The following is a 56,154-nucleotide window of genomic DNA, read 5'->3' on the forward strand; positions in this document are numbered from 1 at the left end:
CTTGTCTTTGGAATCGTTTTCAATCAGTTTGACCACAATTTAAGCAATACTCTTCTTTGTCTTCGTTTTTTGTTTCACAAGTGGGACATATTTGAAAACTCATTTTTATTCCTTCTTTTGATTGTACATCTGTTTTAATATCTTCATGAAAAATCTCTCATGTTATTTGTATTCAGTAGATGAATTAGACAAATTTTAATTTGATTTCTAATAGCTACTTTTTAAAAATTCCATTATTTACATCTTTGAAAATAATCTTAAGTGTAATAATCAAGCTTTTTTAGGTAGTTGTTGAATGGATTTAGATATGGAATAAATATGGCCGGGTTCTCGAAAATATGGGCATTTAAAATAGTAAATGCAATGTTCAAATGAATAGGTTCATATTATTAGATATCATAAAAAATACTATGTTTAAATTAAATAAGGGATGTAATCCCTTTTAAATTAATCATTCTTTATGTTGATTATTTGTAGTCTTATGATTTCATAATATTGTGATGTTAATTTTATAAAAACCATAAAAACTATTGAGAAATTTTGGGATGGTTTTTTTAAATAGCTTTTAGAATCCTTTAAATCAAAAAAAGAATGGTTATTATCACTTTTCAAGATTACGATTTTTTAAAAAACCATATTTTTTCAGAGTATGTGGGAGGACTTGTCAAAGTTACCTCCCCCTTACCCCTGAAACTTCAGTTTTTTTACAAAAACCACATCACCAAAACTTATGTAAAATCCTTCAATTAATCTAAAAATAATTATAAACGATTTTTTAAAAAAACTTTACAAAAGTTTTTTAAAGTTTACATAGTTTTTATGGTTTTTTTACCAAAGTCAAATCTATCAAAATTAAACCTTGGCATCATCACATTTCTTCAATCATCTCCATGATGCCCCGGACTGTTTTCTTCAAATCATATATCTCCTCAATTTCATTCCTCATTTTATTCATTTCTGTTTTTAAGGATTGATTTTCTTTTTCCATTTGCATAAACTCCGGGGATTTGATAGATATCTTTTCAATCTCTTTGCCTATTGTAACCGCAGGCAGATGTTGAATATAATCATACTTCAAATCTTCAGGATTGATTAGAAAATATGCCTGATCTGTTTTGTTTTTGGCCTTGCCCTGCAGGTCATTAACCTTGTCCAAACTCATGCCGTCATTGTATAAGGCTGATGCATGGAATTTCCTAAGCATGTGGCTTCTGAAGCGATTGTATTTTTCTACTTTTCCAAGACCCAAATAATCATTGATTTTTTGAAAATTATTTATTAAATATTGTGGATGTGTCTTAAATAATGTACTTTCATTGGTTAATGGGTCTGTGCGTGTTAAAAGGTAAGTGTTAATCGCTTTTACAGCTTCGGGACTGCAATATGTTGTATAATATTTGTTTGTTTTAATTCTTTTAATGTTGAAAGTAGGAACGACATTGTCGTTTTTATTGGTAATGCCAATTATTTCATAGATGTTCCTGCATTTTTGAGGCACATATTCAGATAGTGCATTGATATATTCTAGAATTGTCAAATTTAAAGTTTCAGCTCTTCCGCAACCGCTGGAGCAAATAAACAATATTATTGCTTTCATAAATGGTGATGCGATGCTTACAGCTTCCCTTATGATTTCCTTATCTGGCAAATCCTTAAAATAAATCGGTTGTGCTTTTTGCATTGACTTTTCATTTATCATAGGCAATTTCTGTATTTCAATATCATAGAATCTGTAAAATTTATTTATGGCAATCATGTGTTTTTTGACTGTGTTTAAAGCATATTTTTGTAGAAGGTGGTGTCTGTATTCTGTTAGTTTTGCTTTTACACGGCGACGTTTCCATTTGATATTGTTGTTTTCATCTTCTTCTGCTTCAGCTAATAGTTCATGCAGATTCTGATTAAAATAGGAAGCATAGTTGGTCAATGCTAGTCTATATATTCGTTGTGTTTCCTCCGAGTGGTTACAACTTATGGCTAGGTTTTTCAACAGTTCGTTATTATTCATAGTTAACACCTTTATAGTTTTTCTATAAAAAATGTTAACAGAGAGAGCATTTGAGAAGTATTTTTCATCTAAGTAAAACATCTTTTACCAAGGATTAACATATTCCCAAATTTCTTTAAAATTAGTTTCAACGCCCAGTTTTGTATATTCTCTAACCAGGGTGTTCATGTCTCGTTCAAGAAGTTCTTTTGAAATTGGGTTATCCAACACGACAGATTGTGAAACATCAATGATTACCGGTTCTTCGTTTAAATTTAAGATATTGTAGTTGGACAAGTCTCCATGAACTAATTTTGCTTCACGAACGAATAATTTGAGCTGTACCAATAATTTGTTAAAGAATTCATCCGGATTTTTTGGTGGCTGGTTTTTGACCGGCTGTGCGGGGTTGCCGTTTTCATCTCCAATAAATTCAATAATCAAAACATTGTTGGCACTTGTAAACGGTTTTGGCACATTTACTCCTGCATCATACAATCTTGTTAAGTTTTTAAATTCTTTTGTAACCCAGGAATAAATTATTTTCCTTTTATTTTTGGTTTTGATGTTAAATCTCGGATCTCCTTTAAGGTAATAGTCCATTTTTTTAAAATCAGAAGTGGCTATTCTGTAAATTTTAACGGCCACAAAACTTTCATCGTCTCTAATGCCTGTAAGTACATTTGCTTCTTTACCTGTACTTATGGCTCCGTTTAAAACGTCAATGAATCCCTGATTTGCTAATTTGTATAATGTTTCTAATGTTATTTTGTCAAAAATTTCATTTCCTACTTTTCTCTCGGAACTGTCTTTTTTCCTTTTTCGGGAATGCAATTTTTCATGAGCTGCATCTGCTTTAGCAATCTTGGAATCCATCTATATCAATAAAAATAAGTAAATAAAGCTACATTTTTAAGTAGCCTTTTCTTTCAAGCCAGTTTGATTCGGTTTTGGTGTATCTCCAAATTACATCGGCTTTTTCATCGGATTGGAAATCCCATGGTTTTACAAGAATCACGTCTCCTTCGCGAATCCAAATACGTTTTTTCATTTTTCCAGGGATTCTGGTCATTCTTATATTTCCATCAGCACAACGGACTTTTAATTTACCGTGGCCCATGATTTGTTCAACTACTCCAGGTATTTCACCTTTTTTAGGGGTTCTTACTCTCCTATACTCTTGTTGTTGATTTTGATTAGGTTTTGACAAATACTCTCCTCCAAAATATAATAGCTTTCACATAAGATTAAATTATTTATATATTTATGAATATATTATTATATTAAGTTATTGGATTCTATATAAAGGGATATCTATGGGAACAGAATTTTTAAAAATTAAAGAATGTGATGAAGCTATTGATATTATTCAAGAGTTATTTGATAAAAATTTGTCTGCTGAAAGTGAAGAGATTGCAGTAACCGAATCCTATGGAAGGATTCTTTTTGAGGACGTTTATTCCAGAATGGATTTCCCGCCTTTTGATAAAGCATTAAAAGACGGCTTTGCTATTCTTGCTGAAGACAGTTTTGGAGCTTCAGAAGAGTCTCCCAATACCTTGGAGGTAATAGACTTTTTGGAGGCAGGATCTACAACCGACAAAAAAGTTGAGAAAGGCAAGTGCATTGAAATCAGTACTGGTGCAGCAATGCCTGAAGGTGGCGAAGCTGTTGTAATGGTTGAATATGCTGAAAAATTTGATGATAAAGTTAATTTGCTTACAACTGCCACTCCTTCACAGGATGTTGCAAAAAAAGGTTCAGATATTGAAGAAGGCAAACTTATTCTTAAAAAAGGTGACTTTTTAAATCCGGGTAAAATTGGTGTTTTGCTCTCACAGGGTTTTGAAACAATAGAAGTTTACAAAAAACCAACTGTTGGTATAGTCTCATCAGGAAATGAAATCACTCTTCAGGGCGAAGATTTGGAATATGGAAAAATCTATGATGTAAATGGGGGAATGATTAAAAACGATGCAATTTCCTGTGGTGCAGATGCGAAATTCTTGGGTGTAATGAGAGATGACTACGGCGAAGTTAAGCAAAAAATTACAGAATCCCTAAAAGAGGTTGATGTGCTTTTCTGCTCAGGAGGTACTTCAGCAGGTCTTGGAGATGTTTTAAAGCATGTTCTCGATGAATTGGGTGAAGTTTATATTCATGGAATATCTGTTCAGCCAGGTAAACCAACAATTGTTGGCGTCATAGACGGTAAGATTGTTATAGGTCTTCCGGGCAATCCTGTATCTGCTTTAATGATATTCAATGCATTTGTTGCAGAGCCTTTAACAAGACTTGCTGGAATTGACAGGGACTTTGAGTTAAAAACCACTAAGGGTGTAATGACTCGCAGAATCCACTCTCAAGTCGGAAGGATGCAATATCAGTTAGTTAAAGTCGATGGAGAGGAAGTTCATCCGATTTTTAAAGATTCAGGTGCAATATTCTCCCTTTCAACTGCTGACGGTTATGTAAAGATTCCGAAGTTAGTTGAAATATTGGATGAAGGCGAGCAAGTAGAAGTCTTTTTATTCAATTAAGATTATAAATTATTTAAGGTGTAACTATGGATTATGAGGTTAAAGTAATTCCCGAACAAAAATTGGGAGTAATTAATTGTAAGACCCCAATCGAAGATTTAGGAGTATTTCTTTCTATATTGATGGGATGGGTTGATGCTGAAGAAATCGAAACTGAAGGCGAACCTTTCATTGTTTATTTCTCACCAAGACATGAAGTTGATGATGGTGATGTGGTCTATGATGTAAGCATTGCCATTAAAGGAGATGCAGATGAAACTGACAGGATTCGTGTCGTTGACATGATAGAAAATAAAGTTTTGGCAGCCAAACACTTTGGGCCAACTGACAATATTTTAGATACCTATGCAGAGTTAGTTGAAATAGCACAAAAAAATAATTATCACATCATAGGATCTCCTAAAGAGGTTTTAATAAAAAGTTTCCACAACTGTGATAATGAAAAGGACTATATAACTGAAATTCAATTGCCTATTATTGAAATGTAGGTGTAAAAATGTCTAAAAAAGATGAAATTGACTTCGATAAAGAAATCGAAAAAATTGCACGTAAATCTAATATTAACATTAGACAAACAGAATTTTCTTTTGAAAAGCAATTAAAAAAATTGGATAAAGAAATTGATAATGCAATGAATGAAAAATTAAAGGAATTTGATAAAAATAAAGAGTTAACAGAGGATTATTTATTAATTGATTATTCTCATGATTCAATAGACAGATATAGAGAAAAATTAAAAAAGATTTAATTTTTCTTTCTTAATTTTGTCCTACGACTCTTAAATCATGCACTAATAATTTTGGTATGATAAAGGAACCGTACTGTTTTATTTCGGTGTTCAAACCTTCTACTTTTTTCATAATTTCAAAGATATTTCCTGAAATCATTGCTTTGTTTATAGGGTCGGTTAATTCCCCATTTTCTATTTTAAATGCGTTGCTTGCTTCTACTGAAAAGTCTCCGGAAATCGGATTTGCAGTATGAGCTCCTAAAACGCTTGTTGTTAAAACACCTTTTTTAATTTCTTCCAAATCTTTCATTTCACTGAATTTGAATTCCAGATTTGTTGGTGAAATCATCGGTGTTGATAAATATGAACCTCTGTATCCATTTGAGGTTGTTTTGACATTTTCTTTATTTGCAGTATAAATGTCATAGATAAATGAGTTTAAAACACCATCTTTAATCAAATCAGTTTTTTGGCTAACGCTTCCCTCTCCATCGCATTTTGAGCTGACCATTCCTTTTTCTAAAAGGGGATTGTCAATAATTGAAAGAGTTGGATTTGCAATTTCGGTTCCTATTTTACCTTTAAGTATGGATCTTCCTCTCATCACGTTTTCACCGTTGAATGCAGACATGAATGTTTGAAGAAGACCTGTTGCAGCATAATAATCTAAAACTACACTATAATCATTTGTTTCAATTGGTTTTGTGTCAAGTGAGCTTTTAGCTAAATTACAGACGTCATTAGCTAGTTTTTCACCGTCCAAATCAAAAAATCTTGAGGATTGTGAATTGTATGCTGTTGCGATTTTCCCGTCTTTCTGGATAGTTACGGATAGTCCAATTCCAAAGCCGGTTCCTTCATCTTCTATGGAAACTCCGTTTGAATTAATGATTAATGATCTGCCTTCGCTTGCAGAAAAACCAGAACCGGTTATTTCACATCCGCTGTCACTGGCTATTGATATTACATTTTTCAAAAAGTCTACTGATTCATCAAGATCCAGGTCATTGAATTTTTTATCATACACTTTTTTAACGTCAACTACTTTTTCAACTTCTGAAAAAGCATAGTTTTCATCCTGTTTGTTCAATTTTGCATTTTCAATGGCCTGTGTTCCGGTTTCGGTTATTTTATCAAGGTTTGAAGTAAATGCAAAACCAATTTTATTATCTTTAATGACTCTTATTCCAATTCCTTGCTCGATTTCTTCTTTTGCAAAGTTCAGTTCGTCCTGTTTGGAGTCCAATTCGATTAGTCTGGATTCGTCAATATAAATTTCGTATGCATCACATTTGTTTTCAACAGCTTTCTGTGCCTTTTCAGCTAATTCATAAATCATGTTATCACTACAATGCAAATTTTTCAATGGCTTCAGCTACACCATCTCCGAAGTTTTTTTCACAGGTGTATGTGCTTATTTCTTTTAATTTTTCTTCAGCATTTCCAACAGCGATTTTATAACCTGTCTGTTTGAGGAAATCTTCATCATTTTGGCTATCGCCGATTGCCATAACGTTTTCCATATTTATTCCATTTCTCTCACATAGGTATTTAAGTGAGGTTCCCTTATTTACTCTTTTATCGGTTATATGGAGTGCAAAACCACTATCATAAATTTCAAGTTCATCTAAATATTTAAAATCTTTCAATGCTTCTTCTAACTCATCAAGAGCAATTGTTTTGTAAAATACAGTTTCAGTTAATCGGTACATGTTGTCGTGTGAGGCGTGCTGGTCGAATTTTTCACCTAATTTTTCCTTTAGATGATTTTCTGCAGAACTAACAAAGTCTCTGTCTACCATTGTTTCAACTGCATTGTCATTTTCGCCTTCTTTAAAAACCACTCCACCATTTTCCGCAACAAGACCTCCACTGCATCCGATAAGAACTTCTGCTGCATATGCATAGTTAACAACATTTCCTGTAACAATTATTGTTGGTATTCCTTTTGATTCCGCTTTGCGTAATGCTTCAATTGCTGAAATGCAAATTTGCCTTTTATCGTCAGTTATTGTTCCGTCGATATCTACTGCTATTGCTTCTATTGTCATATTATCCTCGAGAATATCTGTGTGCGATGTTGCAGGTTCCTTCTTTACTTACCATACATGCGCCGATTGGGTGAAGCGGATTGCATGTTTTTCTAAATAACTTACAATCTTCGGGCCTTGCGAGTCCTCTTAAAATAGGTCCGCATATGCATCCTTTAGGTGCTTCATTAACGTCTTTTACTTCAATATCATATTTTTCACGTGCATTAAATTCGGCAAATTCATCTTTGATTTCTAAAATTGAATTTGGAATCTTTGGAAATCCTCTCCATTCTCTTGATGTTACATCGAATACCTGTTCCATCATTTCTTGGGCAATAACATTTCCTTCTTCTTTTACTGCTCTTGCATATTCATTGTCGATTTTCGGTGTTTCGTTGTGGATTTGTCTTAAAATCATATAAACTGACATTAAGATGTCTAATGGATTAAATCCTGCTACTGCTTGAGGTATTCCAAAGTCAGTTGAGAAATATTCGAAAGGTTTTGTTCCAATAATTGTACAGACGTGTCCCGGTTGGATTAATGCATTTAAACTGGTTTGGCCGGAATTAATTAAAAAATCAATTGCCGGAGGTATTAATCTGTGGCATGATAAAACTGAGAAGTTTTCAGGTGGTGTGGATAATAATTCCGCAGCAGTTGTCGGTGCTGTTGTTTCAAATCCTGCTGATATAAACACCACGTCATTGTCTTCTTTTTCAGCAATTTCAATAGCTCTGTTAATTCCATAAACTACTCTAACGTCACCGCCTTCAGCTTTGGCATCTGCAAGGGATCTTTCAGAACCAGGTACTCTTAACATGTCTCCAAAAGTGGTGATTGTAACTCCTTTGTCAATAAGTTCCAGAGCTTCATCAATTTCACGTGAAGGTACAACACAAACAGGACATCCTGGACCTGCAATAATTTCCACATCGTCAGGAAGGAGGCTTCTAATCCCATTTTCCATTATGGTGTGTTCGTGGGAGCCACAGACGTGCATAATCTTAACAGGGGTGGCTAATTTATTTATTCTATCTATTAATTCTTTTGACATATTTTTCATACTAACACCGAAGATTTAATATTATACATTGATTATATTTATTATTAGATGTATTATATTTTATTATAATTTAAGGGATAAATATGTTTAACAATAATCTAATTCTTGTGGTTATTCCGGCTAGAGGTGGCTCAAAAGGCATTCCACGTAAAAATTTAAGACTGCTTAATAATAAACCTCTTATTTCATACTCAATTGAGGCAGCTAAAGCGTCTCAGTATGTTGATGATGTTGTTGTAACCACTGACGATTCACAAATTGCGCTAATTGCCGAGAAATTCGGAGCAAGTGTTGTTAGGAGGTCAGATGAATTGGCAACTGATGAGGTTTCACTTGACCCTGTAATCCATGACGCCATGATTCAAAAAGAAAAACAGGCCTTTGACGAATATGATATAATTATTACTCTTCAACCAACATCTCCTTTAATTAAAACGGAAACCTTGGATAATGCTATCGAAAAATTTGAAGATTTCAGTTTGGATAGTGTAATTTCTGTTGTTGATGACAGACATTTAAGCTGGGGATATGATGAAGACAACAGAAGATATTTCCCAAATTATATTGAACGTGTGGATACGGATTTGCTTCCAAAATCATTTAGGGAAACTGGTGCAATTTTAGCCACTCGAAGACAGTTTGTTCATGAAGATTCCCGTTTAGGGACCAATATTGACATAGTTGAAGTTTCCCGTGAAGAGCGAGTTAATATTCAAACTTATGAGGATTGGTGGATTGCAGAAAATTACTTGCAAAAGAAAAGAACTGCAATTGTTGTGAACGCCTCTGAGGAAATAGGTGTCAGTCATATTAATAGATGTTTATCCTTAGCTTCCAAATTGGTGTTTCATGAGGTATTGTTTTTAATTGATGAACATTATCAGTTGGGTATTGATATTGTTGATAGAAACAATTTTTCCTATAAAACCTATGATGACAAAAATGATTTGTTAAATTTTTTAAAGCAGTATAGTCCTCAAATTGTAATTAATGATATTTTAGATACTTCTGTAGAATATATTTCAGCCTTAAAGGAAGAGGGTTATTTTGTTGTTAATTTTGAAGATTTGGGTGTAGGCAGTGACCTTGCAGATGTCGTATTTGATGATTTATACGAACATGAACTGGGTGCACGTAATGTGTTTACAGGCCATAAATATTTCGTTTTAAAAGATGAATTCTATTATCAGCCGCCTAAAATAATTACTAATGCAGTCAACAGGGTTTTAATAGCATTTGGACAATTTGATTCCAATAATGTAACTGAAAAAATAATTGATTCCATTTTGGCTACAAATTATGAGGGAAGAATTGATGTTATTTTAGGCCTTGACTATGAAGGTTTAGATGATCTTATTTCAAAATACGAATCAAATCCTTTAATTCAAATCTATAGAAATGTCCCAAATGTTAGTGAATTCATATTTAAAGCGGATGTTATCTTCACTTCTCCTAACAAATCCATGTATGAGATTTGTTCAATTGGAGTTCCTACAATATGTCTATGTCAGGATGACAGGGATGTATCACATGTTTTTGCAAATAACAACAATGGTTTTATTAACATGGGGCGTGTGGAAGATTTATCCAAGCAGGACATTGTTGACCAATTTGTCAATATTGTAAATGATTTTGATTTGAGAATGGAAATGCATAAAAAAATGCTATCTATTGATTTAAAAAATGGTTTTGAAAATATTTTGGCAGTTATTGAAGAAGAATATCGTAAATTTGAATTCAATAAGAATCATTAATATTATTTTTAAAAATTAAAAAAAGAAAATTAAATTTCTGAAGAACAATCTGCAGAATAGTTGTTGATTAAAACAGCACATTTGTCGATTGTTTCAGAATCTAATTTAATAGTACTGGTTTGGATTTTATTTAATAATTCTTCTATGAATAAGTCTTCATCGGTTAAAGGCATATTAATTACAACAACTTCATTGTTGATAAACCCTACTAGCGGTTCGACAAAGCAATTTTTGATGTTGTTTTCATTTAAGAAGTTAATTAAATCTTCACCCAAACTTAAAGATTTTTGTTTGATTTTATTGTCTTGAGAGAATTTAGCTTGTTTTGTTGTGTATCTAAATCTTCTCATATTTCCATTGGTTGGAATTTCTTCAATTTTATCTTCATCAGATTCACTAGATCCTATTAAATTTAAATTTTCATTTTCAGATTCTAATCTAAGTTTTGGATTGTATTTCTGTGAGATAAGTGCATAAATTCCGGTTGGACCTACTACCAGGTGATTTATACTAGAGTTTGATGTTGGGGTTTTTACATTGTAGAATACATAGAATTCTTCAGGTAAACTTAACAAGTGTTCTCTGATGATTCTTGTTCTTATTTCAGTTTCTTTCACATCTCTAGTTTTATAAATTCCATAACATAAGATAATTACTCCAATGAACAAAGCAATTATTCCAATACCGCTGTTTATTAATAAGATTTCAATGATGCTTAAAATAAATATTACAGCACCTACAATGAGGATTGTAGTGTTAGTATCCATATTTTTGATATCGAAATCATCATATCCAGTACTTAAAAGTGAACCGGTACTTGAATCTCCAATTCCTGGTTCAGGCTCTGGAATTGCAAGTCTATCAATAAAACCACCTATAGATCTCTCAGAAGGTTTTTCAGCAGTATTTGGATAATATTCATTCATGCTTTTGAAAAATTCATTTTTAAGGAAGTTTTTCAAAATATTGTAATCATTAGTTTTTGGAAGAGCAAATTCTTTTCCAAATTTAGTTAAAACAGATTCAGGAATTGTGGTTCTTGCAGTTTTTGAACCTAATTCTTCTTCCTCTTTAATTTCTTGCTCTTTTTTTTCGGCATCTGCTATTTTTAGCATATTCTCTTCGGAGAAGAAATTTTCTAATCTGTTAGTAATTGATTTTAAGGAGAGTGTATTATCTTCTGTTTGTTCTTCTTCTACAGGGAGTTCCTGGGATTTATTTTCTTGTCTGATGGTTTTAATTTCTTTTTTTCTTTCTTCAACATATTTATCTAACTCTTCATTGAGCTGTTCATCTAAATATCTTAAAGATCCTCCACAACTATCACATTCATAGTCAAGTATGCTATCGCTGCTTCTTATTTTAAATTTTAATCCACAGTCTTCACATTGTACAATCTGTGAGTTATCATACTTGAATGAATCTATAAATGAGGAACGAGAAGAACTTTTATCATCAGAATATTCTTCTAAATATTCTAGGTCTCCTGCGCATGAAGAACACTCAAATGTTGATATATCGTCATCATCATCGAGTTGGTATTTTGCACCACAGTTCTTACAGCATACAACTTTCATATTATCCTCTTTAAATTACTTATGTTATTACTTTTTTATTTTGATTATTATATATCTTTCTAAAAATAATGATTTTTAATTTTAAGATATAATTTTTTAAATTTTAAAAAGGGATGGAGATTCATTTAATTTAAAGAATAGTCTTTTTTAATCTAAATTTGAAAAATTAGATGTATCTAATAACTTGTTTTTTGATATAAATATAGATTATCAAATTGTTTAATTTCACTATAATTCTTTAGTTGGGGCTGTTTTGCATTTGAAATATAGTAGGTAAGATTGCTTTCATCGATGGTTTCATGGCTGCCTGAAGGTATTCCGATTACATTGTCTCCAATCCACCATCTGTAAGGTCGTATATTATATGTTCCAATAGGGATATCCTGATAATCGGGGTTATTGTCTATGATATAATTTGAAATCTCTTCGGTAACCTGATACTGTGTTGTAGGCTCGAATGTTTCGGTAAATGCAAATCCCTGAACTGCAAATAAAACAATTAAAACTATTGGGATGATATTTCTGTTGATTCGGATTTTGCTGTTGATAATATCAATAGCTTTTATTGTAAAGTAAATCATTGCTGGAAATATTGGGATAATGTATCTGTTTACTCGGATATTGAGATATGTAAAAAAGATAATATTTGAAATTATCCAAACAAACATTGCTATGCCTGTTTCATTGTCTGAATCTTTGCCCAGCAGATATAATCCAACACTAACAAGGAAGATTGTAACTAATGAAGTTATTCTTGTAAAGATTAAAGCGGATATCAAAAACAATGCTATTGGTATAGCATGCTTTTTTTCTAGTTTTGGTTTGGTGTCCTTTAGCCAAAGCAATGCGCCAATTATCAGTATTAAAATAACTGTCCATGAAAGCACGGTCGGATTTTGAAGGACAGGATTTCCGTCAAATACTGTATGGGAATTTGAGATAAAATTAGGCAGATTTGTTAAATAATAACTGTAATCCGGATTAAATGCAGGGTCGGTTGAAGATCCTGTTTGTCCGGAAGCCCGATCAAGCATCTGTCCGCCTCCGAACTGACCGTGACCCATAACAAAAACTGTTGCAAAAATAATGATTCCAACTACCATTGAGATTGTTATTGCTTTGAAAACATGTTTTTTATCTTCTTTTTTTATTTTAAGGCCGTTTTCATATATGTAAATAATTAATAATGCAGGGATTGTTAAAACAACAGTATACCTTGTAAATACGCTTAAAACAAAGAATAATCCTGCTAATGTGTAAAATTTAGGGTTCTTTTTAATAGCTATTATGCTGAATAACACTAACCAGATTGTCAGAGCAACTGCTGGGATATCTAAAGTTCCATTTGCAAGCCATGTTAAGTTTAAAGTGAGTGTTGAAAAGATTATTGAACCGGCTATGCTTAAAGTATTATCATAAAACTGTTTGAGAAGTAGATATAAACCAATATTGCCGAATATTGCGAAAAGTCCGGTAACAATAAATATTGCCAGTTTATCAACCAAACCGCATCTAAACAATAGTGATGTTAAAAAACAGACCACTGGAGACAGATATATGTTTTCTGTTGCATGAATGTTTGTTCCAGTAAAATAAAGTGCGTTTAAAAGATATAGGTATACATCAGAACAGCTTATTCCTAACTGCACATTGAAATTGATGTAATATGTAACCAGAATTGCATTAAATATCAATAAACCTAATAAATAACGCATGTCTTGTTTTTTCAAATTAAAATCTTCAAACATTATGTATTACTCTCTTATTTATAACTATTTAATAATTACTTAGATGGATCCAAATACAAATGCGACAAATGCTATCAGCATTCCTATTTTCAGGAGTTTGGAAGATTTGTGGGCAGTATCTGGGTCTCTTGATTTTAAAATTAATATTGCTGAGTAAATAAATAAAATAACTGCTATAGCTATTACAAACAAATAAAAGATGCCGAAAATGTGGTTGTAATAGAGTAGAGGGCATAATGCACAATCTATTATTATTAATGCCACTGCAATCAATGCGGGGATTTTATCACCGATCAGAATAGGAAGTGTCCTTGCGCCTTCTGATTTGTCCCCTTCGATATCTTCAATATCTTTTATTATCTCACGTGCTGTTGTCATTACGAATGCAAAAAATCCAAGATATATGGATGTGGATATTATTGTTGGATTGTTTATTGTAAATCCTCCGAATACAAATCCAAAACCGGTCATAAATCCGACTGCCAGGTTTCCGATTAATGGTGTTGCTTTTAGTTTATATGCATACAGATAAAGAATCACATCGGATATTAAAACAATTGCAAACGGAATCCAATTATGGGTTATATAACTGATTAAAAATCCGCAGACTGTTCCAAGTAAAAACAATAGATATCCGTAATTTCTCCCGGCTTGTAGTGAAATTCTTCCAGAAGGAATTGGCCGTTCGGGTTTGTTAATCAAATCGATATTGTAATCGAAATAATCATTAATAACGTTTCCTGCGGCAGTTTCAAAAAATACGGTTAACATTGCAAGAATAATTGGAATACTAATTGTTTTATCGATGATTGCTATTAAAATTATAGCTATGGCACCCATCATTGCATTGCCTGGTCTTAATATTTCTATATATGGATTCATCTTATCTCTCTTAATATATGTTTTAGTAGCATTTTTGACACAGTAGTTATGTTAAATAAGGCATACTTTTAAATAACTATAATGTATAACATAATATTAGTATTTTATTTAATAAATTTATTACTTAAATTAATTAATTAGCTGGTGTTATATTTGAATAAAATTAAAATAGCTATTGTCGGAATAGGTAACTGTGCAAGTTCACTTATTCAAGGAATTCATTATTATGATGGTAAAAAGCCAGAAGATGCTATTGGACTTATGCATTGGGAAATTGGCGGATATGAACCTAGTGACATAGAAGTTGTCGCTGCTTTTGATGTTGACGCAAGAAAAGTTGGAAAAACTATTGATGAGGCAATTTTTGCAAAACCAAACTGTACTACTGTATTTCAAGAAGATATCCCAAAATATGACGTAAAAGTCAGTATGGGTCATGTTTTGGACGGTGTTGCTGAGCACATGTCAAATTATGATGATGAGTATACATTTGTCGTAAGTGATGAAGATCCGGTTGATGTTGTTTCAGTTTTAAAGGAAAGCGGTGCTGAAATATTGGTAAATTACTTGCCTGTCGGTTCTGAAGAGGCAGCAAGATATTATGCACAATGTGCTCTTGATGCAGGAATAGCTTATGTTAACTGTATGCCTGTTTTCATTGTAAGTGATGATGAGTGGGATGCTAAATTCAAAGCTAAAGGAATTCCTATTGTTGGAGATGATATTAAAGCACAGATTGGCGCTACTATCACTCACAGAACACTAGCTAGTTTATTCATGGATAGGGGAGTTAAATTAGATAAAACCTATCAAATCAATACTGGTGGTAACACTGATTTTCTAAACATGCTTAATCGTGAAAGGTTGGATTCCAAAAAAGAATCAAAAACTGAAGCGGTTCAGTCTGTTTTAGATGAAAGAATGGCTGACCGTGATATTCACATTGGTCCTAGTGATTACGTTCCATGGCAAAATGACAATAAGTTATGCTTCTTGAGAATGGAAGGCCGTACATTTGGTGACGTTCCGATGAACATTGAGCTCAGATTAAGTGTTGAAGACTCTCCAAACTCAGCAGGCTGTGTTATCGATGCAGTAAGATGCTGTAAAATTGGTTTGGAAAGAGGTATTGGTGGACAATTAACTTCTATTTCTTCTTATACTATGAAACATCCTCCAATACAAGTTACTGATGATGAAGCATATGAAAATGTTGAAAAATTCATTTCCGGTGAATTGGAAAGATAATTTTTCAAATTTTTCTTTTCTTATTTTTTTTAATTTCTTTTTTTTAGTGTATGTTTAAACTATTTTATATTGTTAATTTATATAATACAAAAAACATATATTATAGTTGGATATTTTAAGATTATTTATAATTAAATTTTAAAAGAGGTGTAATTTAATGGCAAAAGTAAGATTTACAGAAACAGCACTTCGTGATGCTCACCAGTCTTTGCTTGCAACTAGGATGAGAACAAGAGACATGATTCCTATTGCTGAAGAGATGGATAATGTCGGATACTTCTCTGTTGAAGCCTGGGGTGGAGCTACTTTTGATACTTGTATAAGATACCTGAACGAAGACCCGTGGGAAAGATTAAGACAATTAAAATCTGAATTCAACAAAACTCCTATTCAAATGCTTTTAAGGGGACAGAATTTGGTTGGTTATAAACATTACCCTGATGATATTGTTACCAAATTCGTTGAAAAATCTTATGAAAATGGTGTTGACATTTTCAGAATTTTTGATGCTTTAAACGATGTAAGGAACATGGAAAAAGCAATTAAAGTAGCTAAAGATCAGGGTGCACATGTTCAGGGTACTATCAGTTATACCATAAGTCCTGTACATACTTTGGAGGGTTTTGTAGAACTTGCAAAAGATCTTGAAGCTCTTGACTGTGATTCAGTAGCTATTAAAGACATGGCTGGTTTAATTACTCCTAAAGCTGCTTATGATTTGGTTTCTGCTTTAAAAGAAGAAACTGATTTGCTTGTAGATTTACACTGTCACTGTACCAGTGGTATGACTCCAATAAGTTATTATGCGGCATGTCAGGCAGGTGTTGATATTTTGGATACTGCAATATCACCGCTTTCATGGGGAACAAGTCAGCCACCGACTGAAAGTATGGTCGCAGCTCTTCAAGGTACCGAGTTTGATACTGGTCTTGATTTAAAATTATTAACTCATATTAAAAAATACTTTGATGATATTAAAGAAAAATATTTGGGTATTCTTGACCCGATTTCTGAAAGTATCGATGCAGACGTATTGTTATACCAAATTCCTGGTGGAATGCTTTCAAACCTCATATCTCAACTTAAGGAACAAAATGCAATCGACAGATATGATGATGTGTTAGAGGAAATGCCTCGTGTTAGAAAAGACATGGGATATCCTCCACTTGTAACTCCAACAAGTCAGATTGTTGGTATTCAATCTGTAATGAATGTTTTAGGTGGCGAAAGATACAAAACTGTATCAAAAGAGGTTAAAGAATATATGAAAGGTATGTACGGTAAGACTCCTGCTCCTGTAAATGAAGAAATATCTAAAAAGATTATCGGTGATGAGGAAGTTATTACTTGCAGACCTGCAGATTTAATTGAACCTGAATTCGAAAAATTCAAATCAGAAGGTAAAGAGCAAGGTTTCATTGAATCTGATGAAGATGTTTTGACTTATGCTTTATATCCTCAAGTTGCTCCAAGATTCCTTAAAGGAGAAGCTGAAGAGGAAGAACTTCTACCTCCTCACTCACTTCCGGATGAGGGAATTGAAATTCCAACAGAATATAACGTTGAAGTCGACGGGGACATTTTCGAAGTTAAAATCATGCCTACCGGATTTATGGACGTTAGCGAAGGCAACCAAAGACCTGTCGGAAACGTTGAAGGTGGAGTAATATCTTCAATGCAGGGAATGATTATTAAACTCAACGTCAATGTTGGAGATACAGTTGAAAAAGGCGATAATATCGGGGTCATTGAAGCTATGAAGATGGAAAACGATATCCAATCTGAATTCGATGGAACAGTTGAAGAAATTTTCGTAGAACCTGGTGATGCTGTAAGTATCGGCGATATTTTAATGGTTATCAAATAGATAACCTTTTAATTTCTTTTTTTTATTAATTTTTTTAGATATTTTGGGTGATTGTATGAAAGATATTTTTGATAAATGTCAATTTGGAAATTTGGAGCTTAATGGTCGTATTGTGAGAACCGGTACATGGGAAACCGAAACCGAAGAAGGGGGCTTTTTAACTCCTGCGATTTATGACAGATATGAAAAAATTGCAAGCAGTGGAACCGGATTGATAGTATCTGAAATTTTTGCACTTGACCATAAGGACAGATTTTTTGAATATTCCTCAAATTTAAATTATAGGGGTTTTATTAAAGATTATCAGATAGTTACAGACATTGCCCACAAATATGATGTGCCTATTTTAGGCCAATTGGCGTTTTTCTATTATGATGATGGAGACAATCAAAAAGTGGAAGCTAATGAAATTACTGAAGAGGGAATCCGTAAATTGCAGGCTGAAGTAATTATGGCTGCTAAAAAGTTCTCATTTGCAGGTTTTGACGGTATCCAGATTAATATGGGAAACAATTTTTATTTGTCCCGTTTCATGAATCCTTACTTCAATCAAAGAACAGATAAATATGGTGGAAACACTGAAAACCGTGTGAGAATTTCTGCCGAGATTATCAAGGTCATTAAAAAGACTATGGATATACATGTAAGTTGCAGAATCAATCCATGGGATGTAAGAAAAGGTGGGGTCACTGCAGATGAAAGTATAGCTATTGCTAAAGAGCTGGAAAAAGCGGGTGCTGACAGTATTCAGCTTACTGCAAGAACAATCTCTTACCTTTATGATGGAAATGATAAGCATCCGTTTTTAGTTTATGTGGATAAATTAATTGATGAATTGGATATTCCCGTTGTTTTGGGTGGATCTCTAAGGGATATGAATACAATCAATGAAGTATTGAACAATACTGATGTTGAATTCGTGTCCATGTCTAAGCCATTCGTAGCGCAAGCTGACTTTTTGGCTGATTGGAAAGCTAACGGGGAAGGAGAATCAATCTGTTACAGCTGTAATAATTGTTATAGTAAAAAGAAAAGTACTTGTTTTAAATATTAAAGGTACCAACTAATTTTTCTTTAAATATTGGTCGGTACTATTTGTACAGTTTAGTTTAAGTCTTCAGTAGTCAAGAAATCTATTAGATTGATGTGTTTTATTCCATCTCGTGATCTATCGAATTGATCCATGGTTATGATATATTTTGGGTAATGGTCTTTGATTTTTGAAAATGGCCTAAATTCTCTTTCAATTGTTTCGTCTGTTTCAAGCAAATAGCTTACTTGAACATAAATGGTTTCTTTATGTTTTCGGCATACAAAATCAACTTCAAACTCGTTGGTTTTTCCAATTGTTATTTTCCATCCTCTTCTTAAAAATTCAAAATAAACAATGTTTTCCATTGCTCTTCCAATATTGTCTATGTTTCCTTTTGCCTTTGCTTCACAAAATCCATGGTCAGTCACATAATATTTTTCATTGAATTTCAAAATGCCTTTGCCTTCTAAATCTTCTCTTTTTACTTTTTTTATAAAGCATGCATTTTCTAAGTATTTTAGGTAGTTTGTTATTGTTTTGTTTGAAATTTTCATATTCATTTCTTTTTTGTAGTATTGCGCTATGCTTGAAGCTGAGAATACATTTCCGATGTTGTCAAAAATGAATGTGGTTAATCTCTCGAGATTGTCTATGTCTCGTATTTGATATCTTTTAACGATGTCCTTGTAGAATATGGAGTTGAATAAATCATCTAAATAGTTTATTTTTTGTGTTTCGCCGAGGTCAAATGTTTGTGGCATTCCTCCATATTGGAGGTATTCATTAAATAAGTCTAAACTGCTTGATTTTTGATGGTAATCTAGGAATTCCTGATAGGAAAATGGGTACATTTTTATTTCATAATATCGTCCTGTCAAATGTGTTGCCAGTTCTCCAGACAGTAAATTTGAGTTTGAACCTGTGATGTAAATATCACAGTTATAATCAACTTTGTATCCTGCAATTGAGCGTTCCCATTTTTTAACATTTTGGATTTCATCAAAAAATAGATATATTTTTCCTTTTTTATTTTTCATTGATTTTTCAACGATTTTGTCCAGTTCATTATTGTTCTTGATGTTTTTATATTTTTTACTGTCAAAATTAATGAGTATGATGTTGTGTTCTTTTACTCCTCTTTTAATGAGTTCTTCTTTGATTAGTCCTAGCATGTAAGATTTTCCACATCTTCTAATTCCTGTGATTACTTTAATCAAGTCGTTGTCAATTAATGGGATGATTTGTTTTAAATATAACTCTCGTTGAATCATGATAATATTATATTTTTTTAGGTATATAATACTAACTTTTTTATTTTCTTAAAATTTTAGTCTTATATTACTAACTTTTTATTTAAATTCAAATGTCAGGTTTTTAATACTGGCTTTTTAATTTTCTTTGAAATATTAGTCGGTATAACCTAAAACCTGTTTTAAAATTTAATCACTAATTTTTCCTCTTTTGTTATTTCAATTTTTTCAAATGTTCTTATGGGATATGTTTTGAAATTAGATTTTTATATTTTTAAATTTAATTTTTCTTTTTCATTATTGTTATTTTTATATAATAACCTTAATTCTTCTTTTTTTAATCATTTTAAGATGCAAGTGAGCACTTACATTCTAAAATCTTTATATATGGGCTTGTTTATATATTTACTTGTGCAGAGAGGTGTTAATTTACAAAACTAACTTCTCACATTTTAAATTTATTGACTTCATAAAAAAATTCGATTATTAATGGGTGATACAAATGGAATTCAAAAGTAAATTATTTGCAATACTTGCAATTTTCTGTGTAATATGTTCTGTATGCGCAGTCAGTGCAACTGACGATACTTCAAATCAGGCAAACGACTATTATTTGGATGCAAGCCATGACGGTCATGACGGTTTGATTATTCCTCCGGATAACACTCACGATGAAGAAATTCACGCCGCTGGCGGAGATCCTTACTTAGACGCAAGCCAAGACGGACACAACGGCACAATCGTACCTCCTGATACTAACCACAGTGAACAAACAATGACCACATCCGGAAACTTCACCGCTCATGCTGCAAGTGAAAATGTTAATGCAACCAACGCAACAACAACACACACAATGCCGGCTACAGGCAATCCAATATTAGCATTATTCTGTGTATGTGCTATTCTTGGTGGTTATGCTGTAATCAAAAGGAAATAAATAATTATTTCCTCTTATTCTCTCTTTTTATTCATGGATTTAAAAGCATGATTTTTTCATGCTTTTTTTCTCCATATATTTCTGTCAATGACTGGGGTCTGATATTTAAAAAACTTTTTATACACAATTTGAATATATTATTATATATGGCAAAAGATGACAGAAGTAGCATTAATCCGTTTACTGGCAAATCTCATTTTGATATTGTAAATGATGATAAGTTTCTTGAGGATTCTTATAATGAATATTATTCCATGATTAATCAGGCACAGCTTCTAGATAATACTCCTAATGGGCAGTTGGTTAGAAATGTTGCTATAAGGTTAATTCAGGCTGTTGAAAGGTTTCTGTCTGAAATCGGCAGAAGCGATTATACTGAGGATTATTATGACTGGGATTTCCATCTGGTTGCTGATGATACGGTAAATGCATTTTGCATGCCTGGTGGAAAAATTGTAATGTTTTCAGGCATTCTTTCAGTTGCAAATACTGAAGAAAAAGTTGCATTTATTTTAGGCCATGAAATGGCACATGCCCTGCTTGACCACTCCAGAACACGCATCAGTGCTCAAAAGGCTCAAAATACAATTTCTTCCGCTGCATGGTTTGGAAGTTTTGCTTTGGATTTAGTTGGATTGGGCGAAATTGGAAGCCTTACACGAGCAGCCACCAATATTGCAACTGTAGGTTCTCAATTTTTGCTAATGAATCCTTGGGGAAGAGACCAGGAAATTGAGGCAGATAAATTGGGTATGATGATAATTCACTGGGCAGGTTATGATATATCTTCAATTCCAGCATTCTGGCAGTCAATGGCTGGTGGAAACCCAAACAATCATGATTTTTTTTCAACCCATCCGTCTGACAGTAAAAGAATTGAATCAATGAATGCTTTAATAGCTGAAATTGAAAATCAGAAGGATTTCCATTCATCTCCTGTTTTATCTGATTCTCATCCAGGCAATAATAAAACTCAAAAAGCTGTTGGTGAAAATGTAGCAAAATACTGTCAAAATTGTGGTTCTCCAGCAGATATTGACGCTAAATTTTGTACTAATTGCGGTTTTAAATTTGATGAGGAGTTGAGATGCGGAAACTGTGGCAATATTGTCGGTTCACATGATACTTTCTGTACAAATTGTGGAAATAAACTGTAGTGAGGTGTTAATATGGATGTTGAAGAAATGGTTGAATACATTAATAAATCAAGTTACAGACTAAAAATTGTTAAATCCATAGATACTGGTTTTAAGATGCCAAAAACTATTTCAATTGAAACAGGATTACTGCTTAATCATGTATCCTATGTATTAAAGTTATTAAGAGAAAATGATGTTGTTGAATGCATAAACCCTGATGCTAAAAAAGGACGTCTTTATAGGCTTACTGAAATGGGTTTAAAGTCTTTAGATGAGTTGGAATAACATCTTTTTTTATTTTTTTTGTTTTTTAGAAAACTTTATATACTACGTATCATTAATATATTGTGTGTAAGTTATTAGTAACTTATTAATAACACATTAGATTATATCTAAAAAATTTGTTGGAAGTGATAATGATGGTTAAGGTAGATCCATGTGAGCAGAATTTGGATTTAATATTTCTAATCGACAGGAGCGGATCAATGTACGGCTCCGAAAAGGATACAATTGGTGGATTCAATTCATTTATAAAAAGAGAAAAGGACAAAGGACTCAACACAAAAGTTACTACAATTCTTTTTGATCATGGGTATGATGTGTTATATAAAAGAAAAGACATTAATGATGTCTGTGATTTAACAAGCAACGAATATTACGTTAGGGGCTCAACAGCTCTTTTGGATGCAATCGGAAGAACAATCGTAACTCTTGAAAAAGAGATTTGCAATAAAGTATTGTTTGTTATTATGACTGATGGTATGGAAAACTCTTCTGTGGAATTTTCAAAATCCCAAATTTCCAAAATGATAAAAAATCACAATTGGGAGTTCATATTCATTGGTGCTGACATTGATTCATATGCCGAAGCAAGTAAGATTGGCATTAAAAGGTCAAGAACAGCCAATTATAAAAAGTCTAAAAAAGGCGTTAAAAAGTTATATGATGCTGTTGAATATACTGCGGATTGTATGAGGTCAAATATTAGTTTGGATGATGCAAATTGGAAAAAAGATTTAAAAGAGTATGACTAAATTTCATATTCGCTCAAATCTTTTATTTTTGCTTTTTCAAAAGCTCTTTTTCTTCTCATGCAGCTTTCACAAACGCCGCAGTGTTTTTCTGTACCTTTGTAACAAGAATAGCTTAATTCCATTGGAGCGCCAACATCAGCTCCTAGCTTTACTATTTCCTCTTTATTTAAATCAATGGCCGGCGCTTCAATTTTAATATTGTCCGGCGAGCCGGCTTCTATTAATTTATTGAAATTTTCTAAAAATTCTTTTGAATTGTCTGGAAATGTGGCAGCTTCTTCTGCATCCCAACCTACAATTATGATTTCTGCTCCGATACTTTCGGCGTAAGATAGTGCAATGGATGTAAATACTGTATTTCTTGCCGGAACCCAAACGCTGCTTGCGGTTTTCATACTTTTTTCTATATCATCTAAATCATTGCTTGAAACTTCTGGAATCTCTTCAGATGTGTTCAGGCTGGATGTGCTTATTTTTGAAAGCCATGGAAGGTCAATTACTTCGTGAGTCCAATTCATCTTATCGCATATTTCTCTTGAAGCTTTAAGTTCTCTTTTAAAACTTTTTTGACCGTAATTAAAAGTTATTGCATGAATTTCATAATCTTTAGCAAATGTGCTGGTTGCAACAGTGCAGTCAAGTCCTCCAGATAAAACGGATATTGCTTTTTTCATTTTATCAGCTCTTTAATTTTTTTAAGTGGAAGTCCGCTTTCCTGAGCGATTTTTTTCAAATCTTCATATTCTGCTCTTTTTGAGATAATTTCGCCATTGACATATCCTGTTTTAAATGTTACTTCATATTCTTTGCCATTTATTTCAAATGTCCTTTTTTCAAATTCTCTTTTTGCTATTCCTCTGTGGATATTTGGGGTTATTCTAATGCCCAGACTTCCGGTTTCTTTAAATATTGCATCAATCAGCCTTTCCCTATTTTTCCTTGGTGAAATTACTTTCAAAAGGCTTCCTTGGCGATTTTTCTTCATGATGATTGGTGCAATGGATACGTCCGATGCGCCTTCGTCTTGGAGTCTGTCAAATAAATATCCTATCTCTTCACCGGTCAAATGATCAAGATTTGTTTCAATAACGTCTATCTCATCACTTTCCACAATATCTTTACTTTCAATTATCCTTAAAACGTTCGGGTGGTCAAAATCTTTTTTGCCCGCTCCGTAACCTGTTTTTTTAGGATTTGTCAGCGGGATGAAATCCTTAACCTCATCACACAACTCTGCATAAATTGCACATCCTGTAGGTGTTGCAAGTTCGCTGTCGACAGGACCTCCAATCATTTTAAAACCTTTCAATATTTCTACAACTGCAGGTGCCGGAACTGGTATTGTTCCATGGGCAGTTTTAACTCTACCTCCTCCAACTGCAATTGGAAGGCCTATTATCTTATCATCGTCTAAATTAAGGCAGTAATATGCATATATTGACCCAATTACATCAGCTACTGCGTCACTGGCTCCAACTTCATGAAAATGAACTTGATTTAAAGGTTTTCCATGGACTTTTGACTCGGCAATGGCAATTCTCTCAAATACATTAATGGAAGTTTCTTTGACTTTTTCATCCAAATCCAGATTTTTGATTTTTTCAATAAAATCTGCATAACTGATGGAGTCCTTTTGCTCCAGCATTTCCACATTGCAGTAGGTGGAATCAATTCCCTGTTTGGTAATCTTTTTGAATGTAACTTCCACTTTTCCAAATTCTTTTGCTGATTTTTCCATGATTTCTTTTAAATCATCTGCATTAGCTCCCAAATCTACCAATGCACCAATAATCATGTTTCCTGCGATTCCGCTTGATTGTGGGTCAATAATAATTGTCATAATATAATACCTTTACTCATTATAATATAAAATTTAAATTAAATAATTAATATATTATTTGTATTAAATGTGGTAGGTCATGATATGGTGGGAAGTAAAATTAATATTATTGAAAAGGATTATGGAATCTGTATAAACAATCCAAATTATTTTTTGGCTTTCAGTGATTTCACTGTCAGTGACGGTATTGATATCATTGAAAACGTCAATATCCTGAAGGCGAAAGACGAGTTTGATTCAACAGCCAAAAAAGCGGAAACATTCAACCAGTCTCAGGGATCATACATTGCCCAGGCCACTGATTCGCTAAATTATTTCAATGTTTCCTATGATGATTTGACAATTTTTACTTTCATGGCTAATGATGTTGCTGTTGAGGATTTCACTGACAGTTTGAAGGTTGCAAATTCTTCAAAGGGTTTTGTTGATGCAAGAATCAATTTAAGCCATGTGGTTTATATTGATAGAGTAATCTCTCCAAGGGATTTGCTTAAAATCTTTAAAATCATTACCAACATTAAGGCAAAAGTCCTAGCCAACATGTGCTTGCCGTTTCACATTAGCAATATATTGAACACAAATGATTTTTTAGCCATTCTGGCCAATATTCCGGCCAGTGATGAGCAAAATTTGGATATCAACAATGCAGAATATGATGAAATTGACTTGGATGAGCTGAAAATAAGGCTTGAGGAGGCAATTGAAATATCTGTTGAAGATGCATTTGAAAATCTAAATCTGACTTTCGGAATTTTGGATTATTTTGTCTCTCAGGGAATTCTGATTGGAGATCTGGTTGAAGCGGGGCTCGAACTTGTTGACATTGAGGTTACACAAGAGTTAAAAGATAAATTAGAATCACAAATTCTTAAATCATTATCTGATGTTAATGTTATAACACTTTTGGTTGCTGCAATGAGAACAGAAGAGGATTTTGCAGCAAACCGTATAAGGGAAGTCGATTTAAGAGGTAATCGTGATGATTTATATGCGGGTAATGTTTTAGGTCTTGCAATTGCAAACCTGATTGCAGGAACAAAAGCAGCATTTAACTTTAACAGATATATTGAAGCAAAACCTGGAATCATTTATGGGTTGCCCCCAATGCTTGACTGTATTTTTGCAGGTTTGATTGCCGGTTGTGTGTCAAAAATTTTTGAGGAACAGTCATTGAATATATAATTTATCTTCATTTCTTCATTTTTTTAGAATTCTAATTGTTCTGCAAGGCACATTTTACACACAGCATTCGGAGAATCGATATTAGCATCTTTCACTGGACAATAATATTTTCCATCTATTTCTTCAACTTCAAGCGATCCGGGAAATGGTGTGCCCACGGGATGAATCGGTTCTTCTAAAACAAATGTGGTATAAAGTGAAACAATGCCGTAGATTAATGGAAATTTAGTTTCATTGTTTATTGTGCCATTCATATGATATGATTTTAATGTAGCGATTGCATCAATAAACTCCTCTTTGTCAATGTTTTTAGAATAATGTGTTTCATCGCCTGAAATGTATTTTAGACGCCCTAAAAAATATTTTGCGTATACTTTGTGGCCTTTGTCTTTATAGCTTTTTTGAACATATTCAGAGTCTTTAATCATCTTGGCATTAACTGCCATTAAATCAAATACTGAAACGGTAGAGGCGTATTTCTTTAATATTTCTAAGACTGAATCGCAGGATATTGTATTTTCATTTGAAATAACATTTGAAAAATCATTATACATTTCTAAAGATATATCTGACATAGTGAAAACCTTAATGTTAAAAAATATATGGTAATGTTTGTTGAATATATTATTTATATTTCATTTAATATTTGAAAAGTGTTTTTCTAACATAAAAATAAAAACCACATTAGATTAAAAATAAAGTTGTTGAAATAATGTTTCAACAACATTATCAAATTATTGGCCGATGGAGAAATATATTATATTGTAGGAAATAAAATAGAATATAACAATTAATATTTCACTTTCATAAATTGAGGAATGGTTTTATGGAAAATGATGATTATTTTGAAGATGAAGAATTCTCACCTATTAGATCACTTTTGGGTCTTTTAACATTCTCAACAATACTGCCGATTAACGTTTTTACATCAATTGAGTATATGACAAAGCTCACATGGTGCTGGCCATTTTTACACATTTTCATTGGGATTTTGGCAGCAGTATGCGGTTATGTCTCTATAGAATTCCTGCATCTTAATTCATTTTTCGCAGCAGCAGTCGTTTATGCATTTTTGATGCTCATCACTGGTTATAATCACCTTGACGGTGTGATGGATATGGCTGATGGTGTGATGGTTCATGGAGCACCTGAAAAGAAAATCAGGGTCATGAAAGATTCCTCAGTCGGCGCCGGAGGTGTTGCAACATTATTTTTGGTGGCCAGTCTGACAATTGCCGGTTTGTATAATATCCTTGATTATAATTTTATTTTGGGTATTATAATTTGTGAGATGTCTGCAAAGATATCCTTGCTAACTACAGCATTACTGTCAATACCATTGACTCCTGGTATCGGCAGCTATTTTATAAAAGAAACCAATATTGCCAATTATTTTGCTTCAACAATAATAATTGCAATCATTGCCGGTTTGTTAGGGGGTACTGTAGGAATATTTGGTGTAGTAGGTGCTGTTGTAAGTGGCATTATTATTGCGCTGATTGCAAGGAGAAATTTTGTTCTGGCCAACGGTGATGTTCTTGGAATGAGCAATGAAGTCGGTCGTTTGTTTTCATTATTGTTCATGACGGTGGCTTTATTTTATTTATAACTAATTTTTACATGTTGAAATCAATATTGAAGTTATTTAATCGCATGTTTATATATTAGAATTGTGATAAGTAGTATTGATGAGATTTACCACTTATTTGCATATTCTTTGAATTTTTCATTAAATACTGAACATGATGATTAATATCTCTCGTTAATGAAGTTTCTATTTACCTCCCAAAATTTAAAACAGGTGGTTTTTCTCATCGTCTTTTCAAAATGATTATATATTTTCATGGTTAATCTATTAATGATATTATGAATGTTAATGTTTTAAGATTGGATCACAGATTAAAAAGAGATACTCGTATCACTACTCATGTTTGCTTAACTGCCCGTGCATTTGGAGCCAGCAAAATTTATCTTGCAGGTGAACGTGACAATAAGCTCATGGAAAACGTAAGGGATACCGCTTCAAGATTTGGCGGAAGTTTTGAAATTGAATACGCTGAAAGCTATATGGGAGTTATCAACAGGTGGAAAGCAGACGGAGGTAAAGTTGTACACCTGACAATGTACGGTTCTCAGGCTCATGAGATTGCACCTGAAGTTAGACAAGATGGTGCTGATATTCTGATTGTCGTTGGGGGAGCTAAAGTTCCAGGAAAAGTTTACAAGGCTGCTGACTGGAACGTGTCTGTTACAACACAGCCTCACTCTGAAGTATCCTCTCTTGCAGTATTCCAGCACTTGCTTATGGACGGTAAAGAGTTTGATCTTGAATTTGAAAATCCGGTTCTTGAAGTCATTCCGACAGCTCACGGAAAAAACGTTAACATACACGATGAAAACCGTTAGGAGATAAAATCATCCAATCTCTTAATTGCTTTTATTTTTTCTCTTTTTTCAATTTTAGCCTGGTCAAGGGCGTCTTTTATTGTTTGGATGGAGTTGTCATATACTTCCCTGTCAACAGGATATGGAAAACCGTCTTTTCCTCCATGGGTGAAGCTGTATTTAACGGGGTCTTTCCAGCTTGCAGGCTCTCCGTAAACCAAATCTGAAATTAAAGCTAAAGCCCTTATTTTTTTAGGTCCGATTCCCTGAAGCAATATTAACTCCTCGTAGTTTTCAGGCTGTATTTCCCATGCTTTTGTTAGGACTTCAAATTCCTTGTCTGAAATGTCCATGTCTAAAACGGGGTGATGGGCAGGCATTGTAAAATCTTCTAAAAGCATCTGATTGTCTTTTCTTTTAAAATATTGCCTTAAATGGTTTGGATTGTCATTGATTAAATCAACACTTATCTTTTGGGCTTCCTCACTTTCTTTTGAAGACATGTTCAAGGTGTTGGGCGTCTTTTTATCACATGAAATTCCGCTGTGGGGGTCGTTTAGGAGTTTTTCCACATCTGAGCCCAGCCAGTGATACCTTCTGGCATATTTGTTTTGGGTGTTCAAGCCTTGCTGAACGACAGCCCAATCTCCTTTTTCTGTAACGAAGAAGTTATGCTGATATAATGTATATCCGTCCTGAATGCAGGAATTGTCAATTTTTGCAGACAGTTTGCTTGTCTCAACTAATTTTTCCGTTGTTTTGGTTTTCAAGTTAAAGACATCTCCTGCGTGCTGGATTCCTTCAGGTGTTTTTCTGGATTTCGCACCTTTTCCTCCGGTTAAATAAACTCCATGCTCTTCTGGAGATAGTGATGCCTTAAGGGCACCGAGAGTTGTGGTGGTTGTCCCTGAAGAGTGCCAATCGAAACCTAATACGCATGAGAATGCCTGAAACCAGTAGGGATTTGAAATTCTGTTTAAAAATTCCGCTAAACTGTATTCTTCAATGATGACTGAAGCTAGCGCTCCGGATAGTTCAACCATTCTTGTAAATAGCCATCGTGGCGGATGTCCTCCATGGAGTGGTAGATTGACGGCACCTCTTCTTTGCATGATTTATAATTATATGTTTATAAATAATATAGCTTTTTAGAAAGAGCATTTGAGAAGTAATGGTGAAATTTTCTGTATTAATTTTTTTTATCAATACTCGTTTTTTTACATTCCATCTCATAATACAAAACTTTAATAAGTGATGGTTACTAAAACTATAAAATGTTATATTTATTAACAAATTATTTAATCAAAATTATTTAGGAGCGTAATTATTATGGCAATAGATAACGGAGATTTTGTTAGAGTAAATTTTACTGGTAAAGTTAAAGAAACTGATGAAGTATTTGATACTACTTATGATGAAATTGCACAAGAAGCAGGAATTTTCGATGAAAATAAAACTTACAAAGCAATTCCAATTGTTGTAGGTGGAAACCACTTATTACCTGCAATCGAAGAAGCAATCATCGGATTAAAAGAAGGTGAAACCAAACACATTGAAGTAGATTCTGACAATGCATTTGGTCCTCGTGATCCTAAAATGATACAGTTAGTGCCTATGAAAGAGTTCAAAAAACAAGGTATGACTCCTGTTCCAGGTATGAGAATTACTGCAGAAGGTTCAACTGGTAAAATCTTAACCGTAAACGGTGGAAGAGTAAAAGTTGACTTCAACCATGAATTAGCAGGTAAAGATTTAATTTACGATGTTGAAGTAACCGAAGTTATTGATGATGAAGAAGAAAAAATCAAAAGTATGATTGAGTTACACTACTCCAATCCTAATGTTGACATAGACAAAACCGAAATCAACATCGTTGATGGCGTTGCAAATATCAAATTGGATGAAATGGCTAAATTCGACCAACAATCTTACATGGACATTACCTTTGCAAGATTCAGAATAGCTAAAGACATTTGGGACAACATTGAAGAAATTACCAAAGTCAATTTCGTAGATGAATTCGAAAAAAGAGAAGAATCTTCAGATGAAGAAGACGAAGAATAGATTCTCTAAGTATGAGTTATTTACATAACTCTCTTTTCTTATTTTTTTTTAAAACATTAATTTGAAATACTATTTTTGATAAACCATCATTCATGTTAGAACTTAGTGAAATATTGGATATTTTCAATGAAGGCAAAACTTTAACAATGGATGAAGAGGCCGCTTTGACCTGCAATTACTATTCTCAGGAAGCGCAGAAAATCACCTGTGAGCTGAACTATAAATATCATGATTTTGATGAGATTCGAGAATTGTTCTCAAAATTAATCGGAAGTGAAGTCAGTGATGATTTCAGGGTTTTTCCACCATTTTTCACGGATTTTGGCAAAAACATTCATCTGGGCAAAAATGTCTTTATCAATTCAGGATGTAAATTTCAGGATCAGGGAGGCATTTACATTGGTGATAATGTGCTGATTGGCCACAATGTTGTTTTGGCCACATTAAATCATGAAGAAAATCCTAAAAAAAGAGGTAATCTTATTCCTTCTCCAATAAAAATAGGCAATGATGTCTGGATAGGTTCAAATGTCACAGTTGTTTCAGGCGTTACAATAGGAGATGGGGCTATTGTTGCTGCTGGAGCAGTCGTTACTCGTGATGTGGCTGAAAATACAGTTGTCGGCGGTGTTCCGGCACGTTATATCAGGGACATCAGTATGGATTGATTTCTAAATTTTTTCACAGTTATGTATTGCTACTATTGCCGGAATATCTTCAACTTTCAGCTCAAACATGGCTTCTATACCTTCATTTTCAAAAAGTATGCATTTTTTCTCTGAAACCTTGTTTGTAAGCAATGCCGCTACCGGAGGAGTTATTGCAAAAATGGAATTGCTTGCGTTTAAACAATCGGCAGTTTCATCGCTTAACATTCCTTTTCCAATATGGATTTTAACGCCATGTTCGCTTAAAAATGGGATTGTTGATTCAATTTCTTCTTTATTGCTGGTTGTAGGAGCAATTCCTGCCTCACTGAATGCAGTGTGCATAATTACAGTTCCATTCAAATCAAATGGAACTTCATCTTTCTTAACCAACTCAACCAATTGGGGCAGGGCTGCATCACGGCCGGTATAAATGGTTCCGGAAATTGAAATCTGGTCGCCTACATTAATGTCTTTTAAATCATCATCAGTAATTGGTGTAGTCAAATGAATCATATTTAGATATTTTATTTTAATTTTTAATAAATTTTTCAAATCTCACATGATTCTCATAAGATATTTAAATGTTTAATAACAGATATTATATACATTCTATATTTATTTATCATAAATATATTAGGAGATTTAAAATTGATTATTATTGATGAAAATTTGTGTAAAGGATGTCATCTTTGCTTATTCATGTGTTATCAGAATGTATATGCAATATCTCCGGACGTTAACAAAAAAGGAGTTCAGTTGCCTTTTGTTAAGTTTGAAGAAAGATGTACTAAATGCGGTACTTGTGAAGTTGCATGTCCTGACCAAGCTATTACTGTAGATTTGGCTGAAAATTGGTGGATGAAAGATGGAAATGATGTTAATTTCAATCCTAATTTCACAAAGGGGAAAAAGTAGGTGTTAAAATGGCTGAAGAATTTTTTATTCAAGGAAATGAAGCATGTGCTAAAGGAGCGATAGCTGCAGGTTGTAGGTTTTTTGCAGGTTATCCGATTACTCCATCTACTGAAGTTGCTGAAACTTTAGCTCGTGAGTTGCCTAAAGTTGGCGGTTCATTTGTACAAATGGAAGATGAAATTGCGTCAGCTGGAGCTATTATTGGTGGTTCTTGGGGAGGAGCTAAATCAATGACTGCAACATCTGGTCCGGGTATTTCTTTAATGCAGGAAAATATCGGTTATGCATTCATAAGTGAGACTCCTATCGTTATTGTTGATGTTCAACGTGGTTCTCCTTCAACAGCACAGCCGACCATGGCTGCACAGGGGGATATGATGCAGGCACGTTGGGGATCTCACGGGGATTATGAACCGATTGCATTATCTCCATCAAGCGTACAGGAATTCTTTGATTTTACAATTAAAGCATTTAATCTAGCTGAAGAGTACAGATGCCCTGTATTTGTCATGGCTGATGAAGTTATAGGGCACATGAGGGAAAAAATTGTAGTCAGTGACGATATTGAAATAGTTCCAAGAAAAAGACCTGAAATGAGCGATGATTACTTGCCGTTTGAAAATGTTGAAAACGGAACAACTCCAATGCCTGCTTTTGGTGACGGATTCAATATTCATGTAACCGGTCTTACTCACGATGAAAGAGGTTATCCTGACACTAACAATCCTGAAACTCATGATAAACTCATTCAAAGAATTTGTGATAAGGTTTTAAACAATAAAGATAAAATTTGCTCTGTTAAATCTGAAAACTGTGAAGATGCAGATGTGGTCATCGTTTCTTATGGTGCACCGGTAAGATCTGTTGTTGAAGCGGTTAACAGAAGCGATAAGAAAGTAGGTTATATTAAAATTGATACTCCATGGCCGTTTCCTGATGAGGAAGTTGCCCGCTTGACAGCAAACGCAAAGGATGTGCTGGTTGTTGAGATGAACCTGGGTCAAATGTATTATGAAGTTGACCGTGCATGTAAAAGAAATTCCAATGTTCATCTGATGGGTGTTATTGGAGGATTATTGCCTACTCCGGATGAAATATTAGAGCAAATTGATAGATTGGGAGGTAACTAAAATGACTGAACAAAAACAAAACAGATTTCTTCCTTATTTAAGAGAAGACAGATTACCTCATATTTTCTGTCCGGGCTGTGGAAATGGAGCAATTATCAACGCATTCCTTGCAGCTATGGAAAAGGCAGAAATGGATTTCGATAATATTGCAATGGTTTCCGGAATCGGTTGTTCTTCAAGAATTCCAGGATATTTAAAATGTGATTCTCTACACACCACTCACGGAAGAGCATTAAGCTTTGCAACTGGTTTGAAAACAGCAAATAAAGATTTGGATGTTGTTGTGTTTACTGGTGACGGTGATGCTGCATCAATCGGTGGTAATCACTTGATTCACGCTGCCAGAAGAAACATTAACTTGACTGTAATTTGTATTAACAATAATATTTACGGCATGACTGGGGGTCAAATCAGCCCTACATCTCCTAAAGGCAGTTTCGGAACAACAGCGCCATACGGTAATCAGGATGCTCCATTCAAATTAGCAGAACTTGTTGCAGCGGCAGGTGCTACTTATTCAGCAAGATGGACTACTGTTCAGATTGAAAACCTTGTTTTATCCATTAAAGACGGTTTGAAAAATCCTGGTTTTTCATTTATTGAAGTTGCAACTCAATGTCCAACTTACTTTGGCCGTAAAAACAAATTGAAAACTCCAACTGCAATGGCTGCGGTCATGAAAGCAAATACTGTGTTCAAATCTGCTGCAGACAGAATGAAACCTAAGGATTTGGAAGGCAAAATTGTCGTTGGGGAATTTGCAAATACTCAAAGAGATGAATTTACTCAAAACATTGATAAGATTAGTGTGGAAAAATTCGGTAAGAAGACCCTTATTAATTCCGCATATGAAGAGGAGCTGTAGGTGGATAAAATGAGAACTGAAATTAGAATCTGTGGATTTGGAGGTCAAGGAATTATTCTTGCAGGTATCATTTTAGGTAAATCTGCAAGTCTTTTCGATGGTAAAGAAGCCGTTCAAACCCAATCATATGGTCCTGAAGCTCGTGGAGGAGCTTCCAAATGTGAAGTTGTTATCAGTGACACTGAAGTGGATTATCCTAAAGTTCAAAGCCCTGATATTCTTGTGGCTATGTCTAATGAAGCTTTAATGAAATACATTGTGGATTTAAAGGATGATGGTACATTGATTGTTGATCCTGGAACAACTGATGTCGAAGATGTTAAAGAATTTATAGACGAGCATAATATTAAAGTTTATGAAGCTCCCGCTACACAGACCGCTACAGATGAAATCGGACTCAAGATTGTAGCTAATATTGTTATGGTTGGAGCTATTACAAAAATTACTAAAGTAATATCCAAAGAAGCTGCTATCAAAGCTATTGAAGTAAGTGTTCCTAAAGGAACTGAAAAGAAAAATATCAGCGCTTTTGAAGCAGGATACGCTTTAGTCGATGAATAGGTGTTAAAATGAGATTTTTTGAAAATGTGGCAAAACAAATTTTTAATGATGAAGGTATTCCAATTTTAGAGGGGCATGTTGCATACTCTCCTGAAGAAGCCATGACCATTTCTTCAGAGATGGATGTCCCTGTTGTTATTAAAGCACAAGTTTTAACTGGTGGTAGAGGTAAAGCTGGTGGTGTAAAATTTGCAGACCACCCTGGTGAAGCTTTAAGTGTTGCTGATGAAATTTTAGGAATGGAAATTAAGGGTGAACGTGTAAAACACCTTTTAATTGAAGAAAAAGCCGAAATTTTAAATGAATTTTTCGTAACCGTATCTGTAGACAGAGGCGCTAGAAGACCTGTTATTTTAGCAAGTAAAGAGGGCGGAGTCGAAATTGAAAACTTGGCTAAGACAAACCCTGAAAAAATTATCAGATATTATCCTAATCCTTTACTTGAATTTTTACCGTATGAGGCACGTGAAATTGCACGTAAAATGGGTGTTCCGTCCGAATTGATTTCCCCAATGGGAGATATGATCTGGAAATTATACAATGTGTTTACCAAATATGATGCAGATACTGCTGAGATTAATCCATTGGTTTTAACTCCTGACGGATTGATTGCTGCTGATGCAAAAATGGTTGTTGAAAACGATGCACTGTTCAGACATCAGGAGTTAGTTGAAAGAATGCACTATAAGAAAAAGGCAGTGGACTTTGTCCAATTGGATGGAGATATTGCTGTAATCGGTAATGGTGCAGGTTTAACATTAACTGCAATGGACATGATTAAGCTTAACGGTGGAGAACCGGCTACATTCCTTGATATTGGTGGTGGAGCTTCCGAACATATTATCAATCAGGCTTTAAACATTGTATTGAACTATGATCCTGTTAAAGTTGTATTTTTAAATGTTTTAGGTGGAATCACTAAGGCAGATGATGTTGCACGTGGTGTAATCAAAGCTTTAGAACAATCCAATCGCAAAATACATATTGTAATCAGACTGACCGGTACCAATGAGAAAGAAGGCCAAAGGCTTTTAGAAGAAGCCGGAATTCCTTATGAAACTTCAATGGAAAAGGCTGCACGTAAAGCTGTTGAGCTTTGTGAAGAGTTAAAGGCGGAAGGTAAATAAATGAAATTTTTTGCCATCAATGGTTCTCCAAGAAAAAACTGCAATACTGCTCAACTTCTTGACAAATCTTTGGAAGGGATTAAATCTGTATTTCCGGATGCTTCAACCGAGAGAATAGATTTATATGACTTTCCGTTTCACGGATGCAGGAGTTGCTTTGCATGTAAACGAGTTAATGGAAAACATTATGGCAGATGCGTTCAAAAAGACGATTTAAAACCTATTCTAGATAAGGTTGTTCAGGCTGACGGCGTCATTTTAGGCTCACCAATTTATTTTAGTGATGTGACAGGAAATATGAGGTGTTTTGAGGAAAGATTCATGTTTCCGTTCGTCGCATACAGCAAGACTGAAACAGTTGACCACAAAAAAATGCCGCTGGCTTGTATTTACACCATGAATGCTTCAGAAGAGATTTCTTATCAAATCGGTTATCATGACCTTCATGACCACTTTGAAATGGGCTTAAGCATGGTGTTTAGTAAACCTGAGCACCTTTATGTCTATGAAACATATCAGTTTAAAGATTATTCCAGATATGTTTCAGATGCTTTCGATGAAAAAGAAAGAAAGCTTTTAAGGGAAACTCAGTTTCCTAAAGATTTAGAAAATGCATTTGATTTGGGCAGAAAAATAGCTATTCGAGCAAAACAACACGACTGACTTCAGATTCATTTACTAACTCTTTACCGCACTCATCACCTATTTTTTTTGCAAATTCCTTCACTTCACTAAATGTAGGCATATTTTCTAAAGTCAAACGCTCACGTGATGAGCCGACACACATATATGCTTTTATTTCTACGAAATCTGGGTCTGCTTTTTTGATTAGTTTTGCATATTCTTCAGGTTTTTCCATGTTTTTTCCACGAACACAGGTATTTCGTATACATGTGCGTGAGTTAAAACTGGCTAATGTTTCAAGTGATTCATTTAAATTGTTCCATGCATCATTTATTCTAGGTCTGCAGACGTCATTAAATATTTTAGCGTTAGGCGCATCCAAGGAAAGGTATAGTTGGTATGGATCGTTTTCGAGATTGCGTAATCTTTCAACACACTGGCCGTTACTGACTACAAATGTTGTAAAGTCTCTTCGGTTAAACTCGCCTATCAGTTCATCAATTTTGGGGTAAAGGGTCGGTTCGCCTGCAAGGGAAATTGCGGCGTTGGTTGGATTTTTCATTTCTTCTAATTTTGTTTTATTTGCTCTGTCATTTCCATAAAATCCGCAAAGTAGATTGTTTTGAGCTTTAATTGCTTCATCGATTATTGTTTTTGGGTCATCATATTCCTCATCTTCCCAACTGGTTTGGGTGTAGGTCAAATCCCTCCAGCAGAATTCACATTCCTGCTGACAGTTTGGAACCGCCGGAGACATCTGGAGACATCTGTGGGATTTGATTCCATAGAACTTTTCCTTATAGCATACTCCCTTATTGGTAATACTTTGGCGTGTCCAATGGCAAATCTTAACTGCCGCATGTCCGTGTGTTCCGACAAATCGATATCCACTCTTTTCTAGTTTTTCTATTTGGCTTTCATTGAATGACATAAAATCAGTTTTATGTTTAGATTTGCTAATATATACATTTTTACAAGGTCAACTTAATTTTACTAATATTGAACAATATTGCATTTATTTTAATAAATATATTTATATGTTTAATAATTATAGGATTATTCATGAAATTATGGAATAAATCTCAAGAAAAATTATTTTTTATTAAGTCTAGAAGTTTCGCATCTCCAGAGCAGCTGTTCTATAAAACCGATGATGGGAGATATCTGGCATATTGGCCAAAAAGATACAGGGGAAGAAAATCCACACTTCAAGCTAGAAATTCCCTTATTGGAAATTTCACGGAAAAATGGGTAGCTGACCTGTTCACATCTCTGATAGGTGATGAGTTGTGTGTTGTCCAGCAGGCAAGAATTCCTTCTCTTGGAATAACTTCAAGTTCGCCGGCAGATATTGTGGTTGCAACTGAAGATAAAAAGATTTTAAAGGCATCGCAGGTAAAACTAATATGTGAAGTAAAAATGTCATTGGTGTGGAATTGGGAATATAAACCTGGCCTTGATAATGTATTTGAAGCCGGTGATTATAGGTCTCATCAGGGAAAACCAAGTTTCACACGTTCCGATTCGGTCCTGAAGGCTATTGGAAAATGTATTGACGTTCGTGTTTCAAATTTTGAATCTGTTAAGATACCTATTATTGTCATTGGAAATGCTCCTTTGTCAAATGGGTTTTCTAAAAAGGCAGATTACTTAAAGCATTCCGGTTTGATTCAGGGTTTCTGGTCATTGAATCCTTTTCCGCTAAATCATGGAAATACTCGAAAGACCACTCCCAAGAAAGGTTTTATCAGATTTGACAATACGGATGAGCTGAAAATACATTTGAATAATCTATTCAGCAGTGATTTGAATTTCTTTTCGGGAATGGAAAGTCCAAGAAATTTAGGCAAGTTAATTGAAATAGCTAATCAGGAGGAGACATATGAAAATAAAGGTTTAAAATTTTTAAACCTTCTAAAGAGGTCTTAATGTGGTTAGAAAAACTCAAACTTCTTCATTCGGTTCGGTTTTAAGAGAATCTCACAGTTCAAAAAAATTTTACAGTGCAAAATTATTCGAAGATTTTAAAATTCCTAAAAAGATAGATTTTAAGGAATCAAAAATTGATGAAAAACAGTTAAACAGATTATACTGCAAATCCAGTGAAAACATGGATGAAATACCTGATAACAGCGTCCATTTAATGATTACCTCTCCACCATACAATGTGGGAAAGGAATATGATGATGATTTGTCTTTGGACGAATATCTGGAACTTTTGACATCTGTTTTTCATGAATCATATAAGAAACTGGTCACCGGCGGCAGAGCATGCATCAACATTGCAAATGTCGGCAGAAAACCGTATATTCCGCTTCATGCCATGATAATTGAGATAATGCTTGATTTGGGTTTTCTGATGCGCGGTGAAATAATCTGGGATAAGTCTGCCAGTGCCGGAGGGTCCTGTGCATGGGGAAGCTGGATGTCAGCTTCAAATCCTGTGCTCAGGGATTATCACGAATACATTCTTGTTTTTTCAAAGAAATCCTATTCCAAAAATAAAGCTCAGGAGAAAAAGGATACAATCGAAAAGGATGATTTTATCAAATGGACACAAAGCATATGGACATTTCCGGCAGTAAATGCCAAAAGAATTGGCCATCCTGCACCATTTCCTGTTGAACTTCCCCATAGGTTAATAAACTTATATTCCTATGAGGGGGATGTTGTTCTTGACCCGTTCTGCGGCAGCGGGACAACTTGCATTGCAGCTATTCAAAACAAGAGAAATTATATCGGTTATGATATTAACGAGAAATATATTGAACTTGCAAAAAATAGAATTAAATCATAAATTTATTTAATAATGTTAACCAAATATTATAATAATAAAATTATTTCGTGGGATTATTATGGATACACCAATAGTGATATTGAATTATAAAACATATTTGGAATCAAGTGGTTTAAAAGCTTTGGAACTTGCACATGATTTGGAAAGTGCTGCAAGCGAATCCGGAATCACTATGGTTGCAGCTCCTCAGGCTGCAGATATTTACAGGATAAGCCAAGAAGCTTCTCTTCCAATTTATGCTCAACACATTGATCCAATTTCTCCAGGCGGACACACAGGTTCTAATTTAATAGATACTTTAATTGATGCGGGAGTAAGCGGTTCATTGATTAACCATTCTGAAAACAGGATGAAACTGGCAGACATTGATGAAGTTATAAAATTATGCAAACAGCATGAAATTGAATCTTGCGTTTGTACAAATAACATTGAAACTTCAAAAGCTGTTGCCACTCTTGCTCCAACTGCAGTAGCTGTTGAACCTCCTGAACTGATAGGAACTGGAATTCCAGTATCTCAGGCACAACCTGAAGTTGTTGAAGATACAGTTAAAGAGGTTAAAGCTATTAACAAGGATATTAAAGTATTGTGCGGTGCCGGAATCACTACTGGTGATGATATGAAAGCAGCTATGGATTTGGGTGCTGATGGAGTATTGCTTGCATCAGGAATTATTAAGGCTGAAAGTCCAAAGGATGCTTTACTTGATTTGGTAAGTAAATTATAATTATGAGTGAGAAAATGGCTGATTTTAATACAATTGATGATTTTGACATAGAAAACAAAACTGTGCTTGTGAGAGTAGATATTAATGCTCCGGTAGATCCAAGTTCAGGAATTATTCTGGATGATACAAGACTGAAATTACATGCAAGAACAATTAAAGAACTGTCCAATAAAGGTGCTAAAGTTGTAATTCTTGCTCATCAAAGCCGTCCTGGTAAAAAGGATTTCACAACTTTATCTCAACATGCAGATGCATTGTCTGATATTTTAAATTTAAGAGTAAAATACGTCGATTCATTATTTTCAAGTTCTGCTAAAGAAGCTATCCGTAATTTAAAACCTCATGAAATTTTATTGCTTGAAAATGCACGTTTTTTCTCAGAAGAGACTTTATCAAGAACCCCGCAAGAACAGTCTAAAACATTGCTTGTGAGACATTTGTCTCCATTGGTTGATTATTATGTAAATGATGCGTTTGCAGCAGCTCACAGGTCTCAGGCATCATTGGTTGGTTTTACAGTAAACACCCCTTCCGCTGCAGGTCGTGTAATGGAGGAGGAGTTGACTGTCATTCAAAACGCATTGGATAATGTAGAACATCCATGTGTATTTTTACTTGGTGGAATGAAGCCTGATGATTCAATTGATGTTATGGAAAATGTATTGAGCAATGGTACAGCAGATTCCATTTTAACAACAGGTATTGTTGGAAATATAGTTTTATGGGCTTCAGGTGCAGATATTGGTCAGGTCAATAGGGATTTCATAGCAAGTAAAGGATATGAAGATATGGTTGAAAAATCAAGAGATTTAATCGAAAGATTTGGCGATAAAGTCAAGTATCCTATCGATGTTGCTTGTGAAATCGATGGTGAAAGAGTTGACATTGACTCTAATGAAATACCAAACGAAGCAATTTTTGATATTGGTATTAAAACTATTGCATATTATGCAAAAGAAATCAGAGACGCTAAATATATCTTTGCAAACGGTCCTGCAGGTGTGTTTGAAGATCCTAAATTTGCAATGGGTACAGAAGATTTAATTAATGCAATGGCTACTTCCAATGGATTTACACTTATTGGTGGTGGACATATTGCAGCTGCTACTGCTGGTCTTGGATTGGAAGATCAAATGAGTCACTTAAGCAGTGGTGGTGGAGCTTGTATCAGTATGCTTGCCGGTAAACAACTGGCTGCTGTTGAAGCTTTAAAAAATAGTAAAAAATAATTTTTTTACTTTCATTCTTTTTTTTAAATAAAAATAAAAATTAGCTATTAAATATTTCTAATAGCTTTTCAGATGATTTTTTAGGATTATCAGAACTCATTATTGCACTTACAACGGATAATCCGGATATTCCAGTATCTTTCAGTTCAATAGCATTTTCTAAGGTTATGCCTCCAATCGCCACAACTGGAATGTCAATAGATTCAACTATTTCTTTTAATTGCTGTTTTGTTACTGAATCTGCATCTTTTTTGGTTTGTGTTGGAAATACTGCTCCGGTTCCAATATAATCAGCACCATCTCTTTGAGCTTTTTTCGCTTCCTCAATGGTGGCCGCTGAAACGCCAAGTATCTTATCCTCACCAATCAATCTTCTTGTAACGTTGCAGGGCATGTCTGATTGTCCGACATGAACTCCATCAGCATCAATGGCCAGTGCAACATCGACCCTGTCATTGATAATTAAAGGCACGTTGTATTTGGTAGTTATTTCTTTAACTTTAAGTGCTAAGTTATAGAAATCCAGTGTATCTGCAGTTTTTTCTCTGATTTGAACTACACTGACTCCGCCTTTTATTCCTTCTTCAATTGTCTTTAAAAATTTCTCCACGTCATCGCTGTTGTCGGTGACGAGGTATAGTGATAAATCTATGTTATTCATAATATCTGGATGTTTGATTCATTAACTAAGCTTTCGGCATTAGTTTTGTAAAGGTAATCAATTAAATATGCTCTAAATGAGCCGGTTCCTTCATCTCTTTCATCAACTTTGGCTCTTGCTTTTTCTCCGGCAATGTTCATTGCAAGGATTGCAACAAGACTTCCTTCTAGGGGTGTTGAACCTCCAATGCAGCTTCCAACGATTGAGGATAACATGCATCCGCTGCCTGTGATTAATGGCATCATATCATCTCCATTATCAATGGCAATTGTAGTTTCTCCATCGCTTAATATGTCTATTGGGCCGCTGGCAAGGATGGTTGTTTCTAGTTTTGATGCAAGTTCTTTAATGATTTCTCCATTTGCTTTTAAGTTTTCTTCAGTGATTATGTCATCAAGGTTTACATCAACGCCTTTGGCTGCGTTATTTTCATCAATAATTCCTTTTAATTTTGCTATAGCTTTTATTTCACTGATATTTCCGCGAATAGCAGTAATTTTATAATTATCAATTAAATTTAATGTGGTTTCATTTCTGAGTTTTGTTACCCCAACTCCAACTGGATCAAGGATTATTGGAGTATTGGTTTTGTTTGCAGTTTCTGCACTTACTTTCATGGCTTCCACTTGGTCGTTACTTAATTTTCCGATGTTTATTACTAATGCATCGGCTATTGTGACAACTTCTTCCAATTCTTCCACGTCTTCTGCCATGAATGGAGATCCGCCTATTGCAAGAACTGCATTTGCACAGTCGTTGATGGTTACTGAATTTGTTATACAGTGAGTTAATGGATTTTTTAATCTAATTTCTTCTAAATTTTTTTCAACTTTGTCTAAAATTTCAGTCTCATTTATCATGATTATTAATTATAAATTATATTATATTTATATCTTTAGTGCATAATTTACAAAAAGAGGTTGTTTATAGTAAAGTATTTAAATGACCTTTAATATAGTGTATAGTGTTCTATAATATTAACAATATTGCCTCGGTGGCTCAGTCTGGTAGAGCGCGAGACTTGTAATCTCGTGGTCGCGGGTTCAATTCCCGTCCGGGGCTTTATTTTATATTGTTAATTTTGAATTTTTGTTATTTTGTTCAAATTATAGTAACATTTATATACATGTTAATTTATATTATAATTAGTATGTCATCTACATACTTATTGTATGTGGGTCCGTAGGGTAGCTTGGTCGATCCTTTGGGCTTTGGGAGCCTGAGACTCCGGTTCAAATCCGGGCGGACCCATCTTTACCCGCCTTAGCTCAATTTGGCAGAGCGTTGGACTGTAGATCCAAATGTTGCTGGTTCAAGTCCGGCAGGCGGGATTTCAATTTATTTATAATTTTTCGCATATGATTTTTGGTGAAATCTATACTTTTTCCAAAAGGTTTATATATGATGAAAATTATAGTAATTGGTAGTGTATTATTGCACATATACTATTTAAGTTTTGGTTGCCCTGGTGGTGTAGGGGCTATCATGTGGGCCTGTCGAGCCCGCGACTCGGGTTCAAATCCCGGCCAGGGCGCTTCAAGTTCTTAGGTAGTATGTAAGTCATTTAGGCCTGTAGCTCAGTCTGGCAGAGCGCTTGGCTTTTAACCAAGCGGCCGCGGGTTCAATTCCCGTCAGGCCTGTTTCTAATTTTATATTTTAACTTTTCTATCTGGAGGAAAAAATTTGAAAATAGATATTCAAGACCATATGCTCGTACCAAAGCATGAAATCATGACTGAAGAAGAAATTTCTGAAGAATTTAGTGATGTCGATTATGATTTTAGAGATCTCCCTAAGATTAGGGCAGATGATCCTGTTGTTGAAGCTATTGATGCTAAACCGGGTAATGTGTTGAGAATTACTCGTCAAAGTGAAACAGCTGGAGAGTTCATTACTTATAGAATTGTTGAAGGATAATATTAGTTTTTAATATAATCTTAGAAAGTAAATTTAATATAGTATAATTTCTGTATTTTTTTTGTTTTTAGAAATTCATTATAATAAATTTGAACTTAGTTTGAGAGGAATTATCTTAAATGGAGATAGTTATGAGTAAATTAAGAATAATGATTAAATGAATTAGTTATTAGGTTTAATCCTATCTGTTATTTTTTATTTATTTATTATTTTTATTGCGTTACGTAATGCTGGAGGATGTCCATGACAGAGAATAACTGGAAATTAGTTGATGCATTTTTTGATAAGTATGATTTGGTTGATCATCATATTAAATCATACAACGATTTTGTAAATAATAGGATTCAAAATATTATAGATATTACTGAACCTATTACATTAGATGATGGAAAATACACTTTAAAAACTGGTAAAGTACGTATTGAAAAACCATCTAATAAAGAAGCAGACGGGTCCAGTAGCGAAATTGACCCGACTGAAGCAAGGCTTAGGAACTTGAATTATTCCGCAGACATGTACCTTGAAATGGCATTGAATGAAGAAGGCGAAGACAATCCTTTAGAAGAAGTATATATTGGTGAATTGCCAGTAATGCTTAAATCAGATATTTGCCATCTTAACGGTCTCAGCGATGAAGAATTAATTGAAAAACATGAAGACCCTCAGGATTTAGGAGGTTACTTCATTGTAAACGGTTCCGAAAGAGCTGTTGTAACTATGGAGGAAATTGCTCCAAATAAAATTATTCTTGAACGTTTAGGTGAAGTTGAAGAAAGACATGCAAAAGCTGTTGTAACTTCAATTAAAAGTGGTTTCAGAGCAAGAATTACTTTGGAATACAAAAAACCTCGTAAAAATGGAGTATTTTTAAGAATTTCTTTCCCATATCTTCCGGGCGAAATTCCATTAGTTATATTACTTAGAGCTCTTGGTTTAGCTACAGATGAAGAGATTATTACAGCAATTTCAGATGATAATAACTTCCAAATGATGATAGCGGACGATATTCAGGTCTCACTTGAAGCATTAAAATTAGACCAGAATGAAATGGATGGCATGTCTCTTGAAGAAAGAAGAGAATATATGCAAAATGCTGCTATCAAATACATCGGTAATAGGGTAGCTAAAAACATGCCTAAAGATTATCGTATTAAACGTGCAACAGATGTTGTAAACCGTTATTTATTACCTCATATGGGTACTGAACAAGAAAAATGTTACGATAAAGCTATTTACTTAGCAGAAATGACTGAAATGTTACTTGAAGTTATTGAGGAAAAAAGAGAACCTCACGACAAGGACCACTATACCAATAAAAGACTCAGGGTTTCCGGTGACTTGATGGAAGATTTATTCAGAGTAGCTTTCACCAATTTAACTAGAGATATGAGCTACCAACTTGAAAGAAGCCTTTCAAGAGGTAAGGAACTTTCCATTAAACAGGCAGTTCGTAGTGATGTTTTAACTGAAAACATTAAACACGCTATTGCTACCGGTAATTGGGTAGGCGGAAGAGCTGGTGTAAGTCAGCTATTGGACAGAACCAGTTACATGGGAACACTTTCTCATTTAAGACGTGTTGTATCTCCATTGACAAGAAGCCAACCTCACTTTGAAGCAAGAGATTTGCACCCAACACAATTCGGTAAGATTTGTCCTAACGAAACTCCGGAAGGACCTAACTGTGGTCTGGTAAAGAACTTAGCTTTGATGTGTAATATTTCAGAAGGTTCTGATGATCAAGATATTATTAATGTTATTGAAAAAATGGATGTAGAGTTGATTTAAGGGGGTGAGATGTTTGGCTAAAAATGATTTAAAAAAGGTAGATGAAGCTTACGCTTTTTTCGGATTTGATGAAAGAGTTCCTTTGGATGATGTTAAATCTGTTAGAAAAGATTTCATCACTGAAAACAATGATGAAGAAGATGAAGCAAAAAAAGAAAAGCGTTTAAACGATATAAATACTTACTTTAGTATCATTGAAGAATACTGTCATGATGACGGTGAAGATACAACTGACGATGGTGAGACTGGAAATGAAACTGTAGGAAATGACTCCGGAATTGTACAAACCGGTAATGTTTCAGTATCTCTTAGTGATGAAGATGACAGTCCTATTCAGGGAGTAACAGTAACATTATCTGATGATGATGAGACTTATTCCGGTTCCACAGGTAAGGCTGGTGGTTGTACTATTAAAAATGTTCCATTTGGTGTATATTCCGTTGAAGCAGATGCTGATGGATATGAAAGTGATTTAGACTCATTCACTGTTGGCGATGGTGAAAATCTATTAAACATTTCTCTTAAAAAGATCACTCCTCCTAGAGCAACCAAAGATGTTTTAATTTCAGTCAGTGATGAAAGCGGCGCTCCTGTCCAAGGGGCAACCGTTATATTATCTGATGAAGATGATGACTATGTTGCATCTACAGGAAGTGCAGGCGGCGGTACAATCAAAAATGTTCCGGTAGGCGAATATTCCATTGAAACTCATGCTGATGAATATGCTACTGATTATGGTATGGTCACTATCGATGAGGAAGAAAACCTATTAAACATTACTCTCAAGACAGTCACTCCTCCTGGTGTTAAAACTAAAATATATATTAACGGTGCACTTTTAGGAACCTGTACCAACCCTGAAGAGTTCACTCAGGACATGAGAGAAAAAAGAAGAGCAGGAATTGTATCTCATGAAATGAATATTACATATTATGAAGACAACAATGAGATTTATATATTCAATGATCCTGGTAGAGCTAGAAGACCATTAATAATTGTTAAAGAAGGAGAACCTCTTTTAAAAGAAGAGCATTTAAATAAAGTTGCCAACGGCAAATTGAAATGGGATGATTTGATAAATAACGGTCTCATTGAATATCTTGATGCTGAAGAAGAGGAAAACTCATATATCGCAATGACTTTAGCTGAATTGAATGATGAACATACTCACCTGGAAATTGACCCTGCTACAATGCTTGGTATCTGTGCAGGTATTATTCCATTTTCCGACCACAACTCCTCTCCAAGGAACACCATGGAAGCGGGTATGACAAAACAGGCTTTAGGTTTATATGTTTCCAACTATGCATTACGTACCGATACCAGAGCTCACTTGTTACATCATCCTCAAACTCCTATCGTTAAAACACGTATTATCGATTCAACTAATTATGACTTAAGACCTTCCGGTCAGAACTTCGTTGTAGCTTTAATGTCTTATGAAGGATATAACATGGAAGACGCAATGGTTATCAACAAAGGTTCCCTTGAAAGAGGATTGGCAAGATCTTCATTCTTCAGAGCTTACGATACTTCAGAAAAAAGATATGCTGGAGGTCAGGTGGACAAATTTGAAGTTCCAGATAAAAACATTAAAGGATACAGATCCGAAGAGGCATACAGAAACCTGGATGAAGATGGTGTTGTAAACCCTGAATCCTATGTGGAATCCGGTGATGTATTAATCGGAAAAACTTCTCCTCCAAGATTCTTGGAAGAAGACTTCGGAACTGTTGCTGATAGAAGAAGAGAAACTTCAGTAACTGTAAGACACGGTGAAAAAGGTATTGTCGATGCAGTTCTTTTATCTGAAACTGTCGAAGGTTCAAGATTAGCTAAAATCAGAGTAAGGGATACCAGACAACCTGAATTTGGTGATAAATTCGCATCAAGACACGGTCAGAAAGGGGTTGTCGGTTTAATATTATCTCCTGAAGATATTCCATTTACAGAATTTGGTGTAGTGCCTGATTTAATAGTTAACCCTCACGCTATTCCATCAAGGATGTCTATCGGACAGGTGTTAGAGATGGTTGCCGGTAAGGCAGGTTGTCTTGAAGGTGAAAGAGTTGATGCAACTCCATTCAACCAAGCGCTTGAAGATGAAATCAAACAGCAATTAATCAATCACGGATTTGAATCCGCAGGATGTGAATCATTATACAGCGGTGTAACCGGTGAGAGAATTGATGCTGAAATCTTTGTAGGAGTGGCATATTATCAGAAATTACACCACATGACTACAGATAAAGTTTATGCCCGTTCCAGAGGTCCTGTACAAGTACTTACACGTCAGCCTACTGAAGGTAGAGCACGTGAAGGTGGTTTAAGATTCGGAGAAATGGAAAGGGATTGTCTTATCGCACACGGTGCAGCATTAACATTAAAAGAAAGACTTCTTGATGAGTCAGACAAATATGAAGCAATCGTTTGTGAAAACTGTGGTATGTTAGCTGTATATGACAGAAACAAGAATAAGAAATACTGTCCTATCTGTGGAGATGTAGAAACTTATCCTGTAGAAATTTCATACGCATTTAAATTATTATTAGACGAACTTAAGAGTTTATGTATTTTCCCTAAATTAGTTTTAGGAGACAAAGCATAATTAAATTTATTAAAGGAGCCAATACATGACACATTATATTAAAAAAATTGAACAAATTAACTTTGGTTTAATGTCTCCTGAGGATATTCGTAAGATGTCTGTTGTCACTGTCGAGTATCCTGATACTTATGGGGATGATGGTTTTCCTATTGAGAAAGGTTTGATGGACCCTCGTTTAGGTATTATTGATCCTAGTTTAGTATGTAGGACCTGCGGTTTTAAAGGTGGGGATTGTCAAGGTCACTTTGGTAGTATTGAACTTGCAAGACCTGTTATTCATGTAGGTTTTGGTGATGTCATTCACAAAATCTTACGTTCCACCTGTAATGACTGTGGTCGTATTCTCTTAAATGATGAGCAAATCGAGTTTTACGAAGAAAGAATTCGTGAAGCAATGGGCAACAAGGAAAGTATCAATAATATCTTGAAGGATGTTTACAAATCCGCTAAAAGAGAGTTAAAAACCATGCCTGAAGATGATGAGGAAATTGACTTGAAATACTGCTGTCCTCATTGTGGTGCACCTCAGGAAGCTATTATTTTAGATAAACCTGTTACTATTCGTCAAGGCGATTACAAATTAACTCCTTCCGAAGTACGTGAAAGACTTGAAAGGATTACTGATGATGATGCATTTATTTTAGGAGTAAACTCAGAAGTTGCAAGACCTGAATGGTTGGTTTTAACTGTACTTCCGGTTCCTCCAGTAACCGTAAGACCTTCAATTACTTTGGATACCGGTGAGAGATCAGAAGACGATTTGACTCACAAACTTGTAGATATCTTACGTATCAATCAACGTTTACTTGAGAATATGGAAGCAGGAGCTCCTCAATTGATTGTTGAAGACTTATGGGAGCTATTGCAATATCACGTTACCACTTACTTTGATAATGAAGCATCAGGTGTTCCACCTGCAAGACACAGGTCAGGAAGACCTCTTAAAACATTAACACAAAGGTTAAAAGGAAAAGAAGGAAGATTCAGATCCAACCTTTCCGGTAAACGTGTAAACTTCTCTGCACGTACAGTAATTTCACCTGACCCTAACATCAGTATCAATGAGGTCGGTGTGCCTGAAATGATTGCAAAAGAAGTGACCGTACCTGTTTATGTTAATGAATGGAACATTGATGAAATGAGGACTTTCATTGAAAACGGTCCTGATATTCACCCTGGTGCAAACTATGTAATCTCTAACGACGGAAAAACCAAAAGAAGAGTTACTGAAGAAACCAAAGAGTTCATTTTAGAACAATTGGAACCTGGTTTCATTGTCGAAAGACACTTGAAAGACGGGGATATGGTTTTATTCAACCGTCAGCCTTCACTTCACAGAATGAGTATGATGGCTCACGAAGTTAGAGTATTGCCTTACAAAACTTTCAGACTTAACTTATGTGTATGTCCTCCATACAATGCGGACTTTGATGGGGACGAAATGAACATGCACGTTTTCCAGACTGACGAATCACGTGCTGAAGCAAAATCTTTAATGCGTGTTCAGGAACACATCTTATCTCCAAGGTTCGGTGGACCGATTATCGGTGCTATTCACGACCACATTTCAGGAGCATATCTCTTAACCAGAGACGGTGTGGAATTTACAGAAGAGGAAGCTTTACAGATTATCCGTAAATCTCACTTGGAAATTCCTCCATTCAAATCCAACCAATGGGTTTTAAAATATGATTCTGATTTCGGTGAAGATTCTTTCATATTTAAAGATAAAGGAGATAAATGGACTGGAAAAGAGTTATTCTCACTATTACTGCCAAATGATTTAAACTTATCTTATAGTGCTGAGATTTCCAAATGTCCTGTAGTATATCCAGAAGAGGATGCAAGTGTCGTTATCAAAAACGGTATCTTGACTCAGGGTGTAATCGATGAATCAGCTTACGGTTCATTTTCAGGTAAAATCTTAGATAAAATTGTTAAAGAATATGGTCCTGGAAGAGCTAAAGAGTTCTTAGACCGTTCAACAGATTTAGCTATATGTGGAATTATGAAAACCGGTATTACTACCAGTTTAAATGATGAGGAAATTCCTGAAGAGGCTCAGGACAGAATTAATGAGCACTTAAACAAGAAGATGGAAGAAGTAGACATGCTTGTTCAATCTTATGAGGAAGGATACCTCCAAGCATTACCTGGTAGAAGCCTCGAAGAGACTTTAGAGATGAAAATCATGCAAGTTCTCGGGGAAGCTAGGGACATGTCCGGTAGTATTGCAGAAAACTACCTTACAATGGGTAAACAATACCCAGAAGACCCATATGACCATGTGATGGCTGTTGAAAACCACTCTGTAGTTATGGCACGTACCGGTGCAAGGGCATCCATGCTGAACCTAACTCAGATTACTGCTTGTGTAGGTCAGCAGGCAGTTAGGGGTGGACGTATCGAAAGAGGATACTTGAACAGAACTTTACCTCACTTCAAGAAAGGTGAGTTAGGGGCTAAAGCGAAAGGATTTGTACACTCAAGTTACAAATCAGGTCTTGACCCAATCGAGTTCTTCTTCCACGCAATGGGTGGAAGAGAAGGTCTTGTAGATACAGCGATTCGTACAGCTCAGTCCGGTTACATGCAAAGAAGACTTGTAAACGCACTTCAAGACTTGCAGGTTAAATCTTCAGGACTTGTTACTGATAATCAGGGTAATGTTATTCAAACCATGTTCGGTGAAGATGGTGTTGACCCTGCAAAATCCGACTTCGGTAAACCTGCAGACTTAAACAAACTCATTGATGAGATTAAACTTGAAATGGAAATGGAAGGTAAGTAGGTGTAACTATGGAAGATGTTATAATTAAAATAAATGAGATTATTGCTCAGCTCAATGATGAAGAAAATCTTGATATAGCTTTTCCAGATAGTTATATCGAAGATTTGGCTAAATCATACATCAACAGGGATTTGACTGATGATGAATTACGTGAACTTATTCGCAGACTTAAAGCTGCCTATGACCGAGCTCATGTTGAAGCTGGAGAGGCTGTTGGAACAGTAGCTGCACAATCTGTTGGTGAACCTGGTACTCAGATGACTATGCGTACTTTTCACTATGCAGGGGTAACTGAGTTAAACGTAACATTAGGTCTTCCAAGACTTATTGAGATTGTTGATGCTAGAAAAGAGATTGCTACTCCAACCATGGATATCTATTTTGATGAAGAAAGACGCAATGATGAAGAGTTTGTTAGGACTTTAGCTAATAAAATCGGTAAAAGTACAATAAACGATATTCTTTCTGACTTTAATTTGAACTATGGAACCATGGAAGTTGAAGCGGTTTTGGACAATAGGAAGATTGAAGAGAAAAGACTTGAAAGAGAAGACATTGATGCAATCATTTCAAAAACCTTCAAGAAGGCAACAATTACAAATGATACCATTACAATTCCTTCTCAAAAATCAGATAAATCTGAATCCAAGTTTGAAATACGTGAACTTCGTCTTTTAGCAGATAAGGTTCGTGACTTGCAAATCAGTGGTATAAAAGGAATCGGTAAGGTTATTATCCGTAAGGATGACCGTGAATGGATTATTCACACTGAAGGATCAAACCTTAAAGAGATTCTCGACATGGACGGTATTGACCATGTAAGAACCACTACAAACAACATTCATGAAATCGGTGAAGTTTTAGGTATTGAAGCTGCTCGTCAATCTATTATTAACGAAGCTCAAAACACTCTTTCAGAACAGGGTCTTAGTGTTGATGTAAGACATATCATGTTAGTTGCTGATATCATGACTTCAGAAGGTATAGTAAAATCCATTGGAAGACATGGTATTAGTGGTGAAAAATCAAGTGTATTAGCTCGTGCAGCTTTTGAAGAAACTGGTAAACATTTACTTAACGCAAGTATTCGCGGTGAAGTGGATGATTTAACAGGTATCATCGAAAATATTATTATTGGACAACCAATACCTCTTGGTACCGGATCAGTCGGTGTCAAAATGGATTATAAAAATTAATAGGAGGCTAGATGATGGACGTAGATAGAGGAATCAGAGTAGCTGTAGATACTGGTGATGTAACTTTAGGCTCTGAAAAATCAATTCAATCTTTAAAATTAGGAAAAGGCCAACTCGTTGTTGTTGCTGCTAACGCTCCTAAAGAAATTCTTGAAGATGTTGAATATTACGCAAATCTTTCCGAAATTCCATCCTTAGTATATGATGGAACTAGTGTAGATTTGGGTTCTGTTTGTGGTAAACCTTTCACTGTTGCTACATTAATCGTAAACGATCCAGGAGATTCTACTATATTAGACGATTTGAGGTAGATTTAAGTGTCTATTAAATTTAGTGCAAATGAAATTAGATACATAGCTCTTTTCGAAAATATGACTGGAGCAATGGTTAAAGATTGCATTATCGATGATGAACATGGAAAAGTTACTTTCGTTGTTAAGAATGGTGACATGGGACTTGCTATCGGTAAAGGAGGCAGTTCCGTATCTAAAGTTCAAAGAGCAGTAGATAAAGGTGTTGAGATTATCGAATTGGATGATGATCCGATACAGTTTATTAAAAATGTTTTATCCCCTGCAAAATTGCAAACTGTTAAAGTAAGTCAAAAACAGTCAGGCGAAAAAATAGCTACTGTAACAGCTGACAATACAAACAAACGTATTGCTATCGGTAAGAACGGGATTAATATTGAAAGAGCTAAATTGTTAGCAAATAGACAACATAATATAGACAATATTATTTTAAAATAGCTTTTTTGGCTATTTTATTTTAATTTATTTTTTAAAAAAAACTTTTTTATTTTTATTTTCAACCTAAAAAAACATACCTTTATAAAGGTTGAAATATATATTTTATCTTAAGATATCTGTACTTTTTTAATAACTTGACTATGTGTGCTTTTTGTCAATGTTTTGAATTTTATTTCAAGATATCTTCTTTTAGATAAAGCAATTTATCTAATTAATTATTATTACTGATTAATATCTTTGAATTTAGATTGTACTATAGTCTATAGTATAAATCGCAGCGGTGGATTCTTAGATATGGTTTTTAACAAAAAGATTAGAGGAAAAAAATATGCCAGGACTTTTTGCTGCAAAAAAACTTAAAAAAAATAGACAAAATTTTAAGTGGAAAGATGTAGATTACAAAAGAAGAGCTTTAAGATTAGATGTTAAAGCGGATCCTCTCGAAGGAGCTCCTCAAGCAAGAGGAATTGTAATCGAGAAAGTAGGGATAGAAGCAAAACAACCTAACTCTGCTATTCGTAAATGTGTTCGTGTTCAGTTAATTAAAAACGGTAAACAATTGACTGCTTTCGCACCAGGTGACGGAGCTATCGGATTTATCGATGAACACGATGAAGTGATGATTGAAGGAATCGGTGGACCATCCGGAAGATCCATGGGAGATATTCCTGGAGTCCGTTGGAAAGTTTCCAAAGTTAATAACGTAGCTTTATCAGAAATGGTAAGTGGAAAAATAGAAAAACCTGTAAGATAAGGTGGTTATATTTATGAGTAAATTATTTGGTAAATGGGATCTCGATGAAGTAAAAGTTGAGGACTTAGGTTTAGTAAAATATATCTGCTTAGATGAAACTTTAGTTCCACATACTTCTGGTAGACACGTAAAAAGACAATTCGCAAAATCTAAAGTATCAATTGTTGAAAGATTAATGAATAAAGTTATGAGAACCCATCTCAACTCCGGTAAGAAAAATATGGCTTACAACATAGTTAAAGATGCTTTAGAAATTATCCACAAAAGAACTAAAAAGAATCCTGTTCAGGTTTTAGTCACTGCAGTTGAAAACACTGCACCTCGTGAAGAAACTACCCGTATCAAATACGGTGGTATCGGTTACCAAGTTGCTGTAGACATTTCTCCACAAAGAAGAGTTGACCTTTCATTAGGATTCTTAACAAGAGGTACTTTACAATCTTCATTCAAAAACAGAAAATCTGTTGCTGAATGTTTAGCTGATGAATTAATTCTTGCTTCTCAAGAAGATTCAAGAAGTTTTGCTTTACAAAAAGCTGAAGAGAAAGAAAGAGTTGCTAAAGCAGCACACTAATCATATAATGTTTATATCTTAGGTGGTTATTTTGAGTAGAAGAGACAAAATGATTGCAAAAATCAAAGAGTTAATGTATGAACCTGACCAAATCAGAAACATTGGTATCTGTGCTCACATCGATCACGGTAAAACCACTTTATCTGATAACCTTTTAGCAGGTGCAGGAATGATTTCCGAAGAACTTGCAGGTGATCAAAGATTCTTGGATTTCGATGAACAAGAACAAGCACGTGGTATTACTATCGATGCTGCAAACGTATCAATGGTACACGATTACAAGGACAGCGAATACTTAATTAACTTGATTGATACCCCAGGTCACGTTGACTTCGGTGGGGACGTAACTCGTGCTATGAGAGCTGTAGACGGTGCAGTAGTTGTAGTTTGTGCTGTAGAAGGTATCATGCCTCAAACTGAAACTGTATTCAGACAAGCTCTAAAAGAAAACGTAAAACCAGTTTTATTCATTAACAAAGTTGACAGATTAATCAACGAGTTAAAATTAGAACCTGAAGAATTACAAAACAGATTCTTGAAAATCTTCATGGAAGCTAATAAATTGATTAGAAACATGGCTCCTGAAGACAAAAAAGAAGAATGGAAATTGGACTTCACTGATGGTAGTGTAGCTTTCGGTTCAGCTTACCACAACTGGGCGATCAACGTTCCAACCATGCAAGAAACTGGAATCAATTTCAAAGACATTATTGATTACTGTAATGCTGAAAACGAAAAAGAATTAGCACAAAAAGTACCTTTATCCGATGTATTATTAGGTATGGTAGTAGAACACTTGCCTTCCCCTAAAGAAGCTCAAGTTTACAGAGTACCTAACATCTGGGACGGAGACATCGATTCTCCTGCTGGTGAATGTATGATTAATACCTCCCCTGACGGACCTTTAGCGGTTATGGTTACCAACGTATCTGTTGACAAACACGCTGGTGAAATCGCAACCGGTAGGGTATATGGTGGAGCTATTTCAAAAGGTACTGAAGTTTACATGGTCGGTTCCCACGGTAAATCCAGAGTACAGCAAGTAGGTGTGTACTTCGGACCTGAAAGAGTTAACACCGACAAAGTTCCTGCAGGTAACATTGTATATGTTGCAGGTGCAAAAGGAGCTATCGCTGGTGAAACCTTATGTTCTCCTGAAGACAAAATCAAAGAGTTTGAAGGATTAGAACACATATCCGAACCTGTAGTTACTGTAGCTGTAGAAGCTAAAAATACCAAAGACTTACCAAAATTGATTGAAGTATTAAGACAAACTGGTAAAGAAGACCCTACCGTTAAAATCGATATTAACGAAGAAACCGGTGAACACTTAGTGTCCGGTATGGGTGAGCTTCACTTGGAAGTTATCGGTTACAGAATTAAAGACAAAGGTGTAGATATTACCACTTCCGAACCTATTGTTGTATACAGAGAAACCGTAAGGAAACTCTCTCCACAAGTTGAAGGTAAATCTCCTAACAAGCACAACAGATTCTACATTACTGTTGAACCTATCGAACCTGAACTCTACGCTGCAATCCAAGAAGGAGACATCAAAGAAGGTAGAGTTAAAGGTAAAGAGTCAGCTAACGACTTCATGGAACATGGTTTAGATAAAGAAGAAGCCAGAAGAGTATGGGCTGTTCACAACAGAAGCATATTCCTCAACATGACTCGTGGTATCCAATACTTGGATGAAGTTAAAGAATTGTTACTCGAAGGATTTGAAAATACTTTGAAAAACGGTCCTTTAGGCGAAGAAATTTCCATGGGATTAAAATTCAAACTCAACGATGCAAAACTTCACGAAGACGCAGTTCACAGAGGACCTGCTCAAGTATTGCCTGCTATCAGAAACGCAATCTTAGGTTCCATGATGCTTGCAGAACCTGCATTACTCGAACCTATGCAAAAAGTAGTTATTGACACTCCTAATGATTACATGGGTGCATGTACTCGTGAAATCCAAAACAGAAGAGGTCAAATTGTTAACATGGGTCAAGAAGGGGACATGGCAAGAATTGAATCTAAAGTGCCTGTAGCTGAAATGTTTGGTTTCGCTGGAGATATCAGATCCGCTGCTGAAGGTAGATGTTTATGGTCTACTGAAATCGCAGGATTTGAACCACTCCCACGTGAAATGCAAAATCAAATCGTAAGAGAAATCAGACAAAGAAAAGGCTTATCCGCAGAAC

At 34.7% G+C, this 56,154-nt stretch carries 55 protein-coding genes, 5 tRNA genes and 1 pseudogene (1 of these 61 cut by a window edge); 42 read left to right on the forward strand and 19 right to left on the reverse strand.

Translation table 11 applies throughout. The features are described 5' to 3' along the window. The 4 genes from IJL02_RS06320 to eif1A all read right to left on the reverse strand — a co-directional run. On the reverse strand, positions 1-36 hold the beginning of the coding sequence (locus IJL02_RS06320) for a hypothetical protein (protein ID WP_292813280.1). The gene continues 432 nt to the left of window position 1, outside the view; 36 of the gene's 468 nt are visible here — the first part of the coding sequence; its start codon is at positions 34-36; its stop codon lies beyond the left edge, outside the window. Between the two features lie 832 nt (positions 37-868). Further along, a complete protein-coding gene (locus tag IJL02_RS06325) occupies positions 869-2,008 on the reverse strand; it encodes a tyrosine-type recombinase/integrase (RefSeq protein ID WP_292813287.1) in 1,140 nt (379 codons plus the stop codon). A gap of 84 nt (positions 2,009-2,092) precedes the next feature. Continuing rightward, the gene (locus IJL02_RS06330) at positions 2,093-2,863 is read right to left on the reverse strand and encodes a serine protein kinase RIO (protein WP_292813291.1); all 771 of its coding nucleotides are present in this window, start codon (positions 2,861-2,863) and stop codon (positions 2,093-2,095) included. 28 nt (positions 2,864-2,891) lie between these two features. After that, positions 2,892-3,197 (reverse strand): translation initiation factor eIF-1A, encoded by a 306-nt coding sequence (gene eif1A, locus IJL02_RS06335; RefSeq protein ID WP_292793457.1) that lies wholly within the window; start codon positions 3,195-3,197, stop codon positions 2,892-2,894. Between the two features lie 106 nt (positions 3,198-3,303). Here eif1A and glp point away from each other — a divergent pair, with 106 nt between their 5' ends. From glp to IJL02_RS06350, 3 genes are read left to right on the forward strand one after another with little or no spacing between them, the layout of a single operon-like run. Next, positions 3,304-4,527, forward strand: coding sequence for a gephyrin-like molybdotransferase Glp (glp, locus tag IJL02_RS06340; RefSeq protein ID WP_292813299.1), 1,224 nt, complete (start codon positions 3,304-3,306; stop codon positions 4,525-4,527). 26 nt (positions 4,528-4,553) lie between these two features. Then, positions 4,554-5,015: a GyrI-like domain-containing protein gene (locus IJL02_RS06345; RefSeq protein ID WP_292813306.1), complete on the forward strand. Its 462-nt coding sequence runs from the start codon at positions 4,554-4,556 to the stop codon at positions 5,013-5,015. Between the two features lie 8 nt (positions 5,016-5,023). Continuing rightward, entirely contained in the window at positions 5,024-5,275 is a 252-nt protein-coding gene (locus IJL02_RS06350; RefSeq protein ID WP_292813310.1) for a hypothetical protein, read from the forward strand. Between the two features lie 10 nt (positions 5,276-5,285). On the opposite strand, the gene IJL02_RS06355 is transcribed toward IJL02_RS06350, so the two are convergent. The 3 genes from IJL02_RS06355 to hypD are packed head-to-tail and all read right to left on the reverse strand — an operon-like array spanning position 5,286 to position 8,356. Then, entirely contained in the window at positions 5,286-6,596 is a 1,311-nt protein-coding gene (locus IJL02_RS06355) for a TldD/PmbA family protein (protein ID WP_292813313.1), read from the reverse strand. A gap of 7 nt (positions 6,597-6,603) precedes the next feature. Then, positions 6,604-7,308 (reverse strand): phosphoglycolate phosphatase, encoded by a 705-nt coding sequence (locus IJL02_RS06360; protein ID WP_292813318.1) that lies wholly within the window; start codon positions 7,306-7,308, stop codon positions 6,604-6,606. Between the two features lies 1 nt (position 7,309). Next, complete coding sequence (gene hypD, locus IJL02_RS06365) at positions 7,310-8,356, reverse strand: hydrogenase formation protein HypD (protein ID WP_292813322.1); 1,047 nt, start codon at positions 8,354-8,356, stop codon at positions 7,310-7,312. A gap of 83 nt (positions 8,357-8,439) precedes the next feature. Here hypD and IJL02_RS06370 point away from each other — a divergent pair, with 83 nt between their 5' ends. Then, on the forward strand, positions 8,440-10,110 hold the full coding sequence (locus IJL02_RS06370) for a cytidylyltransferase domain-containing protein (protein WP_292813326.1): 1,671 nt from the start codon (positions 8,440-8,442) through the stop codon (positions 10,108-10,110). A gap of 29 nt (positions 10,111-10,139) precedes the next feature. On the opposite strand, the gene IJL02_RS06375 is transcribed toward IJL02_RS06370, so the two are convergent. The 3 genes from IJL02_RS06375 to IJL02_RS06385 form a co-directional block, all read right to left on the reverse strand. Further along, positions 10,140-11,687, reverse strand: coding sequence for an NERD domain-containing protein (locus IJL02_RS06375; RefSeq protein WP_292813330.1), 1,548 nt, complete (start codon positions 11,685-11,687; stop codon positions 10,140-10,142). A gap of 176 nt (positions 11,688-11,863) precedes the next feature. Next, the gene (locus IJL02_RS06380) at positions 11,864-13,435 is read right to left on the reverse strand and encodes a glycosyltransferase family 39 protein (protein WP_292813335.1); all 1,572 of its coding nucleotides are present in this window, start codon (positions 13,433-13,435) and stop codon (positions 11,864-11,866) included. Positions 13,436-13,474: 39 nt separating this feature from the next. Beyond that, complete coding sequence (locus IJL02_RS06385) at positions 13,475-14,317, reverse strand: UbiA family prenyltransferase (RefSeq protein WP_292813339.1); 843 nt, start codon at positions 14,315-14,317, stop codon at positions 13,475-13,477. Positions 14,318-14,470: 153 nt separating this feature from the next. Between IJL02_RS06385 and IJL02_RS06390 the strand changes: the two genes are divergently transcribed. From IJL02_RS06390 to IJL02_RS06400, 3 genes are all read left to right on the forward strand, one after another. Beyond that, on the forward strand, positions 14,471-15,565 hold the full coding sequence (locus tag IJL02_RS06390) for an inositol-3-phosphate synthase (protein ID WP_292813344.1): 1,095 nt from the start codon (positions 14,471-14,473) through the stop codon (positions 15,563-15,565). Positions 15,566-15,722: 157 nt separating this feature from the next. Next, positions 15,723-17,432 (forward strand): sodium-extruding oxaloacetate decarboxylase subunit alpha, encoded by a 1,710-nt coding sequence (gene oadA, locus IJL02_RS06395; protein WP_292813347.1) that lies wholly within the window; start codon positions 15,723-15,725, stop codon positions 17,430-17,432. A 55-nt stretch (positions 17,433-17,487) separates the two neighbouring features. Beyond that, positions 17,488-18,486 carry a tRNA-dihydrouridine synthase gene (locus IJL02_RS06400; RefSeq protein WP_292813350.1) on the forward strand — a complete coding sequence of 333 codons (999 nt, stop codon included), beginning with the start codon at positions 17,488-17,490 and terminating at the stop codon, positions 18,484-18,486. A gap of 50 nt (positions 18,487-18,536) precedes the next feature. On the opposite strand, the gene IJL02_RS06405 is transcribed toward IJL02_RS06400, so the two are convergent. Then, positions 18,537-19,736 carry an ATP-binding protein gene (locus tag IJL02_RS06405; RefSeq protein ID WP_292813355.1) on the reverse strand — a complete coding sequence of 400 codons (1,200 nt, stop codon included), beginning with the start codon at positions 19,734-19,736 and terminating at the stop codon, positions 18,537-18,539. Between the two features lie 481 nt (positions 19,737-20,217). Between IJL02_RS06405 and IJL02_RS06410 the strand changes: the two genes are divergently transcribed. From IJL02_RS06410 to IJL02_RS06425, 4 genes are all read left to right on the forward strand, one after another. Continuing rightward, positions 20,218-20,652 carry a hypothetical protein gene (locus IJL02_RS06410; protein ID WP_292813359.1) on the forward strand — a complete coding sequence of 145 codons (435 nt, stop codon included), beginning with the start codon at positions 20,218-20,220 and terminating at the stop codon, positions 20,650-20,652. Positions 20,653-20,798: 146 nt separating this feature from the next. Then, on the forward strand, positions 20,799-21,809 hold the full coding sequence (locus IJL02_RS06415; RefSeq protein ID WP_292813366.1) for a M48 family metallopeptidase: 1,011 nt from the start codon (positions 20,799-20,801) through the stop codon (positions 21,807-21,809). Positions 21,810-21,821: 12 nt separating this feature from the next. Continuing rightward, positions 21,822-22,076 carry a MarR family transcriptional regulator gene (locus tag IJL02_RS06420; RefSeq protein ID WP_292813369.1) on the forward strand — a complete coding sequence of 85 codons (255 nt, stop codon included), beginning with the start codon at positions 21,822-21,824 and terminating at the stop codon, positions 22,074-22,076. Between the two features lie 134 nt (positions 22,077-22,210). Continuing rightward, positions 22,211-22,825 (forward strand): vWA domain-containing protein, encoded by a 615-nt coding sequence (locus tag IJL02_RS06425; RefSeq protein WP_292813373.1) that lies wholly within the window; start codon positions 22,211-22,213, stop codon positions 22,823-22,825. Here the strand turns inward: IJL02_RS06425 and queC are convergent. Continuing rightward, positions 22,822-23,499, reverse strand: coding sequence for a 7-cyano-7-deazaguanine synthase QueC (queC, locus tag IJL02_RS06430; protein WP_292813377.1), 678 nt, complete (start codon positions 23,497-23,499; stop codon positions 22,822-22,824). The two genes, IJL02_RS06425 and queC, sit on opposite strands and share 4 nt — an antisense overlap. Further along, entirely contained in the window at positions 23,496-24,665 is a 1,170-nt protein-coding gene (gene larC, locus IJL02_RS06435; protein ID WP_292813382.1) for a nickel pincer cofactor biosynthesis protein LarC, read from the reverse strand. Before larC ends, queC begins: the two co-directional genes overlap by 4 nt. Positions 24,666-24,749: 84 nt before the next feature. On the opposite strand from larC, the gene IJL02_RS06440 reads away from it, so the two are divergent. Further along, a complete protein-coding gene (locus IJL02_RS06440; RefSeq protein WP_292813385.1) occupies positions 24,750-25,847 on the forward strand; it encodes a phosphatidylglycerophosphatase in 1,098 nt (365 codons plus the stop codon). A gap of 23 nt (positions 25,848-25,870) precedes the next feature. Here IJL02_RS06440 and IJL02_RS06445 read toward each other — a convergent pair whose 3' ends face one another. Then, entirely contained in the window at positions 25,871-26,422 is a 552-nt protein-coding gene (locus IJL02_RS06445) for a DUF2115 domain-containing protein (RefSeq protein ID WP_292813390.1), read from the reverse strand. A 251-nt stretch (positions 26,423-26,673) separates the two neighbouring features. Between IJL02_RS06445 and cobS the strand changes: the two genes are divergently transcribed. Both cobS and IJL02_RS06455 read left to right on the forward strand, forming a co-directional pair. After that, the gene (gene cobS, locus IJL02_RS06450; protein ID WP_292813396.1) at positions 26,674-27,456 is read left to right on the forward strand and encodes an adenosylcobinamide-GDP ribazoletransferase; all 783 of its coding nucleotides are present in this window, start codon (positions 26,674-26,676) and stop codon (positions 27,454-27,456) included. Positions 27,457-27,710: 254 nt separating this feature from the next. Then, positions 27,711-28,253: a tRNA (cytidine(56)-2'-O)-methyltransferase gene (locus IJL02_RS06455; protein WP_292813508.1), complete on the forward strand. Its 543-nt coding sequence runs from the start codon at positions 27,711-27,713 to the stop codon at positions 28,251-28,253. On the opposite strand, the gene IJL02_RS06460 is transcribed toward IJL02_RS06455, so the two are convergent. Then, positions 28,250-29,344: a DUF763 domain-containing protein gene (locus IJL02_RS06460; RefSeq protein ID WP_292813399.1), complete on the reverse strand. Its 1,095-nt coding sequence runs from the start codon at positions 29,342-29,344 to the stop codon at positions 28,250-28,252. The two genes, IJL02_RS06455 and IJL02_RS06460, sit on opposite strands and share 4 nt — an antisense overlap. A 217-nt stretch (positions 29,345-29,561) precedes the next feature. On the opposite strand from IJL02_RS06460, the gene IJL02_RS06465 reads away from it, so the two are divergent. Both IJL02_RS06465 and IJL02_RS06470 read left to right on the forward strand, forming a co-directional pair. Further along, entirely contained in the window at positions 29,562-30,296 is a 735-nt protein-coding gene (locus IJL02_RS06465; RefSeq protein WP_292813403.1) for a peptidylprolyl isomerase, read from the forward strand. 92 nt (positions 30,297-30,388) lie between these two features. Further along, positions 30,389-30,964: a sugar O-acetyltransferase gene (locus tag IJL02_RS06470; RefSeq protein WP_292813407.1), complete on the forward strand. Its 576-nt coding sequence runs from the start codon at positions 30,389-30,391 to the stop codon at positions 30,962-30,964. A 3-nt stretch (positions 30,965-30,967) separates the two neighbouring features. Here the strand turns inward: IJL02_RS06470 and IJL02_RS06475 are convergent, their stop codons facing one another. Further along, a complete protein-coding gene (locus IJL02_RS06475) occupies positions 30,968-31,459 on the reverse strand; it encodes a fumarate hydratase C-terminal domain-containing protein (protein WP_292813412.1) in 492 nt (163 codons plus the stop codon). Between the two features lie 135 nt (positions 31,460-31,594). On the opposite strand from IJL02_RS06475, the gene IJL02_RS06480 reads away from it, so the two are divergent. From IJL02_RS06480 to IJL02_RS06505, 6 genes are read left to right on the forward strand one after another with little or no spacing between them, the layout of a single operon-like run. After that, entirely contained in the window at positions 31,595-31,861 is a 267-nt protein-coding gene (locus IJL02_RS06480; protein WP_292813415.1) for a ferredoxin family protein, read from the forward strand. A gap of 8 nt (positions 31,862-31,869) precedes the next feature. Then, positions 31,870-32,991 (forward strand): 2-oxoacid:acceptor oxidoreductase subunit alpha, encoded by a 1,122-nt coding sequence (locus IJL02_RS06485; RefSeq protein WP_292813418.1) that lies wholly within the window; start codon positions 31,870-31,872, stop codon positions 32,989-32,991. 1 nt (position 32,992) lies between these two features. Next, positions 32,993-33,856 carry a 2-oxoacid:ferredoxin oxidoreductase subunit beta gene (locus IJL02_RS06490; protein ID WP_292813421.1) on the forward strand — a complete coding sequence of 288 codons (864 nt, stop codon included), beginning with the start codon at positions 32,993-32,995 and terminating at the stop codon, positions 33,854-33,856. A gap of 9 nt (positions 33,857-33,865) precedes the next feature. After that, positions 33,866-34,417 carry a 2-oxoacid:ferredoxin oxidoreductase subunit gamma gene (locus IJL02_RS06495; RefSeq protein WP_292813424.1) on the forward strand — a complete coding sequence of 184 codons (552 nt, stop codon included), beginning with the start codon at positions 33,866-33,868 and terminating at the stop codon, positions 34,415-34,417. Positions 34,418-34,425: 8 nt separating this feature from the next. Beyond that, complete coding sequence (gene sucC, locus IJL02_RS06500; protein ID WP_292813429.1) at positions 34,426-35,544, forward strand: ADP-forming succinate--CoA ligase subunit beta; 1,119 nt, start codon at positions 34,426-34,428, stop codon at positions 35,542-35,544. After that, the gene (locus tag IJL02_RS06505; protein WP_292813435.1) at positions 35,545-36,207 is read left to right on the forward strand and encodes a flavodoxin family protein; all 663 of its coding nucleotides are present in this window, start codon (positions 35,545-35,547) and stop codon (positions 36,205-36,207) included. It abuts the gene before it with no gap. Here IJL02_RS06505 and twy1 read toward each other — a convergent pair. Next, positions 36,182-37,099 (reverse strand): 4-demethylwyosine synthase TYW1, encoded by a 918-nt coding sequence (gene twy1 / locus IJL02_RS06510; RefSeq protein WP_292813441.1) that lies wholly within the window; start codon positions 37,097-37,099, stop codon positions 36,182-36,184. The two genes, IJL02_RS06505 and twy1, sit on opposite strands and share 26 nt — an antisense overlap. 131 nt (positions 37,100-37,230) lie before the next feature. On the opposite strand from twy1, the gene IJL02_RS06515 reads away from it, so the two are divergent. The 4 genes from IJL02_RS06515 to IJL02_RS06530 are packed head-to-tail and all read left to right on the forward strand — an operon-like array spanning position 37,231 to position 40,921. Then, a complete protein-coding gene (locus IJL02_RS06515) occupies positions 37,231-38,097 on the forward strand; it encodes a hypothetical protein (protein WP_292813445.1) in 867 nt (288 codons plus the stop codon). Position 38,098: 1 nt separating this feature from the next. Further along, a complete protein-coding gene (locus IJL02_RS06520; protein WP_292813450.1) occupies positions 38,099-38,965 on the forward strand; it encodes a site-specific DNA-methyltransferase in 867 nt (288 codons plus the stop codon). A 58-nt stretch (positions 38,966-39,023) separates the two neighbouring features. Further along, a complete protein-coding gene (gene tpiA, locus IJL02_RS06525) occupies positions 39,024-39,692 on the forward strand; it encodes a triose-phosphate isomerase (protein ID WP_292813455.1) in 669 nt (222 codons plus the stop codon). A 14-nt stretch (positions 39,693-39,706) separates the two neighbouring features. After that, complete coding sequence (locus tag IJL02_RS06530) at positions 39,707-40,921, forward strand: phosphoglycerate kinase (RefSeq protein ID WP_292813461.1); 1,215 nt, start codon at positions 39,707-39,709, stop codon at positions 40,919-40,921. A 40-nt stretch (positions 40,922-40,961) separates the two neighbouring features. On the opposite strand, the gene thiE is transcribed toward IJL02_RS06530, so the two are convergent. Together thiE and thiM are read right to left on the reverse strand one after the other, a co-directional pair. Continuing rightward, a complete protein-coding gene (thiE, locus tag IJL02_RS06535; protein WP_292813466.1) occupies positions 40,962-41,582 on the reverse strand; it encodes a thiamine phosphate synthase in 621 nt (206 codons plus the stop codon). Then, positions 41,579-42,442 (reverse strand): hydroxyethylthiazole kinase, encoded by an 864-nt coding sequence (gene thiM, locus IJL02_RS06540; protein WP_292813472.1) that lies wholly within the window; start codon positions 42,440-42,442, stop codon positions 41,579-41,581. The genes thiE and thiM overlap by 4 nt, the downstream gene beginning before the upstream one ends. Positions 42,443-42,570: 128 nt before the next feature. On the opposite strand from thiM, the gene IJL02_RS06545 reads away from it, so the two are divergent. The 16 genes and pseudogenes from IJL02_RS06545 to IJL02_RS06620 all read left to right on the forward strand — a co-directional run. After that, positions 42,571-42,644: transfer RNA gene (locus IJL02_RS06545), tRNA-Thr, on the forward strand. A gap of 114 nt (positions 42,645-42,758) precedes the next feature. After that, positions 42,759-42,833 (forward strand) — tRNA-Pro (locus IJL02_RS06550). A gap of 6 nt (positions 42,834-42,839) precedes the next feature. After that, positions 42,840-42,913, forward strand: a tRNA-Tyr gene (locus IJL02_RS06555). Between the two features lie 131 nt (positions 42,914-43,044). Next, positions 43,045-43,116: transfer RNA gene (locus tag IJL02_RS06560), tRNA-Asp, on the forward strand. Positions 43,117-43,148: 32 nt separating this feature from the next. Then, positions 43,149-43,222, forward strand: a tRNA-Lys gene (locus tag IJL02_RS06565). A gap of 43 nt (positions 43,223-43,265) precedes the next feature. Further along, positions 43,266-43,499, forward strand: coding sequence for a DNA-directed RNA polymerase subunit H (locus IJL02_RS06570; RefSeq protein ID WP_292813475.1), 234 nt, complete (start codon positions 43,266-43,268; stop codon positions 43,497-43,499). A 243-nt stretch (positions 43,500-43,742) separates the two neighbouring features. Then, on the forward strand, positions 43,743-45,287 hold the full coding sequence (locus IJL02_RS06575; protein ID WP_292813479.1) for a DNA-directed RNA polymerase subunit B'': 1,545 nt from the start codon (positions 43,743-43,745) through the stop codon (positions 45,285-45,287). A gap of 4 nt (positions 45,288-45,291) precedes the next feature. Then, a pseudogene (locus IJL02_RS06580) lies at positions 45,292-46,059 on the forward strand (carboxypeptidase-like regulatory domain-containing protein); the annotation flags it as partial. A 3-nt stretch (positions 46,060-46,062) separates the two neighbouring features. After that, positions 46,063-47,895: a DNA-directed RNA polymerase subunit B gene (gene rpoB, locus IJL02_RS06585; RefSeq protein WP_292813513.1), complete on the forward strand. Its 1,833-nt coding sequence runs from the start codon at positions 46,063-46,065 to the stop codon at positions 47,893-47,895. 25 nt (positions 47,896-47,920) lie between these two features. Then, positions 47,921-50,686, forward strand: coding sequence for a DNA-directed RNA polymerase subunit A' (locus tag IJL02_RS06590; RefSeq protein ID WP_292813483.1), 2,766 nt, complete (start codon positions 47,921-47,923; stop codon positions 50,684-50,686). An 8-nt stretch (positions 50,687-50,694) separates the two neighbouring features. Then, positions 50,695-51,882, forward strand: a complete 1,188-nt coding sequence (gene rpoA2 / locus IJL02_RS06595) for a DNA-directed RNA polymerase subunit A'' (protein WP_292813487.1) — start codon at positions 50,695-50,697, stop codon at positions 51,880-51,882. Between the two features lie 11 nt (positions 51,883-51,893). Beyond that, positions 51,894-52,193: a 50S ribosomal protein L30e gene (locus IJL02_RS06600; protein WP_292739357.1), complete on the forward strand. Its 300-nt coding sequence runs from the start codon at positions 51,894-51,896 to the stop codon at positions 52,191-52,193. A 6-nt stretch (positions 52,194-52,199) separates the two neighbouring features. After that, positions 52,200-52,631 carry a NusA-like transcription termination signal-binding factor gene (locus tag IJL02_RS06605; protein WP_292813490.1) on the forward strand — a complete coding sequence of 144 codons (432 nt, stop codon included), beginning with the start codon at positions 52,200-52,202 and terminating at the stop codon, positions 52,629-52,631. A 328-nt stretch (positions 52,632-52,959) separates the two neighbouring features. Continuing rightward, the gene (locus IJL02_RS06610) at positions 52,960-53,385 is read left to right on the forward strand and encodes a 30S ribosomal protein S12 (RefSeq protein ID WP_067044341.1); all 426 of its coding nucleotides are present in this window, start codon (positions 52,960-52,962) and stop codon (positions 53,383-53,385) included. Between the two features lie 13 nt (positions 53,386-53,398). Next, positions 53,399-53,959 carry a 30S ribosomal protein S7 gene (locus IJL02_RS06615; RefSeq protein ID WP_292813495.1) on the forward strand — a complete coding sequence of 187 codons (561 nt, stop codon included), beginning with the start codon at positions 53,399-53,401 and terminating at the stop codon, positions 53,957-53,959. A gap of 31 nt (positions 53,960-53,990) precedes the next feature. Continuing rightward, positions 53,991-56,154, forward strand: a 2,164-nt coding sequence (locus IJL02_RS06620; protein ID WP_292813500.1) for an elongation factor EF-2, incomplete at its 3' end; no start/stop codon positions are given.

This window comes from Methanobrevibacter sp. (assembly GCF_017427765.1).
Lineage (GTDB): Archaea > Methanobacteriota > Methanobacteria > Methanobacteriales > Methanobacteriaceae > Methanocatella.

Coding starts and splice junctions, on each gene's coding strand:
- IJL02_RS06325 (WP_292813287.1), bottom strand. CDS start 2,008: ATGAATAATAACGAACTGTTGAAAAACCTAGCCATAAGTTGTAACCAC.
- IJL02_RS06330 (WP_292813291.1), bottom strand. CDS start 2,863: ATGGATTCCAAGATTGCTAAAGCAGATGCAGCTCATGAAAAATTGCAT.
- glp (WP_292813299.1), top strand. CDS start 3,304: ATGGGAACAGAATTTTTAAAAATTAAAGAATGTGATGAAGCTATTGAT.
- IJL02_RS06345 (WP_292813306.1), top strand. CDS start 4,554: ATGGATTATGAGGTTAAAGTAATTCCCGAACAAAAATTGGGAGTAATT.
- IJL02_RS06350 (WP_292813310.1), top strand. CDS start 5,024: ATGTCTAAAAAAGATGAAATTGACTTCGATAAAGAAATCGAAAAAATT.
- IJL02_RS06355 (WP_292813313.1), bottom strand. CDS start 6,596: ATGATTTATGAATTAGCTGAAAAGGCACAGAAAGCTGTTGAAAACAAA.
- IJL02_RS06360 (WP_292813318.1), bottom strand. CDS start 7,308: ATGACAATAGAAGCAATAGCAGTAGATATCGACGGAACAATAACTGAC.
- hypD (WP_292813322.1), bottom strand. CDS start 8,356: ATGAAAAATATGTCAAAAGAATTAATAGATAGAATAAATAAATTAGCC.
- IJL02_RS06370 (WP_292813326.1), top strand. CDS start 8,440: ATGTTTAACAATAATCTAATTCTTGTGGTTATTCCGGCTAGAGGTGGC.
- IJL02_RS06375 (WP_292813330.1), bottom strand. CDS start 11,687: ATGAAAGTTGTATGCTGTAAGAACTGTGGTGCAAAATACCAACTCGAT.
- IJL02_RS06380 (WP_292813335.1), bottom strand. CDS start 13,435: ATGTTTGAAGATTTTAATTTGAAAAAACAAGACATGCGTTATTTATTA.
- IJL02_RS06385 (WP_292813339.1), bottom strand. CDS start 14,317: ATGAATCCATATATAGAAATATTAAGACCAGGCAATGCAATGATGGGT.
- oadA (WP_292813347.1), top strand. CDS start 15,723: ATGGCAAAAGTAAGATTTACAGAAACAGCACTTCGTGATGCTCACCAG.
- IJL02_RS06400 (WP_292813350.1), top strand. CDS start 17,488: ATGAAAGATATTTTTGATAAATGTCAATTTGGAAATTTGGAGCTTAAT.
- IJL02_RS06405 (WP_292813355.1), bottom strand. CDS start 19,736: ATGATTCAACGAGAGTTATATTTAAAACAAATCATCCCATTAATTGAC.
- IJL02_RS06410 (WP_292813359.1), top strand. CDS start 20,218: ATGGAATTCAAAAGTAAATTATTTGCAATACTTGCAATTTTCTGTGTA.
- IJL02_RS06415 (WP_292813366.1), top strand. CDS start 20,799: ATGGCAAAAGATGACAGAAGTAGCATTAATCCGTTTACTGGCAAATCT.
- IJL02_RS06420 (WP_292813369.1), top strand. CDS start 21,822: ATGGATGTTGAAGAAATGGTTGAATACATTAATAAATCAAGTTACAGA.
- IJL02_RS06425 (WP_292813373.1), top strand. CDS start 22,211: ATGGTTAAGGTAGATCCATGTGAGCAGAATTTGGATTTAATATTTCTA.
- queC (WP_292813377.1), bottom strand. CDS start 23,499: ATGAAAAAAGCAATATCCGTTTTATCTGGAGGACTTGACTGCACTGTT.
- larC (WP_292813382.1), bottom strand. CDS start 24,665: ATGACAATTATTATTGACCCACAATCAAGCGGAATCGCAGGAAACATG.
- IJL02_RS06440 (WP_292813385.1), top strand. CDS start 24,750: ATGGTGGGAAGTAAAATTAATATTATTGAAAAGGATTATGGAATCTGT.
- IJL02_RS06445 (WP_292813390.1), bottom strand. CDS start 26,422: ATGTCAGATATATCTTTAGAAATGTATAATGATTTTTCAAATGTTATT.
- cobS (WP_292813396.1), top strand. CDS start 26,674: ATGGAAAATGATGATTATTTTGAAGATGAAGAATTCTCACCTATTAGA.
- IJL02_RS06460 (WP_292813399.1), bottom strand. CDS start 29,344: ATGCAAAGAAGAGGTGCCGTCAATCTACCACTCCATGGAGGACATCCG.
- IJL02_RS06465 (WP_292813403.1), top strand. CDS start 29,562: ATGGCAATAGATAACGGAGATTTTGTTAGAGTAAATTTTACTGGTAAA.
- IJL02_RS06470 (WP_292813407.1), top strand. CDS start 30,389: ATGTTAGAACTTAGTGAAATATTGGATATTTTCAATGAAGGCAAAACT.
- IJL02_RS06475 (WP_292813412.1), bottom strand. CDS start 31,459: ATGATTCATTTGACTACACCAATTACTGATGATGATTTAAAAGACATT.
- IJL02_RS06485 (WP_292813418.1), top strand. CDS start 31,870: ATGGCTGAAGAATTTTTTATTCAAGGAAATGAAGCATGTGCTAAAGGA.
- IJL02_RS06490 (WP_292813421.1), top strand. CDS start 32,993: ATGACTGAACAAAAACAAAACAGATTTCTTCCTTATTTAAGAGAAGAC.
- IJL02_RS06495 (WP_292813424.1), top strand. CDS start 33,866: ATGAGAACTGAAATTAGAATCTGTGGATTTGGAGGTCAAGGAATTATT.
- sucC (WP_292813429.1), top strand. CDS start 34,426: ATGAGATTTTTTGAAAATGTGGCAAAACAAATTTTTAATGATGAAGGT.
- IJL02_RS06505 (WP_292813435.1), top strand. CDS start 35,545: ATGAAATTTTTTGCCATCAATGGTTCTCCAAGAAAAAACTGCAATACT.
- twy1 (WP_292813441.1), bottom strand. CDS start 37,099: ATGTCATTCAATGAAAGCCAAATAGAAAAACTAGAAAAGAGTGGATAT.
- IJL02_RS06515 (WP_292813445.1), top strand. CDS start 37,231: ATGAAATTATGGAATAAATCTCAAGAAAAATTATTTTTTATTAAGTCT.
- tpiA (WP_292813455.1), top strand. CDS start 39,024: ATGGATACACCAATAGTGATATTGAATTATAAAACATATTTGGAATCA.
- IJL02_RS06530 (WP_292813461.1), top strand. CDS start 39,707: ATGGCTGATTTTAATACAATTGATGATTTTGACATAGAAAACAAAACT.
- thiE (WP_292813466.1), bottom strand. CDS start 41,582: ATGAATAACATAGATTTATCACTATACCTCGTCACCGACAACAGCGAT.
- thiM (WP_292813472.1), bottom strand. CDS start 42,442: ATGATAAATGAGACTGAAATTTTAGACAAAGTTGAAAAAAATTTAGAA.
- IJL02_RS06575 (WP_292813479.1), top strand. CDS start 43,743: ATGACAGAGAATAACTGGAAATTAGTTGATGCATTTTTTGATAAGTAT.
- IJL02_RS06590 (WP_292813483.1), top strand. CDS start 47,921: ATGACACATTATATTAAAAAAATTGAACAAATTAACTTTGGTTTAATG.
- rpoA2 (WP_292813487.1), top strand. CDS start 50,695: ATGGAAGATGTTATAATTAAAATAAATGAGATTATTGCTCAGCTCAAT.
- IJL02_RS06600 (WP_292739357.1), top strand. CDS start 51,894: ATGATGGACGTAGATAGAGGAATCAGAGTAGCTGTAGATACTGGTGAT.
- IJL02_RS06610 (WP_067044341.1), top strand. CDS start 52,960: ATGCCAGGACTTTTTGCTGCAAAAAAACTTAAAAAAAATAGACAAAAT.
- IJL02_RS06615 (WP_292813495.1), top strand. CDS start 53,399: ATGAGTAAATTATTTGGTAAATGGGATCTCGATGAAGTAAAAGTTGAG.